The 57,671-nt window shown below is 53.8% G+C and carries 48 protein-coding genes, 1 riboswitch and 1 other annotated feature (2 of these 50 cut by a window edge); of the genes, 18 read left to right on the top strand and 30 right to left on the bottom strand.

The genetic code is table 11. From position 1 onward, the window contains the following. From sgrR to thiQ, 4 genes are all read left to right on the top strand, one after another. Nucleotides 1-1,330 carry the 3' portion of an HTH-type transcriptional regulator SgrR gene (gene sgrR, locus ACQE3Z_RS15325; protein WP_426974455.1) on the top strand. 332 nt of this gene lie to the left of the window's left edge, so the window shows 1,330 of its 1,662 coding nt (coding positions 333-1,662); the start codon falls outside the window, past its left edge; the stop codon is at nucleotides 1,328-1,330. A 37-nt stretch (nucleotides 1,331-1,367) separates the two neighbouring features. Beyond that, a riboswitch (TPP riboswitch) is annotated at nucleotides 1,368-1,470 on the top strand. A 45-nt stretch (nucleotides 1,471-1,515) separates the two neighbouring features. After that, on the top strand, nucleotides 1,516-2,502 hold the full coding sequence (thiB, locus tag ACQE3Z_RS15320; protein WP_426974454.1) for a thiamine ABC transporter substrate binding subunit: 987 nt from the start codon (nucleotides 1,516-1,518) through the stop codon (nucleotides 2,500-2,502). Further along, nucleotides 2,478-4,088: a thiamine/thiamine pyrophosphate ABC transporter permease ThiP gene (gene thiP / locus ACQE3Z_RS15315; protein WP_426974453.1), complete on the top strand. Its 1,611-nt coding sequence runs from the start codon at nucleotides 2,478-2,480 to the stop codon at nucleotides 4,086-4,088. Before thiB ends, thiP begins: the two co-directional genes overlap by 25 nt. Then, nucleotides 4,072-4,782: a thiamine ABC transporter ATP-binding protein ThiQ gene (thiQ, locus tag ACQE3Z_RS15310; RefSeq protein ID WP_426974452.1), complete on the top strand. Its 711-nt coding sequence runs from the start codon at nucleotides 4,072-4,074 to the stop codon at nucleotides 4,780-4,782. The genes thiP and thiQ overlap by 17 nt, the downstream gene beginning before the upstream one ends. Before the next feature lie 89 nt (nucleotides 4,783-4,871). On the opposite strand, the gene ACQE3Z_RS15305 is transcribed toward thiQ, so the two are convergent. From ACQE3Z_RS15305 to ACQE3Z_RS15295, 3 genes are all read right to left on the bottom strand, one after another. Further along, a complete protein-coding gene (locus tag ACQE3Z_RS15305; protein WP_426974451.1) occupies nucleotides 4,872-5,636 on the bottom strand; it encodes a DedA family protein in 765 nt (254 codons plus the stop codon). A 192-nt stretch (nucleotides 5,637-5,828) separates the two neighbouring features. After that, entirely contained in the window at nucleotides 5,829-6,293 is a 465-nt protein-coding gene (locus ACQE3Z_RS15300) for a DUF943 family protein (protein ID WP_426974450.1), read from the bottom strand. After that, on the bottom strand, nucleotides 6,290-7,132 hold the full coding sequence (locus tag ACQE3Z_RS15295) for a DUF3289 family protein (protein WP_426974449.1): 843 nt from the start codon (nucleotides 7,130-7,132) through the stop codon (nucleotides 6,290-6,292). Before ACQE3Z_RS15295 ends, ACQE3Z_RS15300 begins: the two co-directional genes overlap by 4 nt. Before the next feature lie 201 nt (nucleotides 7,133-7,333). Here ACQE3Z_RS15295 and polB point away from each other — a divergent pair, with 201 nt between their 5' ends. The 3 genes from polB to rluA all read left to right on the top strand — a co-directional run bounded on the left by polB (nucleotide 7,334) and on the right by rluA (nucleotide 13,428). Next, on the top strand, nucleotides 7,334-9,694 hold the full coding sequence (gene polB, locus ACQE3Z_RS15290; RefSeq protein ID WP_426974448.1) for a DNA polymerase II: 2,361 nt from the start codon (nucleotides 7,334-7,336) through the stop codon (nucleotides 9,692-9,694). A gap of 153 nt (nucleotides 9,695-9,847) precedes the next feature. Beyond that, entirely contained in the window at nucleotides 9,848-12,751 is a 2,904-nt protein-coding gene (rapA, locus tag ACQE3Z_RS15285; protein ID WP_426974447.1) for an RNA polymerase-associated protein RapA, read from the top strand. A gap of 23 nt (nucleotides 12,752-12,774) precedes the next feature. Further along, entirely contained in the window at nucleotides 12,775-13,428 is a 654-nt protein-coding gene (gene rluA, locus ACQE3Z_RS15280; protein WP_426974446.1) for a bifunctional tRNA pseudouridine(32) synthase/23S rRNA pseudouridine(746) synthase RluA, read from the top strand. Nucleotides 13,429-14,079: 651 nt separating this feature from the next. On the opposite strand, the gene djlA is transcribed toward rluA, so the two are convergent. Then, nucleotides 14,080-14,907, bottom strand: a complete 828-nt coding sequence (gene djlA, locus ACQE3Z_RS15275) for a co-chaperone DjlA (protein ID WP_426974445.1) — start codon at nucleotides 14,905-14,907, stop codon at nucleotides 14,080-14,082. A 182-nt stretch (nucleotides 14,908-15,089) separates the two neighbouring features. Between djlA and lptD the strand changes: the two genes are divergently transcribed. Genes lptD through apaH form a run of 6 tightly spaced genes read left to right on the top strand, consistent with a single transcriptional unit; the run spans nucleotide 15,090 to nucleotide 21,897 of the window. Continuing rightward, nucleotides 15,090-17,453, top strand: coding sequence for an LPS assembly protein LptD (gene lptD / locus ACQE3Z_RS15270; protein ID WP_426974444.1), 2,364 nt, complete (start codon nucleotides 15,090-15,092; stop codon nucleotides 17,451-17,453). A gap of 53 nt (nucleotides 17,454-17,506) precedes the next feature. Further along, nucleotides 17,507-18,802 (top strand): peptidylprolyl isomerase SurA, encoded by a 1,296-nt coding sequence (surA, locus tag ACQE3Z_RS15265; protein WP_426974443.1) that lies wholly within the window; start codon nucleotides 17,507-17,509, stop codon nucleotides 18,800-18,802. Continuing rightward, a complete protein-coding gene (gene pdxA, locus ACQE3Z_RS15260; protein ID WP_426974442.1) occupies nucleotides 18,792-19,784 on the top strand; it encodes a 4-hydroxythreonine-4-phosphate dehydrogenase PdxA in 993 nt (330 codons plus the stop codon). The genes surA and pdxA overlap by 11 nt, the downstream gene beginning before the upstream one ends. Beyond that, nucleotides 19,777-20,598: a 16S rRNA (adenine(1518)-N(6)/adenine(1519)-N(6))-dimethyltransferase RsmA gene (rsmA, locus tag ACQE3Z_RS15255; RefSeq protein WP_250651800.1), complete on the top strand. Its 822-nt coding sequence runs from the start codon at nucleotides 19,777-19,779 to the stop codon at nucleotides 20,596-20,598. The genes pdxA and rsmA overlap by 8 nt, the downstream gene beginning before the upstream one ends. A 4-nt stretch (nucleotides 20,599-20,602) precedes the next feature. Then, a complete protein-coding gene (gene apaG, locus ACQE3Z_RS15250; RefSeq protein WP_085068036.1) occupies nucleotides 20,603-20,980 on the top strand; it encodes a Co2+/Mg2+ efflux protein ApaG in 378 nt (125 codons plus the stop codon). 53 nt (nucleotides 20,981-21,033) lie between these two features. After that, nucleotides 21,034-21,897, top strand: a complete 864-nt coding sequence (apaH, locus tag ACQE3Z_RS15245) for a bis(5'-nucleosyl)-tetraphosphatase (symmetrical) ApaH (RefSeq protein ID WP_426974441.1) — start codon at nucleotides 21,034-21,036, stop codon at nucleotides 21,895-21,897. A 30-nt stretch (nucleotides 21,898-21,927) separates the two neighbouring features. Here apaH and ACQE3Z_RS15240 read toward each other — a convergent pair whose 3' ends face one another. Both ACQE3Z_RS15240 and folA read right to left on the bottom strand, forming a co-directional pair. Further along, entirely contained in the window at nucleotides 21,928-23,811 is a 1,884-nt protein-coding gene (locus tag ACQE3Z_RS15240) for a PhoX family protein (RefSeq protein WP_426974440.1), read from the bottom strand. Between the two features lie 106 nt (nucleotides 23,812-23,917). Further along, a complete protein-coding gene (gene folA / locus ACQE3Z_RS15235) occupies nucleotides 23,918-24,403 on the bottom strand; it encodes a type 3 dihydrofolate reductase (RefSeq protein ID WP_237172446.1) in 486 nt (161 codons plus the stop codon). 783 nt (nucleotides 24,404-25,186) lie between these two features. Here folA and ACQE3Z_RS15230 point away from each other — a divergent pair. Continuing rightward, nucleotides 25,187-25,723, top strand: a complete 537-nt coding sequence (locus ACQE3Z_RS15230; protein ID WP_426974439.1) for a bactofilin family protein — start codon at nucleotides 25,187-25,189, stop codon at nucleotides 25,721-25,723. Nucleotides 25,724-25,796: 73 nt separating this feature from the next. Here the strand turns inward: ACQE3Z_RS15230 and carB are convergent, their stop codons facing one another. Next, nucleotides 25,797-29,024, bottom strand: a complete 3,228-nt coding sequence (carB, locus tag ACQE3Z_RS15225) for a carbamoyl-phosphate synthase large subunit (RefSeq protein WP_426974438.1) — start codon at nucleotides 29,022-29,024, stop codon at nucleotides 25,797-25,799. A 23-nt stretch (nucleotides 29,025-29,047) separates the two neighbouring features. Next, the gene (gene carA, locus ACQE3Z_RS15220; protein ID WP_250651795.1) at nucleotides 29,048-30,196 is read right to left on the bottom strand and encodes a glutamine-hydrolyzing carbamoyl-phosphate synthase small subunit; all 1,149 of its coding nucleotides are present in this window, start codon (nucleotides 30,194-30,196) and stop codon (nucleotides 29,048-29,050) included. Nucleotides 30,197-30,352: 156 nt separating this feature from the next. Here carA and ACQE3Z_RS15215 point away from each other — a divergent pair, with 156 nt between their 5' ends. Continuing rightward, nucleotides 30,353-30,547 carry a hypothetical protein gene (locus ACQE3Z_RS15215; RefSeq protein WP_426974437.1) on the top strand — a complete coding sequence of 65 codons (195 nt, stop codon included), beginning with the start codon at nucleotides 30,353-30,355 and terminating at the stop codon, nucleotides 30,545-30,547. Between the two features lie 104 nt (nucleotides 30,548-30,651). On the opposite strand, the gene dapB is transcribed toward ACQE3Z_RS15215, so the two are convergent. The 8 genes from dapB to ACQE3Z_RS15175 all read right to left on the bottom strand — a co-directional run bounded on the left by dapB (nucleotide 30,652) and on the right by ACQE3Z_RS15175 (nucleotide 38,179). Then, a complete protein-coding gene (dapB, locus tag ACQE3Z_RS15210) occupies nucleotides 30,652-31,470 on the bottom strand; it encodes a 4-hydroxy-tetrahydrodipicolinate reductase (protein ID WP_426974436.1) in 819 nt (272 codons plus the stop codon). Between the two features lie 228 nt (nucleotides 31,471-31,698). Beyond that, a complete protein-coding gene (locus ACQE3Z_RS15205) occupies nucleotides 31,699-31,977 on the bottom strand; it encodes a hypothetical protein (RefSeq protein ID WP_426974435.1) in 279 nt (92 codons plus the stop codon). 238 nt (nucleotides 31,978-32,215) lie between these two features. Then, nucleotides 32,216-33,169, bottom strand: coding sequence for a 4-hydroxy-3-methylbut-2-enyl diphosphate reductase (gene ispH, locus ACQE3Z_RS15200; RefSeq protein ID WP_426974434.1), 954 nt, complete (start codon nucleotides 33,167-33,169; stop codon nucleotides 32,216-32,218). Then, nucleotides 33,166-33,621, bottom strand: a complete 456-nt coding sequence (gene fkpB, locus ACQE3Z_RS15195; RefSeq protein ID WP_426974433.1) for an FKBP-type peptidyl-prolyl cis-trans isomerase — start codon at nucleotides 33,619-33,621, stop codon at nucleotides 33,166-33,168. Before fkpB ends, ispH begins: the two co-directional genes overlap by 4 nt. Then, complete coding sequence (lspA, locus tag ACQE3Z_RS15190; RefSeq protein WP_250651789.1) at nucleotides 33,618-34,130, bottom strand: signal peptidase II; 513 nt, start codon at nucleotides 34,128-34,130, stop codon at nucleotides 33,618-33,620. The genes fkpB and lspA overlap by 4 nt, the downstream gene beginning before the upstream one ends. Continuing rightward, nucleotides 34,130-36,946, bottom strand: coding sequence for an isoleucine--tRNA ligase (gene ileS, locus ACQE3Z_RS15185; protein ID WP_426974432.1), 2,817 nt, complete (start codon nucleotides 36,944-36,946; stop codon nucleotides 34,130-34,132). The genes lspA and ileS overlap by 1 nt, the downstream gene beginning before the upstream one ends. Before the next feature lie 27 nt (nucleotides 36,947-36,973). Continuing rightward, the gene (gene ribF, locus ACQE3Z_RS15180; RefSeq protein ID WP_250651787.1) at nucleotides 36,974-37,912 is read right to left on the bottom strand and encodes a bifunctional riboflavin kinase/FAD synthetase; all 939 of its coding nucleotides are present in this window, start codon (nucleotides 37,910-37,912) and stop codon (nucleotides 36,974-36,976) included. Nucleotides 37,913-37,966: 54 nt separating this feature from the next. Further along, nucleotides 37,967-38,179, bottom strand: a complete 213-nt coding sequence (locus ACQE3Z_RS15175; protein ID WP_426974431.1) for a hypothetical protein — start codon at nucleotides 38,177-38,179, stop codon at nucleotides 37,967-37,969. A 50-nt stretch (nucleotides 38,180-38,229) separates the two neighbouring features. Here ACQE3Z_RS15175 and rpsT point away from each other — a divergent pair, with 50 nt between their 5' ends. Then, a complete protein-coding gene (rpsT, locus tag ACQE3Z_RS15170; RefSeq protein WP_038628374.1) occupies nucleotides 38,230-38,493 on the top strand; it encodes a 30S ribosomal protein S20 in 264 nt (87 codons plus the stop codon). 62 nt (nucleotides 38,494-38,555) lie between these two features. On the opposite strand, the gene ACQE3Z_RS15165 is transcribed toward rpsT, so the two are convergent. From ACQE3Z_RS15165 to tal, 8 genes are all read right to left on the bottom strand, one after another. Beyond that, nucleotides 38,556-39,896, bottom strand: a complete 1,341-nt coding sequence (locus ACQE3Z_RS15165) for a hypothetical protein (protein WP_426974430.1) — start codon at nucleotides 39,894-39,896, stop codon at nucleotides 38,556-38,558. A 319-nt stretch (nucleotides 39,897-40,215) separates the two neighbouring features. Further along, complete coding sequence (gene nhaR, locus ACQE3Z_RS15160; protein WP_426974429.1) at nucleotides 40,216-41,109, bottom strand: transcriptional activator NhaR; 894 nt, start codon at nucleotides 41,107-41,109, stop codon at nucleotides 40,216-40,218. A 2-nt stretch (nucleotides 41,110-41,111) separates the two neighbouring features. Beyond that, nucleotides 41,112-42,287 (bottom strand): Na+/H+ antiporter NhaA, encoded by a 1,176-nt coding sequence (gene nhaA / locus ACQE3Z_RS15155; protein WP_426974428.1) that lies wholly within the window; start codon nucleotides 42,285-42,287, stop codon nucleotides 41,112-41,114. 279 nt (nucleotides 42,288-42,566) lie between these two features. Next, the gene (dnaJ, locus tag ACQE3Z_RS15150) at nucleotides 42,567-43,709 is read right to left on the bottom strand and encodes a molecular chaperone DnaJ (protein WP_426974427.1); all 1,143 of its coding nucleotides are present in this window, start codon (nucleotides 43,707-43,709) and stop codon (nucleotides 42,567-42,569) included. A 108-nt stretch (nucleotides 43,710-43,817) separates the two neighbouring features. Continuing rightward, nucleotides 43,818-45,722, bottom strand: coding sequence for a molecular chaperone DnaK (dnaK, locus tag ACQE3Z_RS15145; protein ID WP_250651783.1), 1,905 nt, complete (start codon nucleotides 45,720-45,722; stop codon nucleotides 43,818-43,820). Nucleotides 45,723-45,930: 208 nt separating this feature from the next. Next, nucleotides 45,931-47,232, bottom strand: a complete 1,302-nt coding sequence (locus ACQE3Z_RS15140; protein ID WP_426974426.1) for an MFS transporter — start codon at nucleotides 47,230-47,232, stop codon at nucleotides 45,931-45,933. Nucleotides 47,233-47,360: 128 nt separating this feature from the next. After that, entirely contained in the window at nucleotides 47,361-47,948 is a 588-nt protein-coding gene (gene mog / locus ACQE3Z_RS15135) for a molybdopterin adenylyltransferase (protein ID WP_426974425.1), read from the bottom strand. A gap of 135 nt (nucleotides 47,949-48,083) precedes the next feature. Next, complete coding sequence (tal, locus tag ACQE3Z_RS15130; RefSeq protein WP_085068059.1) at nucleotides 48,084-49,037, bottom strand: transaldolase; 954 nt, start codon at nucleotides 49,035-49,037, stop codon at nucleotides 48,084-48,086. A 208-nt stretch (nucleotides 49,038-49,245) separates the two neighbouring features. Between tal and yaaA the strand changes: the two genes are divergently transcribed. Then, nucleotides 49,246-50,022 (top strand): peroxide stress protein YaaA, encoded by a 777-nt coding sequence (gene yaaA, locus ACQE3Z_RS15125; protein WP_426974424.1) that lies wholly within the window; start codon nucleotides 49,246-49,248, stop codon nucleotides 50,020-50,022. Nucleotides 50,023-50,114: 92 nt separating this feature from the next. Here the strand turns inward: yaaA and thrC are convergent, their stop codons facing one another. From thrC to ACQE3Z_RS15100, 5 genes are all read right to left on the bottom strand, one after another. Then, nucleotides 50,115-51,401, bottom strand: a complete 1,287-nt coding sequence (gene thrC / locus ACQE3Z_RS15120) for a threonine synthase (protein ID WP_426974423.1) — start codon at nucleotides 51,399-51,401, stop codon at nucleotides 50,115-50,117. Between the two features lie 3 nt (nucleotides 51,402-51,404). Beyond that, complete coding sequence (gene thrB, locus ACQE3Z_RS15115; RefSeq protein ID WP_426974422.1) at nucleotides 51,405-52,334, bottom strand: homoserine kinase; 930 nt, start codon at nucleotides 52,332-52,334, stop codon at nucleotides 51,405-51,407. A 2-nt stretch (nucleotides 52,335-52,336) separates the two neighbouring features. Beyond that, the gene (thrA, locus tag ACQE3Z_RS15110; RefSeq protein WP_426974421.1) at nucleotides 52,337-54,799 is read right to left on the bottom strand and encodes a bifunctional aspartate kinase/homoserine dehydrogenase I; all 2,463 of its coding nucleotides are present in this window, start codon (nucleotides 54,797-54,799) and stop codon (nucleotides 52,337-52,339) included. A gap of 26 nt (nucleotides 54,800-54,825) precedes the next feature. Beyond that, nucleotides 54,826-54,943 (bottom strand) — a sequence feature (Thr leader region). Then, entirely contained in the window at nucleotides 54,882-54,950 is a 69-nt protein-coding gene (gene thrL, locus ACQE3Z_RS15105) for a thr operon leader peptide (RefSeq protein ID WP_071883749.1), read from the bottom strand. (Overlaps the previous feature by 62 nt.) Before the next feature lie 206 nt (nucleotides 54,951-55,156). After that, nucleotides 55,157-55,837, bottom strand: coding sequence for a tRNA/rRNA methyltransferase (locus tag ACQE3Z_RS15100; protein ID WP_250651776.1), 681 nt, complete (start codon nucleotides 55,835-55,837; stop codon nucleotides 55,157-55,159). 611 nt (nucleotides 55,838-56,448) lie between these two features. Here ACQE3Z_RS15100 and arcA point away from each other — a divergent pair. Further along, a complete protein-coding gene (gene arcA, locus ACQE3Z_RS15095; protein WP_085068065.1) occupies nucleotides 56,449-57,165 on the top strand; it encodes a two-component system response regulator ArcA in 717 nt (238 codons plus the stop codon). A gap of 38 nt (nucleotides 57,166-57,203) precedes the next feature. Here arcA and creA read toward each other — a convergent pair whose 3' ends face one another. Beyond that, nucleotides 57,204-57,671, bottom strand: the 3' portion of a protein-coding gene (creA, locus tag ACQE3Z_RS15090) for a protein CreA (protein WP_085068066.1). Its footprint extends 6 nt past the window's final position; 468 of the gene's 474 nt are visible here — the last part of the coding sequence; the start codon falls outside the window, past its right edge; the stop codon is at nucleotides 57,204-57,206.

Here is a 57,671-nt window from a genome sequence, read left to right as displayed (position 1 = left end):
GGGACGCAGCTTTCGTCAGGGCAAACATATTCTGCGCATTCCCTATTATCGTCCGCTGCTTAACCTGCTGCCCGGCTCGCCGCTGCGTCGTTCGGAAACCCATCTGGCACGGCAGATTTTCAGCAGTCTGCTGCGTATAAATGAGGAAAACGGGGAACTGGAACCGGATATTGCCCACCACTGGCAGTGCCTGTCACCACAGCACTGGCGTTTTTATTTGCGTCCCGCTATTCAGTTTCACCATGGCCGCGAGCTGGATATGACGGATGTGATCCTTAGCCTGCAGCGTCTGACGTCGCAGCCGCTTTTCTCCCACTTGAGCGCGATTGAATCGCCTACGGCCTGGACGCTGGATATTCACCTTAGCCAGCCCGATCGCTGGCTGCCGTGGCTGTTAGGCAGCGCCAGCGCGATGATTCTGCCCAAAGAGTGGCCAGAGCTGCCCAGCTACAGCCGCCAGCCTATCGGCACCGGTCCCTATTCGGTGGTTCAGAATCAGCAGTCGCAGCTTAAAATACAGGCGTTTGATGACTATTTCGGCTATCGCGCCCTGATTGATGAGGTCAACATCTGGGTACTGCCTGAAATCAGTGAAGAGCTGGTTTACGCAGGCGTTAAACTGCAGGGCGGCGGAAAGGATGAGAAATCGGAAGAGAGCCGGCTTGAAGAAGGCTGCTACTTTTTACTGTTCGATCAGCGTTCGGAAAAAGGACGCGATCCACAGATACGCCGTTGGGTCAGCACCCTGCTAAACACCATAACGCTGCTGAACAACGCAAGCGCCGGCTATCAGCGCTACTGGTTTCCCGCCTGGGGATTGCTGCCGCGCTGGCATCATCGCCCGCCACAGCATACCCTCGCCAAACCGGAAGGGCTGACTGAACTGACGCTGACCTGGTATAGCGATCATATTGAACATCAGGGCATTGCCAGGCTGCTGGAGCCATTGCTGGCGGCGCAGGGAGTCCGCCTGATTACGCAGGAGATCGATTACGCCAGCTGGTATCACGGCACGGCGAAAAGCGATCTCTGGCTGGGCAGCGTTAACTTTACCCTGCCGCTGAAGTTTTCTGTTTTTGCTCTGCTGTATGAGCTGCCGCTGTTACATCACTGCATCGATATTGACTGGCAGGCTGATGCCGGACGCTGGCGTCGGCAGGAACTATCGCTGGCGGAATGGTGTCAGGCGCTGGTGAATAACCATCACCTGCATCCGTTGTTTCATCACTGGCTGCTGCTGGAAGGAGAACGCAGTATGCGCGGCGTGCGGATGAATACGCTGGGATGGTTTGATTTTAAGTCTGCATGGTTTGCACCGCCGGAAACCTGATGCTTTCGTTAACCCACCGAAAACACTACACTAACAGCCGTTCTCAACGGGGTGTGGAAAACAACAAACTTTCCACTGAGAGAAACCCGTCGAACCTGATCCGGTTAATACCGGCGTAGGGATTTGAGATGCGGTATCCCCTCAGATCATGCGCCCTGTTATTTTTCCTCCTCAAGGAGCGCAACGTGTTGAAAAAATTTTTGCCCGTTCTGCTGTTGCTGTCTGCCCCAGTTTTTGCTGCCAGCCCCACGTTAACCGTTTATACCTATGACTCTTTCGCTGCTGAATGGGGCCCTGGTCCGGCGGTGAAGAAAGCATTTGAAGCGCAATGCGGCTGCGAACTGAAGTTTGTCGCACTGGAAGATGGCGTGTCGCTGCTGAATCGTCTGCGCATGGAAGGTAAAAACAGCAAGGCTGATGTGGTGCTTGGGCTGGATAACAACCTGATTCAGGCGGCGGAACAGACCGGCCTGTTTACGCCCAGCAACGTCAATACCGCCAGCCTGACGCTGCCGGACGGCTGGCGTAACCGCACCTTTATTCCCTATGACTACGGCTATTTCGCCTTTGTATACGATAAAAACAAGCTGAAAAATCCGCCGCAAAGCCTGAAAGAGCTGGTTGAGAGCGATCAACCGTGGCGGGTGATCTATGAAGATCCGCGTACCAGCACGCCGGGCCTCGGCCTGCTGCTGTGGATGCAAAAAGTGTACGGCGACGATGCCCCGCAGGCGTGGCAGAAGCTGGCGAAGAAAACCGTTACCGTCACCAAAGGCTGGAGCGAAGCCTACGGTCTGTTTTTGAAAGGCGAAGGCGACCTGGTGCTGAGCTACACCACCTCTCCGGCTTATCACCTGATCGCCGAGAAAAAGGATCACTATGCGGCGGCGAATTTTGCTGAAGGGCATTACCTGCAGGTTGAAGTTGCGGCGCAGCTGAAAAACAGCAGCCATCCGCAACTGGCGCAGCAGTTCATGCAATTTATGATCAGTGAACCGTTCCAGCAGGCGATCCCCACCGGCAACTGGATGTATCCGGTCACCAAAACCGCCCTGCCCGACGGTTTCAATACGCTGACGGTGCCGAAAACGGCGCTGGAGTTTACGCCTCAACAGGTTGCGCAGCAGCGCGCTGAATGGATTACTGCATGGCAACGCGCCGTCAGCCGCTGATCCCCGGCTGGCTCTGGCCTGGCCTGCTAACCGCCACGCTGCTGGTTACCGTGGCGCTGCTGGCTTTTGGCGCGCTGTGGTTTAACGCGCCGGAGAGCGACTGGCGCAGCCTGCTGCAGGATAGCTATCTGCGGCATGTGGTTGCGTTTTCATTCTGGCAGGCGCTGCTTTCTGCACTTTTGTCAGTGGTTCCGGCGATTCCGCTGGCACGGGCGCTCTGGCGGCGGCGTTTCCCTGGTCGCCAGCTGCTGCTGCGGCTATGTGCGATGACGCTGGTGCTGCCGGTCCTGGTGGCAGTGTTCGGTTTGTTGAGCGTTTACGGACGCGAAGGCTGGCTGGCGCAACTCTGTGCACTGTTCGGCGTCAGGTATGATTTCTCCCTCTATGGGTTACAGGGCATTTTGCTGGCGCATGTGTTCTTTAATCTGCCACTGGCGACGCGTCTGCTGTTGCAGGCGCTGGAAAATATTCCCGGCGAACAGCGTCAGCTGGCGGCTCAGTTAGGGATCGAAGGCTTTAATTTCTTCCGCCTGGTAGAGTGGCCCTGGCTACGCCGCCAGATTTTACCGGCGGCGGCGCTGATTTTTATGCTCTGTTTCGCCAGCTTCGCTACCGTGCTGTCGCTGGGCGGCGGACCGCAGGCGACCACCATCGAACTGGCGATCTTTCAGGCGCTCAGTTATGACTACGATCCTGCGCGGGCAGCCTTGCTCTCTCTGTTGCAGATGGTTTGCTGTCTGGGGTTGGTGATGCTAAGCCAGCGCCTGAGTAAGGCACTGCCTGGCGGCGATGTTTCTCTGAACGGCTGGCGCGCGGCCCATCGCAGCCTGGGCTCGCGGCTGCGGGATACGCTGTGCATTACGCTGGCGCTACTGTTACTGCTGCCGCCGCTGCTGGCGGTGATTGTTGACGGCGCGCGTCAGGGCTTTAGCAGTTTGCTGCACCAGCCGGCTCTCTGGCAGGCAACCTGGACTTCGCTGCGTATTGCACTGGCCGCCGGTCTGATTGCCGTGCTGTTAACCATGCTGCTGCTGTGGAGCAGCCGCGAGCTGCGTCAGCGTCAGCGTCTGCTGGCCGGGCAGGCACTGGAGATGAGCGGCATGTTGATCCTCGCGATGCCGGGCATTGTACTGGCGACCGGCTTTTTCTTGCTGCTTAACAACAGCGTCGGGCTGCCGCAGCAGGCAGACGGCATCGTGATCTTTACCAATGCGCTGATGGCGATCCCTTATGCGATGAAAGTGCTGGAAAATCCCATGTATGACATTACCGAACGCTATCAGCGTCTCTGTTTGTCCCTGGGTATTCGGGGCTGGCAACGGGTGCGGATGATTGAGCTGAAGGCGCTGAAGCGGCCGCTGACTCAGGCGCTGGCCTTTGCCTGCGTGCTTTCCATTGGCGATTTTGGCGTTGTGGCGCTGTTTGGCAATGCCGATTTCCGTACGTTGCCCTTCTATCTTTATCAGCAGATTGGCGCCTATCGCAGTGCCGATGGCGCGGTAACGGCGCTGCTGCTGCTGCTGCTCTGCTTTATTCTGTTCACTCTTATTGAAAAGCTACCGGGACGCCATGCTAACGCTGACTAATCTCACCTGGATGTATCACCATTTGCCGATGCGTTTTACGCTGTCGCTGCAGCCGGGCGAACGCGTCGCGGTGCTGGGCCCCAGCGGCGCCGGTAAAAGCACCCTGCTCAGTCTGGTAGCCGGATTTCTGTCGCCGCACAGTGGCACTATTGTACTCAACGGCGCGGATCATACGCATAGCGCTCCTGCCCAGCGCCCCGTATCGATGCTGTTTCAGGACAACAACTTATTCGCGCATCTGACCGTGGCGCAGAATATTGGGCTTGGGCTGCATCCGGGATTAAAACTGAATGCGGCGCAGCACCAGCAAATAGAGAACATCGCACGGCGGGTAGGGCTGGAAGCCTGTCTGGATCGTCTGCCAGGCGCGCTTTCCGGCGGGCAGCGCCAGCGGGCCGCACTGGCGCGCTGTCTGGTGCGGGAAAAACCGCTGCTGCTGCTGGATGAGCCATTTTCCGCGCTCGATCCCGCGCTGCGTAAGGAGATGCTGGCGCTGGTGGATGAAGTATGCCGCGAACGCAAACTTACGCTGCTGATGGTGTCACACAGCCTGGAAGATGCCGCACAGATTGCCGCACGCAGCGTACTGGTGGTTGACGGGCGGATTTACTGGGATGGCGCAACCCATTCCCTGCTGCGCGGAGAAACTGAGGCGGCGGAAGTGCTGGGCATTCACTACCCGCGTAAAGAGTAGATAAGCACTACCGCTTTCTGTGTGAAGCAGCAGACGAAGCGGGTTATCATGCCCGCTTCGTCATGTGTTGTGGATGAGGTAAGTAATTCTTATCCTACGAACACTTTCCATAGTAGCTGGCGGAAAATCGGCATCATTGGGTGGAACTGGATTGCCGTCAGGCTGCCCACGCCAAGTATAAAGCCCAGCGGCGCTAGCCAGCGCAGCCGCTCCACAGGCAGCCAGCGCGTCGCCCAGTCACGCTGTTTGTCGGCGCGCCACCAGCGCCAGCATAGCCATGCCCCCAGCCAAAGCAGCAGTGCCACCGCCAGCAGCAGCCAGATAAAACCGCCGCTCTGCGAATCCTTCGGCACATCGATCGCTACCCCGGCAAGGATGCCCGGCAACAGATAAAGCGGCGGCCATAAGATACTGCCAATGATGCTCGGCAGCAGAAACTTACGCGCCGGCAACTCCAGCATCCCTGCAGCCATCGGAATAAGCGGTCGCGTTGGCCCAACAAAGCGCCCTACCAGAATGGTAAACATGCTGTGCTGATGCAGCGCATGCTCGGTTCTGTCCAGCATTTTCTGGTGCTTTTTCAGATAGCTCCAGCGATGCAGTGGCCCCTGAAATTTCCAGCCAATACCATAGGAGATCCAGTCAGCCAGCAGGCAGCCCACCAGCCCTGCTGCCCAGGCGGGATAAAGCCCCAACTGGCCGCTGCCCACTAACGCGCCCAGGCTAGCCATCATGACCGTGCCAGGCAGCAGCAGGCCAACCAGCGCCAGCGATTCCAGAAACGTTACCAGTGCTACGGCAAATAGCGCCCATTCAAGCGATTGGGTAATCAGGTGTTCCAGCCAGGCTTCCATAAGCGTCCTCTGAGTCATCTTCGGCTGGATTGTCCTGAGCGGATGAGATAGCGTCAAGTAGGGATTTGTATGGGGATATTGACATGAATTGACAACGACTTTACCGCTGTCAAAGAGGCGTAGCGCTCTGCCCTGCCACAGAAAAGCACGCTGGTCGGAATGATGGCAGGCTGGCGGCTCCGCCTTCCTGATTTAGTTAAATCCCACTTCAACCAGCTCACCATTCGCTTTTTGTATGTAGCGGGTATTATTCAGCCAGTAACTGACTTCACCGTCACGGGTTAAGGTGATATACATTAACCGGTCCTTTTCGATACAGTTTTTTGGCGGTGGCATATCATCAAAACAAAGACGATCATATTTTTCCAGCGCTTTATAACCCTCGCCGAAGCGCCAGATAGCGATACTATAGCTACCGGTTTTATCAGACTTAGGAATGCCATAGTTCCTCTGTAAAAAAACTTTATTTTTCTCCCACCATTCTATTTTACCTTTATCACTCCACGGATAACGATCAACTAAAATATCGCTTCTATTAAGATGCTGATGAATAGCGATGATTTTAATTGGTTTCAAGGAGTAAAAAAAACCACCAAGAATTGCAATAATAAAAACTGAAAATAAAAATATAAAAAAGCATTTTAATCGGCAGTTCATTTCTTGCCACCACTCAGGTTGATCACAGCACGCATATTAGTGAAAAAAGGTTTATAGCCATACTTATCATAGTGTTGCAATACAAACCAGATTTTAAAAAACCTAAACTGCCGAAACTTATCTTTCATGATATCGTTATCGTCAAGACCGAAATGATCCTGAGCCACATATTCAACCTTAGCTTCCCATGAATGGTTAAGCACCTGCAACGACAATACTTTAATTTCTATAGAGTGAATATCATGTACGGTTATTCCCAGCCCATTAATACTGTCTTGTTTTCTGGCAAACTTTGGCAATATAGTTGTTTGAATAGCGGTCCCAAACTCGTTGAATTTTTCCATAGGGAAATTTCTCTCTTTATAAATCAGGTTATTATTAATAACAGATTCGATTATTTTCAGAGAAGATTTACCTGAGTTATCTTCCAGTAGCTGATTCCTTAGCGCCATATCCAGCGCCGCATCGCTAAAAGGCGTGCCATCGGCGTACTGCATATGGTCAATCATCTTATTAATCAGCTGGCGATAAGGGCTATAGATGGAGAAAGGCCAGCTCAGGCTGCGCATTTCATCAAACAACAGCTGCGCGCAGGCTTTATGCGAACAGCTTCCCGTGTTGTTAACGGCGTGAGGGCGATAAAAGCGTGACTGCGGCAAATTGAACGGAGTAAGCCGTACGCCGGTGTAAGGGTTAACTTTCTCTGATACATCGGTAAGACGGTAGCGCTTTTGCAGCTGGTCAGCTGTCAGGTCGCCATATCGCATATCCGCAGCCGCCCTGTCATTCATTTTTCGCTGAGTGGAGAAAATAGTACATGGAAAGGTTAAAGCTGTCATTTATCGACTCCCTGCCAATGTTGCTTTTATACAGCCGCATCTGGTGCGGTATCGTTAAGGACTCACTGATACCTCTGAAAATAGAAACATGATGCAAGACCTGTCCCGAATTAGGTGCTCCGTGTCCATACTCAACGCGCCTCAGGCACTGGATAAATAACCATGTTATACTGCCCTTTGTTTCAGATAAGAGGGCTTCTGGTGAGCAACATCCGCGCAGGCTTTTTGCTGACGCGCCACTGGCGCGATACGCCCAACGGCACCGAAATCGTGCTTTGGCTGGCCACTGACCAGGGGCCGCAGCGTGTTGTATTGCCGCCGCAGGAATCCGTCGCCTTTTTGCCCGCCGAATATCAGCAGCAGGCGCAACGGTTGCTGGCCGATGAACGCCACTGGCGGCTTACGCCGCTCGCGCTGAAAGACTTTCGTCAGCGCCCGGTGCTGGGGCTCTACTGCTCGCAGTATCGTCAGCTACAGCGGCTGGAAAAGCTGCTGCGTGAAAACAACATTCCACTCTATGAAGCAGACGTGCGCCCACCGGATCGTTTCCTTATGGAGCGCTTTATTACCGCACCGGTCTGGTTTAGCGGGGAGTCCGCAGGCAACGATCTCATCAATGCCCGCCTTAAACCGCACCCCGACTACCGTCCGCCGCTGAAGTGGGCCTCGCTCGATATAGAAACCACCCAGCACGGCGAACTCTACTGTATTGGCGTTGAAGGCTGCGGCCAGCGCATTGTCTGGATGTTAGGGCCGGAAAACGGCGATGCCAGCCAGCTCGATTTCGAGCTGCACTATGTCGCCAGCCGCCCGCAGCTGCTGGAAAAGCTGAACGCCTGGTTCGCCAGGCAGGATCCTGATGTGTTGATTGGCTGGAACGTCGTGCAGTTTGATCTGCGCGTGCTGCAAAAGCATGCTGACCGCTACGGCATTCCGCTGCGTCTGGGCCGCAATCAGCAGCCGCTGGAGTGGCGCGAGCACGGCTTTAAGCCAGGCATGTTTTTTGCCCAGGCGGCGGGCCGCCTGATTATCGACGGCATCGAAGCATTAAAGTCGGCGTTCTGGAATTTTGACTCTTTTAGCCTGGAGTCGGTGGCGCAACAGCTGCTGGGCGAAGGCAAAGCGATCAACAATCCGTGGCAGCGCATGGAAGAGATCAATCAGCGTTTCGCCAACGATAAACCCGCGCTGGCGCGCTATAACCTGAAAGACTGCGAGCTGGTCACGCGCATTTTTGAGAAAACCGAGCTGATGCCCTTTTTGCTGGAGCGCGCCAGAGTCAACGGTCTGGCGGCGGATCGCCACGGCGGCTCGGTGGCCGCTTTCAGCCAGCTCTATTTTCCGCGTATGCATCGAGCCGGCTTTGTCGCACCGAATCTCGGCGAGATTGCGCCGGAAGCCAGCCCCGGCGGCTATGTCATGGATTCACGTCCCGGCCTGTATGATTCAGTGCTGGTGCTGGATTATAAAAGCCTCTATCCCTCAATTATCCGTACTTTTTTGATCGATCCGGTTGGACTGATTGAAGGGCTGGCGCATCCGCAGGATGACGCCTCGGTGCCCGGCTTCCGTCACGCGCGCTTCTCCCGACATAATCACTGCTTGCCTGCGATGGTTAATCAGATCTGGCAAGGGCGGGAAGAGGCGAAGCGTCAGGGCAATAAGCCCTTATCGCAGGCCTTAAAAATTATTATGAACGCCTTTTATGGCGTACTGGGCACCAGCGCCTGTCGTTTTTTCGATCCGCGTCTGGCCTCTTCCATTACCCTGCGCGGGCATGAAATTATGCAGCAGACGCGCCAGCTAATAGAAGTACAGGGTTTCGAGGTGATTTATGGCGATACCGATTCCACTTTTGTCTGGCTGAAATCGCCCCACGACAGCGCCAGCGCTGATGCCATTGGCCGGGAGCTGGTGAACCATGTTAATCAGTGGTGGCGCGTCCATCTACAGGCGGAATACCAGCTAGAGAGCGCGCTGGAGCTGGAATATGAGACGCACTTTGTTCGTTTTCTGATGCCAACCATTCGTGGCGCGGAACAGGGCAGTAAAAAACGCTATGCCGGTTTGATTCGTGAAGGTGATCGGGAACGGATGGTATTTAAAGGGCTGGAAACGGTACGTACCGACTGGACGCCGCTGGCGCAGCAGTTCCAGCAGGAGCTGTACGGACGTATTTTTCGCGGCCAGCCCTGGCAGGACTATATTCGCACCAGGGTACAGCAGCTGCTGGACGGCGAGCTGGATGCGCAGCTGGTCTATAAAAAGCGGCTGCGTCGCCCTTTGCATGAGTATGAGCGCAATGTGCCGCCGCACGTGCGTGCCGCGCGTCTGGCTGATGAGCATAATCAGAAGCTGGGCCGTCCGCTGCAGTATCAAAAAGGCGGTTCTATCCGCTACGTGATCACCACTTCCGGCCCGGAGCCGCTGGAGGCGCGAACGTCAACGCTGGACTACGATCACTATTTACTTAAGCAGCTACAACCGGTGGCTGACGGGATATTACCCTTTGTGCAGGATGACTTTGCTACACTGATTACCGGGCAGTTGGGGCTTTTTTGACAGGTGACGAATCCATTACCTTCCAGTACCATAGCGCCCTTCCTGAACTTCACCGCTCCTGAGCATCAGCCAGACACCCTATTGCCTGGCCGCAACGCTATTGTCCGAGCGGGAGCATGACATCTGTTATTACGAGAATCGAGCTAAATATCTATGCCTTTTACACTTGGTCAACGCTGGATCAGCGACACGGAAAGCGAGCTGGGGCTGGGAACTGTGGTTGCACTGGATACCCGTATGGTTACCCTGCTTTTCCCTGCTACCGGTGAAAACCGTCTCTATGCGCGAAATGATTCTCCCATTACCCGTGTGATCTTCAATCCCGGCGATACCGTGACCAGTCATGACGGCTGGCAGCTGGAAGTGGCCGAAGTGCGCAATGATAATGGCCTGGTAACCTATATCGGTACCCGTCTGGATACTCAGGAATCCGTAGAGCTGCGCGAAGTGCTGCTCGACAGCAAGCTGGTATTCAGCAAGCCACAGGATCGTCTGTTCGCCGGTCAGCTTGACCGTATGGATCGTTTTGCGCTGCGTTTTCGCGCGCGTCGCTATCAGAGCGAGCAGTATCGTTTGCCTGTTAGCGGTTTGCGCGGAATGCGTACTAACCTGATCCCGCATCAGCTGCATATCGCTCACGATGTGGGCCGTCGCCATGCGCCGCGCGTACTGCTGGCGGATGAGGTTGGCCTGGGTAAAACCATCGAAGCGGGGATGATTATTCATCAACAGCTGCTGGCTGGCCGCGCCGATCGCGTGCTGATTGTGGTGCCGGAGACGCTGCAGCATCAGTGGCTGGTGGAGATGCTGCGCCGTTTTAACCTGCGCTTTTCGCTGTTTGACGATGCGCGCTATGCCGAAGCACAGCACGACAGCGACAACCCGTTCGATACCGAGCAGTTGGTTATCTGTTCACTGGATTTTGTGCGTCGTAATAAGCAGCGTCTGGAGCTGCTGGCGGATGCCGAATGGGATCTGCTGGTGGTGGATGAAGCGCATCATCTGGCCTGGAGCGAAGGCGAACCGAGCCGCGAATATCAGGTGATTGAGCAGCTGGCGGAGCAGATCCCTGCCGTGCTGCTGTTAACGGCAACGCCCGAGCAGCTGGGCATGGAGAGCCACTTTGCCCGTTTGCGTCTGCTGGATCCCGATCGTTTCCACGATTTCGAGCAGTTTGTCGCTGAGCAGCAAAATTACCGTCCGGTGGCCGATGCGGTTGCCATGCTGCTGGAAGATAAGGCGATCGGCAACGATGAGATGAACGCGCTGAGCGAGCTTATCGGCGAACAGGATATTGAGCCGCTGCTGCAAACCGCTAACGGCAAGGGCGAAGGCAAGCAGGCGGCGCGCGAAGAGCTGATTCGTATGCTAATGGATCGCCACGGCACCAGCCGCGTGCTGTTCCGCAACACCCGTAACGGGGTAAAAGGTTTCCCGCAACGCGTGCTTCATCAGATCCGTTTGCCGCTGCCCACGCAGTATCAGACGGCTATCAAAGTTTCCGGCATTATGGCGGCGCGCAAGTCAGCCGAAGAGCGCGCGCACGATATGCTTTATCCAGAGCAGATTTATCAGGAGTTCGAAGGCGACAGCGGCACCTGGTGGAACTTCGATCCGCGCGTTGAATGGCTGATGGGCTATTTGACCAGCAACCGTGATGAGAAGGTTCTGGTGATTTGTGCCAAGGCGGCGACCGCCCTTCAACTGGAGCAGGTGCTACGCGAACGCGAAGGTATTCGCGCTGCGGTGTTCCATGAAGGTCTTTCGCTGATCGATCGCGATCGCGCCGCTGCCTGGTTCGCCTCGGAAGAGAATGGCGCACAGGTGCTGCTCTGCTCTGAGATTGGTTCAGAAGGTCGTAATTTCCAGTTCGCAAATCGGCTGGTGATGTTCGATTTGCCGTTTAACCCCGACTTGCTTGAGCAGCGCATTGGGCGTCTTGATCGTATCGGCCAGGCGCGTGATATTGAAATCATGGTGCCTTATCTGGAGAAGACGGCACAGTCGGTGCTGGTGCGCTGGTATCACGAAGGCTTAAATGCCTTTGAACAGACCTGCCCGACCGGTCGTACCGTATACGATAGCGTGCACGATCAATTGATCGGATATCTGGCCGCGCCGGAGAATAGCGAAGGTCTGGACGCGTTTATCCATGCCTGTCGCAAGCAGCATGACACGCTGCGCTCTCAGCTGGAGCAGGGCCGCGACCGTCTGCTGGAGCTGAACTCTAACGGCGGCGCGAAGGCCGAGGCGCTGGCCGATGAGATTAGTCAGCAGGATAATCATATTGAGCTGGTGAATTTCGCGCTTAATCTGTTCGATATTGTCGGCATTAATCAGGAAGATCGCAGCGATAATTTGATTGTGCTGACGCCTTCCGATCATATGCTGGTGCCTGATTTCCCGGGGCTGCCGGAAGAAGGCTGTACCATAACTTTCGATCGTGCGCAGGCGCTGTCGCGTGAAGACGCACAGTATGTGACCTGGGAGCATCCGATTATCCGTAATGGTCTCGATCTGATTCTGTCCGGCGATACCGGCAGCTGCGCCCTGTCGCTGTTGAAGAACAAGGCGCTGCCGGTGGGCACGCTGCTGATGGAGCTGATTTACGTGGTTGAAGCACAGGCGCCGAAGCATCTGCAGCTGACGCGTTTCCTGCCGCCGACGCCGATGCGTCTGTTGGTGGATCGTAAAGGCACCAATCTGGCCGATAAGGTGGAGTTTGAGAGCTTTAACCGTCAGCTGAACGCGGTGAATCGTCATAACGGTAGTAAGCTGGTGAATGCGGTGCAGCAGGATGTGCATGCTATTCTTCAGCTGGCGGAGCCGCAGGCAGCAGAAGCGGCGCGTAAGCTGATTGACGCCGCACGTGTTGAAGCCGATGAGAAGTTGAGCGCCGAGCTGGAGCGTTTGCAGGCGCTGAAAGCGGTTAACCCGAATATCCGTGAAGATGAGATCGCCGCGCTGGAGAGCAATCGCAGCGAGGTGCTGGCCAGCCTGAACGATGCCGGCTGGCGTCTGGATGCGCTGCGTCTGATCGTGGTTTCTCATCAGTAAGCTAACCGGAGAACGCACAGGCTATGGAACCCTATAACCCGCCGCTGGAACCCTGGCTGCATATTCTGTATCAGGACGATCACATTATGGTGGTCAATAAGCCGAGCGGGTTATTGTCTGTGCCTGGGCGTCTTGAGGAGCATAAGGATAGTGTGATGACGCGTATTCAGCGTGATTTTCCGCTGGCTGAATCGGTGCATCGTCTGGATATGGCAACCAGCGGGGTGCTGGTTGTAGCGCTGAATAAAGCTGCAGAGCGCGAGCTAAAGCGTCAGTTTCGCGAGCGTGAGCCGGAGAAGAGCTATGTTGCCCGAATCTGGGGGCATCCGCAGAAAGACGAAGGTCTGGTGGATTTGCCGCTGATTTGCGACTGGCCAAATCGTCCAATGCAAAAAGTTTGTTTTGAAACCGGCAAGTCGGCGCAAACGGAGTATCAGGTGCTGGAGCGGGCGGCAGATAATAGCGCCCGTATTCAGCTGAAGCCGATCACCGGACGTTCGCATCAGCTCCGTGTGCATATGCAGGCGTTAGGTCATCCAATTTTAGGCGATCGTTTTTATGCGCATGAGGCGGCGCTGGCAATGGCATCTCGCCTACAGCTGCATGCGGAGTGGCTGACGATTACGCATCCCGCATTTGGCAATAAGATGACGTTTCGCCAGCCCGCCGATTTTTGATGCGTCAGCGGCGGTTTGATGCAGTCTGGATGCGCGCGCCGACGTCAGCGGCAGACGGGGCGCTCCGTAAAGACATCGTTAACCCATCCCTGGGGCCTCCGCCGCGTCATCCCTGACGCGGAGGCTTTACTCCGGCCCCGTCTGCCGCCTCCCTGAGCTTCCGGGTTGTCTGCTCGCCGCTGATTTAGCTATTGTGAATCCTGTTTGCCAATGACTTAAATAAGGTGTTACCTGCCGCCGCTTCTCATATTTCCGCGTCGCCTGCCCGCTACTGATTTAACTATCGTGAATCCTGTTTACCGCTTCCCTGAGCTTGCGGGTTCTCTGCCGCTGATTTGATCATCGTGATATCTGTTTGCCGTTGGGTTGGCACGATGTGGTTTACAAAGGTTAAGTATCGCAAGCGCGGGCTCAAGGGAGTGGGAGGGCCGGGGCCGTGAGGCGGACCTCCCGCGCCAGGGATGGCGCGGGCGGAGGCCCCAGGGATGGGTGCATGCCGTGCCGCCGATGGCCCCGGCCCTCCCGCGACCAGCACGGATTTGTCACAGACTGACGTCCGAGCCCCGTAATCAGCATGAACCTGCCGCAGACTAGCGCCCGAGCCCCGCAACCAGTGCACACCTGCCCGCAGACTGACGCCCGCCTGCTCAGCTATTTAAAATTCCTTTCCTTGCGAATCAGATCCCACGCAGCCTGAATCTCCTGCGCCTTCTGCTTCGCCATCTCCATCATCTCCGGCGGCAGCCCTTTCGCTACCAGCTTATCGGGATGATGTTCCGCCATCAGCTTACGCCAGGCGCGTTTAATGGTCATATAATCATCGGTGGGTTTCACGCCTAACACCTTACAGGCTGCCTCCAGCGTGGGTCCCTGCTGCGCGCCATAACCTTGCCCGCCCTGCCCGCTACCGCCCCACGAATGATATCCGCCGCCAAACTGCTGGCCGCCTTCCATCATGCGCAGAAACTGATCGAACTGCGTGCGCGAAATACCTAACTCTTCCGCGATCACATACAGCACCTGACGCTCGTTAGGATGCAGGGAACCATCGGCAAACGCGGCCTGAATCTGAATCTCTAAAAACATCCTGATCAGATCAAAGCGCCCAAAACAGGCGCTGCGTAACTCACGCAGCTTATGGCGCAGCGGATAATCGCTCTGCTTGCCTTCACGAAACGCCTGCTGCGCCTGGGCACGCGCCGTACCGTGCAGCTGCATGCGATCCATCTGCTGGGAAGCGATCTGAATATCCGCTTCGGTTACCCGGCCCTTGGACTTGGTAAGATGCCCCATCACCTGAAACGTGGTGCGGAAAAAAATCGACTGTCGGGTCTGATTGTTAGAAAACCAGGCTTTTCCCTGTGTCTCACGGATTTTATCGACTAAGTGGCCCAGCACCAGCCCTAGCAGCAGCCCCCAAAAGCCTGCTCCGGATAACAATCCCAGCAGTAGACCAATTACTTTTCCCCAATAGCGCATATACTCCTCAATTCGCCATGCCGAAGGCTAAAAATTGCATTATCATACCTGTCATTTATCTCACTGCCTAACGGCAACGCGGACAGACAAGGATTAACACTGGCGCAACGCAGTTCAGTACGTTAGTCTCTGACCGTTTTGTCGGCATGATGCCAGTAATTACGGAATTCTCGATACCGCGTATGAAAAAACGTATACCCACACTGCTGGCCACGATGATTGGCGCAGCGCTTTATAGTCAGCACGCCCTCGCCGACGATTTAATGTCGCAGTGTATGCTGGGCGTACCAAACTATACCCGTCCCGTGGTTCAGGGTGACGCCAATCAACTGCCGGTAACGATACATTCTGATGATGCGAAGGGTAACTATCCCGACGATGCGGTCTTTACCGGCAAAGTGGATATTCAGCAGGGCAACAGCCGCCTGCGTTCCGACGAAGTTCAGCTGCATCAGCGTCAACAGCCTGGCCAAACCACCCCGCTTCGCACCGTCGATGCGCTGGGTAATGTGCACTATGATGACAACCAGGTCATCCTGAAAGGTCCGAAAGCCTGGTCTAACCTGAACACCAAAGATACCAACGTCTGGAACGGCGATTATCAGATGGTGGGGCGTCAGGGGCGCGGCACCGCCGATCAGATGAAACTGCGCGGCAACAACCGCTACACCATCCTGGAAAACGGCACCTTTACCTCATGTCTGCCAGGCAGCAATAGCTGGAGCGTGGTCGGCTCGCAGGTTATTCAGGATCGTGAAGAGGAAGTGGCGGAAATCTGGAACGCACGTTTTAAAATTGGTGCCGTTCCGGTTTTCTACAGCCCTTACTTGCAGTTGCCGATCGGCGATCGACGCCGCTCTGGTTTCTTGATCCCTAACGCCAAATATAGCAACAATGATGGCTTCCAGTTTGCGCTGCCTTATTACTGGAACATCGCGCCGCAGATGGATGCCACTGTTACGCCAAACTATCAGAGCAAGCGCGGCCTGCAGTGGCAGAACGAATTCCGCTATCTGACCACCGCCGGTAGCGGCCTGATTGAATTTGACTATCTGCCAAGCGACGACGAATACAAGCGTGACGAAGCGACGCGTAAAAGCAAAGATGGCGACTCTAACCGCTGGCTCTTCTTCTGGCGTCATTCAGGGGTGTATGAACAGCACTGGCGCTTCAACGCCAACTACACCAAAGTCAGCGATCCTTACTATTTCAAGGATCTTGACTCTAAATATTATTCCACGACCGACGGCTACGCTACGCAGAAGTTCAGCATCGGCTATGCGGATACCAACTGGGACGCCACGCTCTCCAGTAAAGACTTCCAGATTTTTGATACCAACAGATCAAGCAACGTTTACCGTGCGCAGCCGCAGTTCGACTTTAACTACTACAAAAATGACCTTGGGCCATTCGATACGCGCCTTTATGCCCAGGCGGTGCAGTTCACCAACGTAAACGACAATCTGCCGGATGCGGTACGTTTGCACCTGGAGCCAACCATTAACCTGCCGCTGGCCAACGAATGGGGTAGTCTGAACACCGAGGCAAAACTGCTGGCGACCCACTACCAGCAGAGCAATGTTGATTATTATAACTCCCGCACCGGTAACGCAGATAATCAGTTAAAGGGAAGCGTTAACCGCGTTATGCCACAGTTTAAAGTGGATGGCCGCATGGTGTTCGAGCGCAACATGAACTGGGCGGAAGGCTATACCCAGACGCTTGAACCACGCATCCAGTACCTCTACGTTCCGTATCGCGATCAGAGCCATATCCAGGCGTATGACTCTACGCTGCTGCAAACTGACTATACCGGCCTGTTCCGCGATCGTACTTACAGCGGCCTTGATCGTATTGCTTCAGCCAACCAGGTCGCCAGCGGCCTGACCTCGCGGATTTATGATACCGATCTGGTTGAACGTTTTAACGTATCCGTAGGTCAAATCTACTCGTTTACCCCGTCGCGTACCGGGCTGAACAGTACCAGCGATGAAGATGACACCGGCAGCCTGATCTGGGCCGGTGACACCTGGTGGCGCGTTAGCGACCGTTGGGGCGTACGCGGTGGCCTTCAGTACGATACGCGTCTGGATAATATTGCGCAGGGCAACGCGGTGGTGGAATACCGTCGTGACGCTGACCGTATGGTGCAACTGAACTACCGTTACATCAGCCCGGAATATGTCGCCAGTGCGCTGAGCAGCCGTAATATTACCGGCGATCCGATTTACGAAAACGGTATTTCGCAGGTTGGGATGACGGCCAGTTGGCCAATCGCCGACTCCTGGGCCGTAGTGGGCGCGTACTACTACGATACCAAGGAGAAAAAGGCGGCTGATCAACTGGTAGGCTTACAGTATAGCTCCTGCTGTTATGCCATCCGCGTGGGTTACGAGCGTAAAATCAATGGCTGGGAAAACAGCGAAAGTAAGTACGAAAACCAAATCTCATTCAACATTGAGTTGCGTGGCCTGAGCCCGAACTACGGACTGGGCTCCAACCAGATGCTACGTGAGGGCATTCTGCCTTACCAGCGCGCTTTTTGATGTTGTAATGTTTGACAGGCAAACCCGCAGTGCGGAAAGAAAATGGAAAAAGTATGAAGAACTGGAGAATGCTGATACTGGGTGTGGCGCTGGCCGCTAACACCGCGATCGCAGCCCCGCAGGTAGTTGATAAAGTCGCCGCCGTGGTGAATAACGGCGTCGTTCTGGAAAGTGATGTTGATGGCATGATGCATTCGGTGAAAGCGCAGGCGCAGCAGGCTGGACAGCAACTGCCTGATGACCGCACACTGCGCCATCAAATTGTTGAACGTCTGGTGATGGATAACATTATCCTGCAGATGGGCAAGCAGATGGGCATACAGATCTCCGATCAACAGCTGGACCAGGCGATAGCTAACATTGCCGCGCAGAACCGGATGTCGCTGGATCAGATGCGCAGCCGCCTGGCCTATGACGGCGTTAATTACAACGCCTACCGCGAGCAGATCCGCAAAGAGATGCAGATTGCGGAAGTGCGTAACAATGAAGTACGCCGTCGCGTAACCATTCTGCCGCAGGAAGTCGAGACGCTGGCCAAACAGGTTTCTGCACAAAATACGCAGGGCACCGAACTGAATATCAGCCATATCCTGCTGCCGCTGCCGGAAAACCCGACGCAACAGCAGGTTGACGATCAGGAAACGCTGGCGAAACAGCTGATGAGCGAACTCAAGAGCGGCGCTGACTTCGGTAAGCTGGCAGTCACCTACTCCGCCGATCCGCAGGCTCTAAAGGGCGGCAACATGGGCTGGGGCAAAATTGAAGAGCTGCCGACTCTGTTCGCTCAGGCAGTAAGCACTGCGAAAAAAGGTGATATTGTTGGCCCTATTCGTTCCGGCGTTGGCTTTCATATCCTGAAAGTGAATGACCTGCGTGGTGAAAAACAGAATATTTCAGTGACCGAAGTTCATGCGCGTCATATTCTGCTGAAGCCATCGCCGATTCTTACCGATGACCAGGCCCGCCAGAAACTCACGCAGGTTGCTACCGATATTAAAAGCGGCAAAATCAGCTTTGCGGCAGCAGCCAGGCAGTTCTCTGACGATCCGGGTTCAGCGAACCAGGGCGGCGATTTGGGCTGGAGCTCACCGGAAATTTTCGATCCAGCCTTCCGTGATGCGCTGCTTCGTCTGCAGAAAGGCGAAACCAGTCAGCCGGTTCACTCCTCTTTTGGCTGGCACCTGATTCAGCTGCTGGACACGCGTCAGGTTGATAAAACCGATGCGGCGCAAAAAGAGCGCGCTTACCGTCTGCTGTTTAACCGTAAGTTCGCTGAAGAAGCGCAAACCTGGATGCAGGAACAGCGCGCCAGCGCCTATGTAAAAATTCTGGATGCCAATGCTCAGTAACGCTCGCGTTGTTATTACTCCCGGCGAACCCGCCGGGATTGGTCCCGATGTTACATTGCAGCTGGCGCAGCGCGACTGGCCGGTTGAACTGGTGGTTTGCGCCTCGCCCCAGCTGCTGATGGAACGTGCCCAACAGTTGGGTTTGCCGCTGACGCTACGCCAGTATCAACCGGGCACCCCTGCACAGCCGCAGCGGGCCGGTACGCTAACCGTTTTGCCGGTTGAACTGGCTGCGCCGGTTATGGCCGGAAAGCTGGCGGTAGCTAACAGCCACTACGTGCTGGCAACCCTTGCCCGTGCCTGCGATGGCTGTCTCAGCGGTGAGTTCTCTGCGTTAATTACCGGCCCGGTGCATAAAGGCGTTATTAACGACGCCGGTATCGCCTTCAGCGGCCACACCGAATTTTTTGCCGACCGCGCCGCCTGCGAACGCGTGGTGATGATGCTGGCTACCGAAGAGCTACGGGTCGCGCTGGCTACCACGCATCTGCCGCTAAAAGCGGTGTCAGACGCCATTACCGAAGCCAGCCTGCATGAAGTGATCTCTATTCTGCATCAGGATTTACAGCGTAAGTTTGGCATTAGCCAGCCGCATATTCTGGTTTGCGGCCTGAATCCGCACGCTGGCGAAGGCGGACATATGGGTCGTGAAGAGCTCGATACCATTATCCCGGCGCTGGATAAGCTGCGTCAGCAGGGCATGCAGCTCACCGGCCCGCTGCCGGCGGATACGTTGTTTCAGCCCAAATATCTCCAGCATGCCGATGCGGTTCTGGCGATGTATCACGATCAGGGCCTGCCGGTTCTGAAATATCAGGGCTTTGGCCGCGCGGTGAATATCACCCTTGGCCTGCCCTTTATCCGTACCTCCGTTGACCATGGCACCGCGCTGGAACTGGCCGGTCAGGGTAACGCTGATGCGGGAAGCTTCATCACGGCGCTTAATCTCGCCATCAATATGATCAAAGAAGTCAATGAATAATCGTGTCCACCAGGGTCATTTCGCCCGCAAACGTTTTGGACAAAACTTCCTTAACGACTCTTACATTATCGACAGCATCGTTGCGGCGATTCATCCGCAGCGCGGCGAAGCGATGGTAGAGATCGGTCCCGGCCTTGGCGCCCTGACTGAGCCCGTCGGCGAGCGCCTTGATGCGCTGACCGTTATTGAACTGGATCGCGATCTGGCTGCGCGTCTGCAAACCCATCCGTTCCTCGGCCCCAAGCTGACTATTTTTCAGCAGGATGCCATGACCTTCGATTTTGCCCAGCTCGCAGCTGAGCGCGGTCAACCGTTGCGTGTCTTTGGCAACCTGCCCTACAACATCTCTACGCCGCTAATGTTCCACCTTTTCAGCTATACTAGTGCGATCAAAGATATGCACTTTATGCTGCAAAAAGAGGTGGTCAATCGCCTGGTTGCTGGCCCGGACAGTAAAGCCTATGGACGTTTAAGCGTGATGGCGCAATATTATTGTCAGGTGATTCCAGTACTGGAAGTGCCGCCGGAATCCTTTACGCCAGCGCCTAAAGTGGATTCCGCCGTGGTTCGCCTGGTGCCGCATGCTGTGCAGCCACATCCGGTTGAGAGTGTTCGTGTGCTGAGCCGCATTACCACCGAAGCCTTCGGCAAGCGCCGTAAGACACTGCGCAATAGCCTTGGCCACCTGTTCAGCGCTGAGGTCATGGAAAATCTGGGCGTTGATGGCAGTCTGCGTGCGGAAAATGTCACCGTTGCGCAATATTGCCAGTTAGCAAACTGGTTATCTGCGCATCCCGAGTCGCAGGAGAGCTAAACGCATGATTGAGTCGTCCCGAGTTTGTGTTCAGGTACAGAGTTTTTACGTCGAATCGCAATCTGCCCCGGATGAAGATCGCTACGTATTCGCCTATACCATTACCATCCGCAATTTGGGGCACGAAAAAGTGCAGCTGCGTAGCCGTTACTGGTTAATTACCAACGGCAACGGGCGCGAAACGGAAGTTCAGGGCGATGGCGTTATCGGTGAACAACCCTCTATTGCGCCAGGCGATGAATTTCAATATACCAGCGGCGCAGTACTGGAAACGCCGATGGGCACTATGCAGGGGCACTATGTGATGATTGACGAACGAGGCGAACAGTTTCATGTCGACATTCCCGTCTTTCGCCTCGCGGTGCCTTCGCGCATTCACTGATGAGAAACCCGGCTACGGCCGGGTTTGCCGTTTCTTCTCCGGATAATTATTTCATGAGTACATACCTTATTGGCGATGTTCACGGCTGCTACGATGAACTGCACTCTCTGCTGCAACAGGTCGCCTTTGATGCTGAAAAAGATACGCTGTGGCTAACTGGCGATCTGGTCGCTCGCGGACCAGGCTCGCTGGAAGTGCTGCGCTATGTACGTTCGCTGGGCAGCGCGGTACGCATGGTGCTGGGCAATCACGATCTGCATCTGCTGGCGGTTTTCGCGGGCATCAGCCGTAATAAACCGAAAGATCGTCTCACTCCGCTGCTGGACGCGCCTGACGCGGATGAGCTTATCAACTGGCTACGCCGACAGCCGCTGCTACAGGTAGACGAAGAGAAAAAGCTGGTGATGGCACATGCCGGCATCACGCCGCAGTGGGATATTGAAACGGCAAAAATGTGCGCGCGAGAAGTTGAGTCTGTGCTCTCCAGCGACAGCTATCCGCTCTTTCTTGATGCGATGTATGGCGATATGCCGAATAACTGGACGCCCGAGCTCACCGGCCTGGCACGCCTGCGCTTCAGCACCAACGCGCTGACGCGGATGCGCTACTGCTTTCCGAATGGACAGCTGGATATGATTTGCAAAGACGCGCCCAATTCAGCGCCGCCACCGTTAAAACCCTGGTTTACTATCGCAGGCCCGGTAGCACGCGATTATACGATTATTTTTGGTCACTGGGCTTCGCTGGAAGGCAAAGGCACGCCGGAAGGGATTATCGGTCTGGATACCGGTTGCTGCTGGGGCGGCACGCTGACCATGCTGCGCTGGGAAGATCGTCAGCTGTTTATTCAGCCTTCTAACCGCCTGCAGGCCAGTGAAGCCGTAGAAACCACCCCAGCCGCGCTGCGCTCCGAATAATAACCGGGCCAGATGGCCCGGCATTGATTCTTATGCCCCGACAATACCGCCATCTTCGCGAGTGATCATGATCACTGAAGAGCGCGGACGCGGGCTGTTATGAGGGAAGTGAGAATCGCCCTCTTCTCCCGGGTGCTGTACGTTAACAAACAGGGTGCGATAATCTGGCGTAAAGGTGATGCCCGTTAGCTCACAGGATTTCGGCCCTACCATAAAGCGCCGGATTTCGCCGCTGTTTGGATCGCCAACCAGCATCTGATTATTACCCTGTCCCTGATAATCGCCCTCATTGCTGTATTTCCCGTCGGTCAGGATCCACAAACGTCCGGCGCTATCAAAGCCCAGTCCGTCCGGGCTGTTAAAGGTATTGTCTGCCGTGATATTAGGCGTACCGCGCTGCACTCCCTGCGGGTGCGCTATCGGGTTGCCGCACAGCACAAAAATATCCCAGCTGAACTGCTGCGCCGTGGCGTCGCCCTGCTCATCCCAGCGAATAATCTGGCCATAAATATTGTCGGGACGCGGGTTAGCCGCATCCACCGGCATCTTTTCATTACCGCGCTTGTTGTTATTGGTCAGTGTACAGTAGGCGCGACCGTCGTGCGGGTTCACCGCGATCCACTCAGGACGATCCATACGCGTGGCTTTCACCACATCCGCCGCCGCGCGCGCGTTAATCAAAATATCCGCCTGACTCTGGAAACCGTTTTCTGCAGTCAGTCCGTTTTGTCCGTGAACCAGCGCCAGCCAGCGGCCCGAGCCCTTCAGCGGCGTACCGCTTTTATCACCTTCGAACACCGCAACGTACAGCGTTCCCTCATCCAGCAGCGCTTTATTTGCTGCTGGATTAGCGTGATCAACTTTGCCCGTGGAGACATATTTATAGATATATTCGCCACGCTCATCGTCGCCCATATAAACCACCAGCTCACCGCTTTTTGCTACCGTCACCGCCGCGTTTTCATGTTTGAAACGCCCCAGCGCGGTTCGCTTTACCGGCACCGAGGCGGGATCGAGCGGGTCTATCTCTACGATCCAGCCGTGGCGGTTGAATTCGTTGGGATTTTTTGCCACGTCAAAACGATCGTCAAAATCGGACCAGTTGCGCTCCGGCTCGCTGGCGTTGAGCGTATAGCGTTTCTGCTGCGCTGTGGGTTTGAAATCAGCGGCTTTGGTGCCGAAGTAAGTATCGAAGTTCTCTTCGCAGGTGAGGTAAGTTCCCCAGGGGGTTTTGCCGTTGGCGCAGTTGCCAAAGGTGCCCAGCACCGTTTTCCCTTCAGGATCGGCTGCGGTTTGCAGCGCCGCATGGCCTGCTGCCGGTCCGGAAAAATGCATCAGGGTGTTGGCAGTAATACGACGGTTATAGCGTGACGGACGCACCACGCGCCAGCGATTATCTTCGCTACGTGCAACCTCAACGATCGATACGCCATGCCCCGCCTGCGATTTTTTTACATCTTCCAGGCTGGTCGCTTTGCTGCCGCCGTGAGGGAACAGGTACTGTTCGTTTACATACTCATTATTGATCGCCATTACGCCACGGTTATCATCCAGGGCGAAAAAGCTCATACCATCATTATTATCACCGAACTGCTTTTCCTGATCGGCAGCGCTGTTATTTCCCTGAGGATCGAACGCAGGCGCGCCATCCACCAGCGGCTCGCCCCAGGAGATAAGCACTTCAGCCCGATAACCCGGTGCGATAGTAATTTCATCAGCGGTAGAAGCAGGAACCGCCTTAAATCCCAACAGCGGGCTACCGTTTGGTGCTGACTGCACTTTAGCCAGAGCAGAAAAGCTGATGCCGCCGCCAAGAAAGCCTGCCAGCCCTAATGCGCCGGTTCCGGCCAGCAATTTACGACGCGCCGGGCTTGGCAGTGATTCCATGTTTAATTCAAGGATTTTATCGCTCATTTTGCATTGCTTCCCGTTATGGTTTCCCAGACTGGAAGCAATGCTAGAGGGCAAAAATGACAGCAATGTTACAGCTGGCGGATAAGGAAGCTTTTAACCGACGTTATCAGCGGCGCTCAAGAATTTCAAAGCAGTAGCTGTGGGAATTTTTCTCATCAGCGTCATGAAATTCACTGAATACTGACTGCCATTCATCCGGTTCGTAGTCCGGGAAGTGCGTATCGCCTTCTACTTCCGCATCAATGTGCGTCAGATAAATACGATCTGCGCGGTCCAGCATCTGCTCATAAATACGACCACCGCCAATGACCATGATCTCTTCAACGTCGCCCGCTGCTGCTAAGGCATCGTCCAGTGAGGTCACCCAGGTTACACCATCCGTTGCTTTTCCTGGCTGGCTGCTGACCACAATATTATGGCGTCCCGGCAACGGGCGGCCTATCGATTCCCAGGTCAGACGCCCCATAATCACGGGTTTATTCAATGTATTACGCTTAAACCAGGCTAAGTCCGCAGGCAGATCCCACGGCATAGCGTTTTCCATCCCAATAACGCGATCGGCTGCTAAAGCCGCTATCAGGCTTATCATCATAAATTCTCAACAGGGTGTAAAATTGGCGCCATCATACGTAAAGGCGAAACTTTCGTCGATAGCCTGATTAGTGGATTTACGTAAAGGTTTTTAAACCGTGACTGATGGTGACAAAGGCGGCTGTTCCAGGCCGATTCGGCACTTTTTCAGGAAAACGCAGCGGCGCATTGTCCTGAAGACATCGGCGAACGCCCTCTTGTTATAGTAAGCAATAATTTGGCTCATTGTTATGCGTTCAGAGCACTTATGCTATTCAACGGGGCTGGATATGCGGGCGATTATTTCTGTGCGGCGCGACAAGAAGTGGTATAACTTCCCTTGAATACTTCCTGAAATATCGATAACTTTAAGTTCAGTTCAATTGTTATTTCCTGTTTAATCTTTAATTCCCGGAATAGCCATCAATTTAAGGCCTACTCTTTGTAATTAAAAATATCAGGATATAGTATATTCCCTAATATAATTTTCTCTACAACCATTTAATAACAAATCAGTACGAACTCTTCGCCAGACGCTCTGCCATTCCAGGAAGAGATAGTCCCGGATGAATATGCTGTTCTTCATCTTATCGCGTGTCGGTTAAATAATTAACACAGACATGGCAGGCACAGGGAGTCATAACAGACTAATATGGAAAGGAAATATATTTTCTTTAATGGCGGGATCTGCTGCTGGCTGCTGGGGTTGGTAGCAAGCTTTTTTTCTTTGACCTGGGCGGGGATTTTTGGCCTCCTGGCTGTCGGGTCCTTTTTACTTTACGCATCACAACGGAAGATTGTCACTATGTTTAAAAAACAAAATAAATCAGCAGAAATAGCGTCAAAAAAAGAGCCTGTTACCTCAACGGGATTGCTGGATAAAGCCGCGCCGCATGTGGACGAGCAAACAAATAATACGGTCATTGCTCGTGATGTCTGTTTTGAGGGTAATTTAAAAGCGGTAGGTCAGGTTTATATCTATGGCGAAGTACAGGGAAATATTATCGCTAACGAAGGTGTAGTAAAAGTCATGCGCAGCGGGCTGGTCAACGGCAATATTAGCAGCCAGGAATTAATAATCAACGGCACTGTGAAAGGCGAATGCAAAGCAGAATCGATGGATATTGGCGAACATGCCAATATTAACGGCGCGCTCGATTATGTCACGCTGTCGGTGAAAAAAGGCGCCATGTTTGTAGGCAGCGTGGAAACCTCCAGGAAGCCTGACGCTACGCCTCAAACAAATATTATCGGGCTGGCATCTGCCGCAGCCGCTATCCCCAGCGATCCCGTAATCAACGTAGAAAAGGCAAACCTGCCAACCGGTAAAAAGCGCCCCTGAACGTGGGCTGCCCGCCATAAAAAACGGCTCCCGCAGGAGCCGTTTACGCTATCAGCCGGTGCTCAGGCTGACGTTATTTAGCCTTAAGCTGAGCGTGCATCTCCTGTACGGAAATCACTTTCTCCGTTGGGTCAGCATTCAGCGCCATCGCAGTAGCAAAGCCGCCGTTCAGCGTGGTGTCATAGTGCACTTTGTACTGCAGCGCGCTACGGCGAATGACGCGTGAATCCTCAATGGCCTGCCGTCCTGCAGTGGTATTGACGATATAGCTGTATTCGCCGTTCTTCAGACGGTCCTGAATATGCGGGCGTCCTTCATGCACTTTGTTCACCAGACGGGGGTTAATGCCTGCTTCACCCAGCACAACCGCCGTACCGTGCGTAGCATCAAGCTCAAAGCCGAACTTCAACAGTTTGGCAGCCAGGTCAACCACACGTTTTTTGTCGCCTTCACGCACCGACAACAGCGCCCGGCCCTGCTTTTTCATGTTGGACTGCGCGCCCAGCATCGCCTTGGAGAACGCTTCGGCAAAGGTGCGGCCAACGCCCATCACTTCCCCCGTTGAGCGCATTTCCGGTCCAAGAATCGGGTCCACGCCAGGGAACTTGTTAAACGGCAGTACTACTTCTTTCACTGAATAGTAAGGTGGGATAACCTCTTCAGTTACGCCCTGCTCCATCAGCGTTTTACCGGCCATTACGCGCGCGGCAACTTTTGCCAGCGGCACGCCGGTCGCTTTAGAAACGAAAGGCACGGTACGTGCGGCGCGCGGGTTAACCTCAATCAGATAAACTTCGTTATCTTTTACCGCAAACTGCACGTTCATCAGACCACGTACGCAGAGCTCAAACGCCAGCTTCTCTACCTGCTGCCGCATGACATTCTGAATTTCCTTGCTTAGCGTATAGGCGGGCAGTGAACAGGCGGAATCACCAGAATGCACCCCGGCCTGCTCGATATGCTCCATGATGCCGCCAATCAGCACGCGCTCGCCGTCGCAAATCGCATCAACATCAACTTCTACCGCGTCGTCCAGGAAACGATCCAGCAGCACCGGCGCATCGTTAGATACAGAGACAGCCGTCTGGAAGTAGCGCTTCAGATCCTGCTCGTCATACACAATTTCCATCGCCCGGCCGCCCAGCACATAAGAAGGACGCACCACCAACGGATAACCAATATCTGCTGCTTTCTGTACCGCCTGTTCCAGCGCCGTTACCGTGGCGTTCGCAGGCTGCTTCAGGCCCAGGCGGTCTACCGCCTGCTGGAAGCGCTCGCGATCTTCCGCACGGTCGATAGCGTCCGGGCTGGTACCGATAACCGGTACGCCAGCGGCTTCCAGCGCACGCGCCAGCTTCAGCGGCGTCTGACCGCCATACTGTACGATAACGCCTTTCGGCTGCTCAATTCGTACGATTTCCAGCACATCTTCCAGCGTTACCGGCTCAAAATAGAGACGGTCGGAGGTATCATAATCGGTTGAAACGGTTTCCGGGTTGCAGTTGACCATGATGGTTTCATAACCATCTTCGCGCAGCGCCAGCGCAGCATGAACACAGCAGTAGTCAAACTCAATGCCCTGACCGATGCGGTTTGGTCCGCCGCCCAGCACCATGATTTTTTCACGATTTTGGTTTGGATTCGCTTCGCACTCCTCTTCATACGTGGAGTACATATAGGCGGTATCGGTCGAAAACTCGGCGGCGCAGGTATCAACGCGCTTATAAACCGGATGCAGGTTGTACTGCTGGCGCAGTTTGCGTACTTCTGCTTCGCTCACGCCGGCCAGATCCGCCAGACGCGCATCGGCAAAGCCCTTGCGCTTGAGCGTGCGCAGGAAATCGGCATTCAGGCCGTTAATACCTTCCTGAGCAACCTGCTCTTCCAGACGCACCAGCTCTTCAATCTGTACCAGGAACCAGCGATCGATATTGGTCAGGTTAAATACGCCGTCTACCGACAGGCCAGCACGGAACGCATCGGCTACGTACCAGATACGCTCGGCGCCTGCATCTTTCAGCTCGCGGCGGATACGCGTCAGCGCATCGGCATCATCCAGATGTACTTTCGGGTCGAAGCCGTTAGCGCCGACTTCCAGTCCGCGCAGCGCCTTCTGCATTGACTCCTGCAAGGTGCGGCCAATCGCCATCACTTCGCCAACCGATTTCATCTGGGTTGTCAGACGATCGTTGGCACCGGCAAATTTTTCAAAGTTAAAGCGCGGGATTTTAGTCACGACATAGTCGATCGAAGGCTCGAACGAAGCAGGCGTACGGCCGCCGGTAATGTCGTTCATCAGCTCATCCAGCGTATAACCTACCGCCAGCTTCGCCGCGACTTTAGCGATCGGGAAGCCGGTGGCTTTGGAGGCCAGCGCCGAGGAGCGGGATACGCGCGGGTTCATCTCGATAATAATCAGACGGCCATTTTTGGGGTTCACCGCGAACTGCACGTTAGAACCGCCGGTTTCCACGCCGATTTCACGCAGTACCGCCATCGAGGCGTTACGCATGATTTGGTACTCTTTATCGGTCAGGGTTTGCGCCGGCGCAACGGTGATGGAGTCACCGGTGTGGATGCCCATTGGATCGAAGTTTTCAATGGAGCAGACAATGATGCAGTTATCCTTCTTATCGCGCACCACCTCCATCTCATACTCTTTCCAGCCAATCAGCGATTCATCAATCAGCAGCTCTTTGGTAGGTGAGAGATCCAGACCGCGTTCGCAAATCTCTTCGAACTCTTCGCGGTTATAGGCGATGCCGCCGCCGCTGCCGCCCATAGTAAAAGAGGGACGGATAATGCAGGGGAAGCCGACATCCGCCGCAACCTGCAGCGCTTCTTCCATATTGTGCGCAATGCCGGAGCGTGCCGTTTCAAGGCCAATTTTCTTCATGGCCTTATCGAAACGTTGGCGGTCTTCTGCTTTATCAATCGCGTCCGCCGTGGCGCCAATCATGGTCACGCCGAACTCCGCCAGCACGCCCTGACGCTCCAGCTCCAGCGCGCAGTTCAGCGCTGTCTGGCCGCCCATAGTAGGCAGCACCGCATCGGGACGCTCTTTCTCGATGATTTTACGCACCACTTCCCAGTGGATCGGTTCGATATAGGTGGCATCCGCCATTTCCGGGTCGGTCATGATGGTTGCCGGATTGGAGTTAACCAAAATAACGCGATAGCCTTCTTCACGCAGCGCCTTACAGGCCTGCGCGCCGGAATAGTCAAACTCGCACGCCTGGCCGATAACAATCGGGCCAGCGCCCAGAATCAGGATGGATTTTAAGTCAGTACGTTTTGGCATTATCTCTGTTCCTTTCCTGAAATTTATTTCTGGCCGGCACGGGCCGCTTCAATCAGTTCGATAAAGTGATCGAACAGCGGCGCCGCGTCATGCGGGCCTGGGCTGGCTTCCGGATGTCCCTGGAAGCTAAACGCGGGTTTATCTGTGCGGTGAATGCCCTGAACCGTCTGATCGAACAGTGAAACATGGGTCACGCGCAGGTTGGCAGGCAAATCGTTTTCATCAACCGCGAAGCCGTGGTTTTGCGCGGTAATCATCACGGTGTCGTTATCAAGATCTTTTACCGGATGGTTGCCGCCGTGATGACCCAGCTTCATTTTTACCGTTTTTGCCCCGCTGGCCAGCGCCAGTAGCTGATGACCGAGGCAGATACCGAATACTGGAATCTCTGTTTCCAGGAAACGCTGAATCGCGCGGATAGCATAGTCGCACGGCTCCGGGTCACCCGGTCCGTTTGCCAGGAAAATACCATCAGGATTGAGCTTCAGCACCTCTTCCGCCGGCGTCTGTGCCGGGACCACTGTCAGGCGGCAGCCGCGATCCACCAGCATGCGTAAGATATTTCTTTTTACGCCGAAATCGTAAGCGACCACATGGTAAGGCAGCTCTTCTGCAGTTTTTGCAGCAGGCAGGCCTTCATCCAGCGTCCAGCTTCCCTGCGTCCAGCTGTAGGTTTCGCGGGTACAAACCTCTTTTGCCAGATCCATACCTTTCAGGCCAGGGAACGCCTGCGCTTTTTGCAGCGCCAGCTGCGCATCCGGCGCGTCGCCCGCAATGATGCAGCCATTCTGCGCGCCCTTTTCACGCAGCAGACGCGTGAGTTTACGCGTATCGATATCGGCGATAGCGACGATATTGTTGCGTTTCAGGTAAGCCGACAGCCCTTCTTCGTTACGATAGTTGCTGGCGATCAGCGGCAGATCGCGAATAACCAGACCCTGCGCATGTACCTGAGAGGATTCTTCATCAGCGACATTGGTGCCGACATTACCAATATGGGGATAAGTAAGAGTGACAATCTGGCGAGAATAGGAAGGATCTGTGAGGATTTCTTGATAACCGGTCATTGAAGTATTGAAAACTACCTCTCCCACCGCCGATCCTGTCGCCCCAATGGCCCGACCGTGGAATTGGGTTCCGTCTTCCAGAACCAAAATCGCTGACTTATTCAAAACGTCCTCCAGGGAATAAACAGTCATAATATTTGCATATTAATTCATAACGCATCGATGAATCAATGCAAAAACCGCTGTTATTGTCGATTTTTGGCAAATTGCGCGCATTCTAATGATCGACTTATGGAATGTCTACCCTAAAGGCTATTTTTTATGTCTGTTTTAGCCATCACAGGACAAAAAGATAAGATTCCCCCTAAAACAGAGGCTATTCCTGGCAAGAAAACCGATTGCATCCAGCAGGCAACAGTAAAAAAGACGTTAACGTGTGAAAAAGTGGACCAAATGGTCAAATTTAGCTTTAGCAGCACAACGGGAAGCAGGAAAACTTATAGAAAAAGCAATTAGAGCAACATAATAGATCAAAGGCATTATTATTCAATTAAAGCAAAAAGGGCTAAGAAATAGCCCTTTAAATTCAAATATTTAAATTAAAACAAATTTTATATATATTACAAATCATAAAGGTTAAGCACGCTTCTCATATCATAAAGGCCTGTATTTTTCCCGCTAACCCACTCAGCCGCCTTTACCGCGCCTTTTGCAAAGGTCATACGGCTGGAGGCTTTATGAGTTATCTCCAGGCGTTCACCAATATCTGCAAACATAGCGGTATGCTCGCCTACAATGTCACCTGCACGTACGGTGGCGAATCCGATAGTTTGCGCGCTGCGCTCTCCGGTATGGCCTTCACGCGCGTAAACCGCATGATCATTAAGCGACCAGTTCATTGCATCAGCAATCGCTTCCCCCATCGCCAGCGCGGTGCCGGAAGGAGCGTCAACTTTATGGCGATGATGCGCTTCGATGATTTCGATGTCCGCATACTCGCCCATGACTTTCGCCGTTTTTTCCAACAGCTTCAGCATTAAATTTACGCCGATGCTGAAGTTAGCGGCAAATACGATGCCGATCTCCTGAGCCGCCTGTTTAATCGCCGCCTTACCTGCATCGTCAAATCCGGTGGTGCCAATCACCATCCCTTTGTTATGACGGCGGCAGAAATCAAGATAGGTCAGCGTTGCTTCCGGGTGGGTAAAATCTATCAGGATATCGAAATGATCTACCACCGCCTCAAGGCTGTCACTTATTGCCACCCCAAGCGTCCCGATACCTGCCAGTTCGCCAGCATCGCTACCTACCAGTGAAGAACCTTCTCGTGCCAGCGCCGCGCCAAGCGAGACACCTTCAGTCTGCTCTATCGCCTGAATTAACTGTCGTCCCATCCGTCCGGGCGCGCCGACGATAGCTATGCGGATATCATTGCTCATATTTATTCATTCCTGACTCAAGTCTGTGCATACAAAACGCAATTAGGTTAAACAGCGGGTGCGGGACGCGCCACCATTAAGTTGGATAATAAGAATTTTAGGCTGCGGGCAAGAAATTATCAGAAAAGCAACTTATGCGGATGAGAAAAGGGAAAATGCGCCGCAAAAGGTTTACGGCGCGCTGAGCTAAACCGCCCGACGATTAACGATCACACCTCACAGAAAAGGTTATTCCACTGGTGTAACCGGTTCAGGCTTGTTTTTGCCTTTGCTGATAGCGGACATAACGATACCCATAATTGTCATCCCGCCTGATATCGCCGTACCGACAATACCGGCTGTCATAGCGACAAAACCCAGCCCAAGGGTAGGCACGCCAAGAACGGCACCGCCAACAATAACGGGAATGTTTAACGCCAGGCCAGCATAGCCCATGCCAAGCATGGCACCGGCAGGCATAAGCGCACCGCTGACGGCCTGAATCTGATTGATTTGCAACTCTCTCATTTGTAACTCCTTTTAACTTTATTATCAGAATGCTACACGCAGTCTGCATCCCTTCGAAATCAACAGGCGTTTAACGCAAAGAATAAAAGCCTGCGTGTAACAGAAAAATGCTACTGCAAGCCTCCTGCTAACTCAATGCAGCCAGAGGACATGAGTAAAATCTAACACTTAAAGGATTAGGCTGGCGGGAAGAGAGATGAAAACGCCCGGAACGGGAAAGCATTCCGGGCGATGCAGATCAACCGATCTGGCGGGTTTCGAGACGTAACTCTTTGGGCACCTCAAAAACAATATTTTCTTCACGTCCGCTCAGTTCAGTGACCTCTTCGCCACCAAACTCGCGTAGCCGCTGAATCACTTCCTGTACCAGGATATCGGGTGCAGAAGCGCCTGCGGTAACGCCAACGCAGTCAATGCCCTGTAGCCAACTCTCCTGGATATCAGCGGCGGAATCGATCAGCTGTGCACGCTTACCGGCACGCTGAGCCAGCTCTGCCAGCCGGTTGGAGTTAGACGAGTTTTTAGAGCCGACCACCAGCACCACATCCGCTTCGGCAGCCAGACTGCGTACGGCTTCCTGACGATTAGTAGTGGCATAGCAGATATCATCTTTGCGCGGCCCAACGATATTCGGGAAACGCTGGCGCAGCGCATCGATCACCGCAGAGGTATCATCAACCGACAGCGTGGTTTGCGTCATAAAACACAGGTTATTTTCATTTTTCACCTGTAGTTTAAACACATCCTCTGGCGACTCGACCAGATACATGCCGCCCTGAGCGTTGCTGTATTGTCCCATGGTGCCCTCCACTTCCGGATGGCCCGCATGACCGATCAAAATCGCTTCGGTGCCTTTGCGGCTGGCACGTGCCACTTCCATATGGACTTTAGTCACCAGCGGACAGGTGGCATCAAACAGCATAGTCAGTTGACGCGCTTTCGCCTCGGCCCGTACCGCCTGAGAAACGCCATGTGCAGAAAAAATCAGGATCGCACCATCTGGCACTTCGGTAATTTCTTCAATAAAAATCGCACCGCGCTCACGCAGACTGTTGACGACGTAGCGGTTATGCACCACTTCATGACGCACGTAGATCGGCGCGCCATACATTTCCAGCGCCCGCTCGACAATGCTGATGGCACGGTCAACGCCAGCGCAAAAGCCACGCGGATTAGCTAACAGGATCCTCATGCGCCGTCCTCCAGAACCGGGTTAACTTCCAGTACTTCAATATCGAAATGAACCTTATGGCCCGCTAAAGGATGGTTAAAATCCACGGTGATTGAATCTCCGGCGATCTCGCGGATCACGCCGGGCATCTCGCTACCGTCCATACCGGTAAACAGCATAATGGCTCCGATCTCCGGCTCGCCCGCCTGCATAAAATCACGGCGGGAAAAGTATTGGATCAGATCGGGAATAACGTTGCCAAAAGCCGCCTCCGGCTCAAGCGCGAACGCTTTCTTATCGCCGGACTGCAACCCCAGCAGCGCCGCTTCCAGTGGTTCTGAAAGGCTGCCGTCGCCAAGGCGAAACAGTGCCGGTTTACCATTAGCTCGCGTGGACTCAGCCGTAGAGCCATCTTCCAGTTTTAAGGTGAAGTGCAGCAGCACCGCGCTATCGCGCTGTACAGAATCGGTCATGCCTTGCCCTTTTGCTTCGCCTGCTTGCCGGAAGGCGTGATAAAGCCCTCCAGCACGATCAGCGCGGCGCCAACGCAGATACCGCAGTCGGCAATATTGAAGGTGGCGAAATGCCACCCGCCAATATAGAAGTCGATAAAATCGACGACAAAGCCGTGCCAGGCGCGATCAAACAGGTTACCCAGCGCGCCGCCAATAATCAGCGCGTAGGCAATATTGTTAAGTTTTTGGCTGGCGGCAGTACGATACATCATTACCAGCAGCGCCACCGCAATCGCGATGGCGATACCCGCAAAGAACCAGCGCTGCCAGCCGCCTTTATCCGCAAGGAAGCTAAAAGCCGCCCCGTAGTTGTGGGCATAAAACAGGTTGAGATACGGCATAATCGGTATCGTTTCATGCAGCGCCATGTTGTTCATCACCCACAGCTTGCTGGCCAAATCGATACCAATGACCACCACCACCAGCCAGAGCCAACGCAGTCCGGTTGCAAAAAGAGATTTACGCATCAGGCAAACTTACGCTCTTCGCCGTTACCGGCAACGTTAGTGACGCAGCGTCCGCAGATATCCGGGTGTGCGGCGTCCAGTCCAATATCGGTAGTGTAATGCCAGCAGCGCGGACATTTCTCGCCTTCCGCTTTATGCAGCACGATTTTCAGACCTTTTAACGCTTCGCTCTGCTGTGCTTCTTCCGGCGCCAGTGCATAATCTGCAACCTGAGCCCCTGAGGTCAACAGCACAAAGCGCAGCTCATTACCCAGCGCGGTCAGTTTCTCTGCCAGCGCGGCATCAGCGTACAGCGTGACCGTTGCTTCCAGCGAACCGCCGATACGTTTGTCGCTACGCGCCTGCTCAATCACTTTGTTTACTTCGCTACGCACTTTCAGCAGCTCAGCCCAATAGGCATCATTCAGCGATTCGCCTTCATCCAGACCAAACAGGCCGTCATACCACTCTTCGGTAAAGACATACTGCGCGCGTTTACCCGGCAGATAGCCCCAGATTTCATCGGCGGTAAAGGACATAATCGGTGCCATCCAGCGCACCAGCGCCTCGACGATATACCACAGCGCGCTTTGGCAGCTGCGACGCGCCACGCTGTCGCTTTTCGCGGTGTACTGACGATCTTTAATGATATCGAGATAGAAAGAGCCCATCTCAATCGAACAGAACTGCATCAAACGCTGCACAACTTCATGGAAGTCGTAGCTGGCATAAGATTCAATAATATCTGCCTGCGCTGCCTGCGCACGACCCACGGCCCAGCGATCCAGCACAACCATCTCTTCCGGCTTCAGCAGATCGGTTTCAGGATTGAAGCCGTTGAGGTTCGCCAGCAGGAAGCGCGCAGTATTACGGATACGACGGTAAGCATCGGCAGAACGCTTCAGGATCTCATCTGAAACCGCCATTTCGCCTGAATAGTCGGTCGAGGCGACCCACAGACGCAGAATATCGGCGCCCAGCTTATTCATCACATCCTGCGGGCTGACGGTGTTGCCCAGCGACTTGGACATCTTGCGGCCCTGGCCGTCAACGGTGAAGCCGTGCGTCAGTACCTGACGGTAAGGCGCTTTGCCTTTCATCGCCGTGGAGATCATCAGCGAAGACATAAACCAGCCGCGATGCTGATCCGAGCCTTCCAGATACATATCGGCACTGTGACCGTGGAATTCCGGACGTACATCAACCACAGAAGCGTGCGTGGAGCCAGAGTCAAACCAGACATCCAGCGTATCCGGCACCTTCATATAGTTGTCGGCATCATCGCCCATCAGATCGCGCGGATCGAGATCCCACCACGCCTGAATGCCATCCTGCTCAACGCGCTGCGCCACTTTCTCCATCAGCGCCAGCGTATCCGGATGTAGCTGCTCGGTCTCTTTATGTACGAACAGCGCCATCGGCACGCCCCAGGTGCGCTGACGTGAAATACACCAGTCGGGACGGTTGGCAACCATCGATTCAATACGCGCCTGACCCCAATCCGGGATCCACTGCACGCCTTTGATCTCTTTCAGCGACTGCGTGCGCAGCCCTTTCTGATCCATGCTGATAAACCACTGCGGCGTGGCGCGGAAGATAATCGGCGTTTTATGACGCCAGCAGTGCGGGTAGCTGTGATGCATTTTCTCTACATGCAGCAGCGCGCCTTTCTCACGCAGCAGCTCAACGATCATATCGTTGGCTTTGAAGACATTGACGCCATCCAGCTCAGGATAAGTTCCCGGCAGATAGCGGCCATCCGGCCCAACCGGGTTAGCGGTTTCCAGATTATATTTCTGACCGATCACATAGTCGTCCGGGCCGTGGCCTGGCGCGGTATGTACCGCACCGGTACCGGCATCCAGCGTAACGTGTTCGCCCAGCACCACCGGTACGTCAAAAGCGAGGAACGGATGCTGGAAGCGCATCAGCTCCAGCGCCGCGCCGGTTGCATTGCCCAGCACGGCCCACTCGCTGACGCCTGCGCGTTGCATAACGCTTTCCACCAGATCTTTTGCCAGGATCAGCGCGCGGCCTTCAATCTGCACCAGCTGATATTCAAACTCAGGATGCAGTGAAATCGCACGGTTGGCCGGCATGGTCCACGGCGTGGTGGTCCAGATAACCAGCGCGATCGGTCCCTGAACCTGGGCTGCGCCGAATTTAGCCGCTACCGCAGCCGCGTCGATGGCGTTAAACATCACATCAATGGAAGGAGACGTTTTGTCGTAATATTCCACTTCCGCTTCCGCCAGCGCCGAACGGCAATCCAGACACCAGTGCACCGGCTTGGCGCCCTTGTGCAGATGACCGTTGCCGATGATTTTGCCCAACGCGCGGATAATATTGGCTTCGGTCTGGAAATCCATCGTGAGATAAGGACGATCCCAGTCGCCCAGCACGCCCAGACGGATAAAGTCAGTTTTCTGACCGGCAACCTGCTCCGCCGCATACTTACGGCACGCTTCGCGGAACTCCGCAGCGCTGACCTTTTCGCCCGGCTTACCGATCATCTGCTCGACTTTGTGTTCGATCGGCAGACCGTGACAGTCCCAGCCCGGCACGTAAGGTGAATCGAAGCCCGACAGACCCTTGGACTTAATAATAATATCTTTCAGAATCTTATTAACTGAGTGACCAATGTGAATGCTGCCGTTCGCATACGGAGGGCCATCGTGCAGGATAAAGGTTTTTTTCCCTTTTTTGGCGGCGCGGATGATGCCGTACAGGTTGTCATCAGTCCAGCGTTGCAGCATACCCGGTTCGCGTTTGGCGAGATCGCCACGCATCGGGAACCCCGTTTCCGGCAAATTCAGGGTAGATTTATAGTCACTCATCAGATTCTCGATTCCGTGTTTCGGTTGTTACACCGGTGTTTTAAGCCCAAAAAACTCGCGGGCAGTCACCACATCTTTAGCAATTTGCTCTTTAAGCGCATCCAGCGAGGGAAAACGCTGCTCGTTACGTATTTTTTGGCGCAGCACCACGTCAATATGACGCCCGTACATATTCATTGATATATCCAGCAGATGCACTTCCAGCTGCTGACGCAGGCCGGCAACCGTAGGGCGCGTACCTATATTCGCCACGCCAGGCAGCGGTTGCTCGCTAAGTCCATGGACCTCTACGGCGTAAACGCCTTTAACCGGCGATACCATGCGCCGCAGCAGAACGTTAGCGGTAGGAAAACCGATAGTGCGGCCCAGCGCATCACCATGCACGACACGCCCGGAAAGCGCAAATGGATGGCCCAACAGCGACTGCGCCAGCGACAGGTCATCATTCGCCAGCGCCTGGCGAATCGCCGTGCTGCTGATACGTTTGCCGCCTTCACTGAAAGTTTGGGTGCTGATGACATCAAAGCCATACTCCACACCCGCTTTCTGTAATAACAGGAAATCCCCTTCGCGACCAGCGCCGAAACGGAAATCATCACCAACGGCAAGAAACCGCACGCCAAGCTTATCAACCAGCAGATCGTTAACAAAGCTTTGCGCGCTAACGGCGGCGAAACGGCGGTCGAAGCGCACGCACAGCACGGCATCGACGCCCGCCTGCGCCAGATATTTCAGTTTATCACGCAGACGCGTCAGGCGCGCCGGCGCTTTATCAGCGGCAAACAGCTCAAGCGGCTGCGGCTCGAACAGCATGACCACGACCGGCAGATGACGCTGCCGCCCCTCTTCGCACAGGCGAGCCAGCAGCGCCTGGTGGCCCCGATGTACTCCATCGAAATTGCCGATAGTCAGCACACAGCCGTCAGGCTGCGTCCGGAGATTATGAATGCCGCGTATAAACTTCATGGCTGACTCAAGTTGGTGGAAATCGGCGGATTATACCTTGTACAACCGCCAAGGTTAACCCGTCACGGCGCCTTTCCCGCTTTCCGGCGGCGATTTCCGTGCGGTAATGGCCAGGCGGCGGGGATAACGCTTTTTTTCTTGCGAAATACTGTATTCAGGCTGGGGAAACTGGTAGAATCTTGCGCCATCAATTACGTAACCGAGCGTTGTTTGTAAAACGGCGCTTATTTGCACAAATCCATTGACAAAATAAGGCGTAAAAGGCATAGTCCTCGGCCTTTGATTTGTCCGTATAGAACATATTTGGGAGTTGGACCTTGGCTAATATCAAATCAGCTAAGAAACGCGCCGTAACATCTGAGAAACGTCGCAAGCATAACGCAAGCCGTCGTTCTATGATGCGTACTTTCATCAAGAAAGTATACGCAGCAGTTGAAGCTGGCGATAAAGAAGCTGCACAGAAAGCATTTAACGAAATGCAACCGATCGTGGACCGTCAGGCTGCTAAAGGTCTGATCCACAAAAACAAAGCTGCACGTCATAAAGCTAATCTGACTGCACAGATCAACAAACTGGCTTAATCGCCACTTGTTAATCAGCTTTGAAAGAACCGGCCAGTGGCCGGTTTTTTTTCGTCCTGATTTTACGAGTCCCAAATCGCTCCGTAAGCGGCGATGCCCTGCGCTTCACACCCTTCCACTACATAATCGGTTAACGGGCGGTTCGCAATACAGATTACCGCTTCCGCATTAATCTCTTTGACCTTCTGACAGGCCAGCAGCAGCAGATCCGGTTTGCCGTGCGCATCGGTATCCCAAATCAATACGCCTGGGTGGGCCGCAATAATCTCATTAACGAACGCTTCGCCATAGGTCACAACCGGATTACGGGTTGACCAGATCAATTTACAGGGACGCGGATTGTTCACCAGATGCGGCAGCAGCGGACCAATTCCACTTCCGGTGGCGACATAGACTACCGAGTTAAATAGCTTGTTCATGCTGCCAACGCCGGGCGTGGGTATGCCCTTAAACCAGACGTGTGACGGTGGATTATCGATAAAGCGCGAGGTCCAGTCTCCGGCACGGGAGATCAGCATCCGGCAACCAGGTCGTTTTACCAGCGGAATATTGGCAAACGCATGCCATTCCGTTAGCGGATGCAGGCTAATGGCCAGCGTCGAACCAGGAAAGGGATCCTGCGGCAAAGCAAACTGAATAATTACCGCATGGGAAGAAGGCCGCGTCACTTCGATAGGAATGCGCCGTAAACGCAGCCAGGGAAGCAGAATGCTACAGGTAATAGCCAACAGTCCCCAGAAAGCGAAAGCGTGGCTGAGATGATGCCAGCGCCACTCACCGTGATGGCTGTCACGCACGAACCATAAAACCTGTAGCCATGAGAGCGCAAGCGAGCTCCAGCCAACGTAGCGATGCATATGTTCAAACAGGTTATGATAGCGTCGTCTCACCTGCGGCAGCGCCGTCAGGGAAATGGCACACAGCATCAGCACCAACAGGATATTGACCGTAAGAAGCTGAGTGGATAGCCCGCCCTGCGCCTGTTGTTGACAAAAAGCAGCTAACGTAAAAAGCAGCAACCACAGACAGCTAAAGGTGGCACAGCCAGAGTGAAGCCCGCCGAACTGATAAACGTTAGCCAAATGACGCCGCAACCGTAGCGGCCAGTGTACGGGCACACGCCATACCAGCTGAAACAGCCCGTTGATAAGGTATTGCTGACGAATCAGTACCGTCACGCAGAGGTTAGCGATCACCATATTGCCAAAGTTGCCAAGCAAAATATGATTTTCGTCCCACCAGCTACCGCTGACCAAAGCCCAACTCATTATTGACAGATTGATCATGCTGACAGTAATAAACAGCATTTGATAATGAGTAAGAACCGGAGAAGAAAATTGCTGTGTTAATTCCTGGTGAAGAACAGGTAATACCGACGCCGTTTTATTTTTTTCGTTCTGCATACTTCGCTCCTGAGATGACCTTATTCCGTCCGATGGATGGACGCCATACTCCGCCGTCAGCGCGCCGGGGAAATATGGTGGTCCTCAAGGTGGTTGGTTGACAGCGCGTAGCGTAAAGAAAGGTAAAATGGCAGTAAATGGGAAACGGAAAAATGAGACTTTTGCCTAATAGCCCGTTTTTGAATTATTGTTGGTAAATTCTTAATTATTTTATTAATGGCTGGATCGAAGAGTTTCCTACGCCATTTCTGTTGCCGCCACCAGGCGGCAACAGAAATAAAAACAGCGCTGGAATTAGATCCAGCAAAACTATCATTTTCTATTTATCACTAAATAAAGCGGTAAAATCTTGATTGCAGATGCGCTGCACCGCAGGATGCTGAATCATCCGCTCGGCGAAGATCACGTAATACTCTTCCATGACATCTTCCAGCCGTCCAACCTCTTTGATAGCGCCATCCTGATAAATCTCCTGGCCGTAGAGCGTCGGGGCCACAAAAATAGCGTGGTTAGCGGCCCCAAATGCTTTCATCAACGCCGCATCATCAAACTCGCCAAGGATCTCTATCTGCAGCTCCTGGCTGCTGATCCACCGTTGCAGCTGACGCCCTAACATTGAGCGACGGCCCGGAATGAGTAGGCGTCGCTCCTCCAGGCAGGCGGGAAAAGGTTTCTGCGGCAGCGGCGGCGTACACCAGAAGCTGATGCCACACTCGCCCAGCTTCACGGAAAACAGCCCCTCCTGCTGAGTCGAATCAACCGGACAATCAGATAAAATCATATCCAGCTTGTGCTGACTCAGCTGCTCCAGCAACATCTCGTGCGTAGACTCAAAACAGCGCAGGTGAATGCGCTCATCATCCTGCACTGCCGTTTCCAAAACTTTACTGACCAGCTGTTTCGATAAGGCATCCGCCACGCCGACATCAAACAGCAGATGCGACTCCTTGCGGTAGTTAACGATATCCATCATCTCCTGACTCAGCGTAAACATCCGATCGGCGTAGCGAAAAACCAGCTGTCCCAGTTCCGTTGGCACGATTCCCCTGCCCTGACGTCGAAAGAGCTTGCCCTGGAGTCGCTCCTCCAGGGACTTGATCTGGCCGGTTATGGTTTGCGGCGTTAAGAAGAGTTTCTCCGCCGCGTTAACAATCGATCCCTGCTTACAAACGTGCCAAAAGTAGTAGAGATGATTGTAATTAAGATGTGTCATGCTCAGGTCTTCTTCAGGCTGTGTGGCTGATTTAACTTAACGCGTAACAGCGAATAGCCCACCACGGCAGAGAGCAGCGATCCGATCAAAATAGCCAGCTTAGCCAGTACCATCAGTTCCGCGCTCAGGTCGCCGTAGGCCAGTGAGGCGATAAAGATAGACATGGTAAAGCCGATTCCGCACAGCACGCCTACCGCCATAATGCTGCTCAGGCTGGCGCCTTGCGGCAGTTTCGCCACACCCAGTTTGATGCTCAACCAACAAAGCAGCGTAATTCCCAGCGGCTTACCGATAAACAGTCCCAGTATTATGCCCAGCGGCAACATGGAGAACAGCGAATTGAAAGAAACACCATCCAGCGCAACACCAGCGTTAGCAAAAGCGAACAGCGGCAAAATCAGCCAGGTCACCCAGGGATGAAGGCCATGCTCCAGGGCTCTGGCAGGCGATTTCCCATGCTTTTCCGCTAACGGCACAAAGAAGCCTATCACTACGCCTGCCAGCGTGGCATGAACACCCGATTTTAATACCGCCACCCACAACACGACGCCAACCACCATATAGAGCGAGGTGCGGCGGACGTTAAACAGATTTAACAGCGCCAGCACGATAATAGCGCCAGCGGCAACGCTCAGAGAAAGCAGTGACAGTTCGTGGGTATAAAACAGGGCAATAATGACAATTGCGCCCAGGTCGTCAATGATCGCCAGTGCCATAAGAAATACTTTTAGCGCGGGCGGCACCCGGCTGCCTAACAACGCCAGCACGCCAAGCGCAAAGGCAATATCGGTAGCGGTAGGCACCGCCCACCCGTTACGGGTAATTTCATCGGCACCATTAAATGCCAAAAAAATCAGCGCCGGAGCCACCATACCGCCGATAGCGGCGATCAGTGGAAACACAGCTTTATCACGGCTGGCGAGCGATCCTTCAATTAACTCGCGCTTAACTTCCAGGCCGATGACTAAGAAGAACACGGCCATTAGCGCATCGTTAATCCACAACAGCATATTTTTATTGATATGCAGGTCGCCAAAGTGAAACTCTACCGGCATCGCCAGCAGCGAAGCATACACAGGCTGGGTAGCATCCATATTCGCTAACAGCATAGCCAGTATTGCCGCCACGATAAGCACAATGCCCCCGGTTGCCTCATTGGCCAATAAGCGTTTAATCATTTTCCATCTCCTTGCTAAAAACATCGCATTAAGCTTAAGCATACTGGCTTTAACGATTCGGTAAAAACAGGTTATTTGGCATAAATAACTCGGAAAAAGCGAATCATCAACAAGTAATGTTTAACTTACAAGGATAATCATATGAATGATAAAGTTATCGCGCCGAAAAAATCGGTAACCGTTAGTGGCAATTGGCCCGTGGGCCGCCTTTGGCTGGCTGTAAGATACGGTGAAGGGATGGACAAACGCCCCTGAGCGGGGCGTCTGGAGGTGCGCGTTTTAACGCGTCAAATCATCAAAAAATTTCTTCACGCCGTCAAAAAAGCTTTTCGAGCGTGGGCTGTTTTTCTCGCCGCTGGGGCCGCCGAAACTTTCTTCCAGCTCACGCAGTAGCGCTTTCTGTTTTTCATTCAGACTGACCGGCGTCTCAACCACTACGCGGCATAGCAGATCGCCCTGCACGCCACCACGTACTGATTTCACCCCTTTGCCGCGCATACGGAACAGTTTGCCGGTTTGGGTTTCTGCCGGCACCTTCAACTTCACGCGGCCATCCAGCGTCGGCACTTCAATTTCGCCGCCCAGAGCCGCCATCGCAAAGTTAATCGGCACTTCGCAGTAAAGATTATTGTCTTCACGCTCAAAGATTGGGTGTTTTTTCACCGAAACCTGAACGTAGAGATCGCCGGCCGGTGCGCCATGGTCACCTGCTTCGCCTTCACCACTGAGGCGAATACGATCGCCGGTATCCACGCCTGCCGGGATTTTTACCGACAACGTTTTCGATCTTTCTACGCGGCCATGTCCGTGACAGGCGTTGCAGGGATCTTTAATGATAGAGCCGCGACCATGACAGCTCGGACAGGCCTGCTGCACGGTGAAGAAACCCTGACGCATCTGTACCTGGCCTGCGCCATGACAGGTTGGACAGGTTTGCGGCTGCGTACCTGATTTGGCTCCGCTGCCGTGGCAAACGTCACATTCCTGCAGGGTAGGAATACGGATCTCTTTGGTCACGCCGCGCACCGCTTCTTCCAGCGTCAGCTCCATGTTGTAGCGTAAATCGGCGCCACGGGCTGCGCGCTGCCGACGGCCGCCGCCGAAAATATCGCCGAACACGTCGCCAAAGATATCGCTGAAATCTGCGCCGCCTCCGCCAAAGCCGCCACCGCCAAAACCACCGCCCATGCCGCCCTGTTCAAAGGCTGCATGTCCATACTGATCGTAGGCGGCGCGCTTTTGCGCATCGGTCAAAATTTCGTAAGCCTCTTTCACTTCTTTGAATTTGGCTTCGGCTTCCTGATCGCCCGGATTGCGGTCAGGATGGTACTTCATTGCCAGGCGTTTATAAGCCTTTTTGATTTCACGCTCATCCGCAGACTTTGGGACGCCTAAAACCTCGTAATAGTCTGTTTTCGCCATTGTTATCTTTCCTGCCCTTAACATGCGTGCACGGGCGTGGAGAAACTCCTACGCCCGTGCTGGTTACCAGCGGTTGTCAGGGCAACCGCCGCGCCCGGTCAGGGGCAATTATTTTTTGTCTTTTACTTCTTCGAACTCAGCGTCGACAACGTCGTCTTCTTTCTTCGCAGAAGCGTCACCGGCGTCAGCTGGCTGGCCCTGCTGCTGAGCGAACTCCATCAGCTTGCCGGAAACCTGTACCAGCGCCTGGATTTTCGCTTCGATCTCAGCTTTATCTTCGCCTTTCAGCGCCGTGTTCAGATCGTTAAGCGCAGATTCGATCGGCGCTTTGTCGTCAGCAGAAAGTTTATCGCCCGCTTCGTCCAGCTGTTTACGGGTGCTGTGGGCAATCTGATCGCCCTGGTTACGCGCCTGTACCAGCTCTTCGAATTTACGATCTGCTTCTGCGTTAGCTTCCGCGTCGCGTACCATTTTCGCGATCTCTTCCTCGTTCAGACCAGAAGAAGCCTTGATAGTGATCTTCTGCTCTTTACCGGAGTTTTTATCTTTCGCCGATACGTGCAGGATACCGTCCGCATCGATATCGAAGGTCACTTCGATCTGCGGCATGCCGCGTGGTGCCGGCTGGATCCCATCCAGGTTAAACTGGCCCAGTGATTTGTTATCCGCTGCGCGTTTACGTTCACCCTGCAACACATGAATGGTTACCGCAGACTGGTTGTCTTCCGCAGTAGAGAACACCTGGCTGTGTTTGGTCGGGATAGTGGTGTTTTTGCTGATCAGCGCTGTCATCACGCCGCCCATGGTTTCGATACCCAGAGAGAGCGGAGTCACGTCCAGCAGCAGCACGTCTTTCACGTCACCCGCCAGCACGCCGCCCTGTACCGCAGCACCTACCGCTACCGCTTCATCAGGGTTAACGTCTTTACGCGGCTCTTTGCCAAAGAACTCGGCAACTTTCGCCTGCACCATTGGCATACGCGTCTGACCACCCACCAGGATCACATCATTGATGTCAGATACCGACAGGCCAGCGTCCTGCAGAGCAACTTTCAGTGGCTCAATAGAACGGGCAACCAGATCTTCAACCAGTGATTCCAGTTTCGCACGGGTCACTTTGATGTTCAGGTGTTTCGGACCGGTCGCGTCAGCCGTGATGTACGGCAGGTTAACGTCGGTCTGCTGAGCAGAAGAAAGCTCGATTTTAGCTTTCTCAGCGGCTTCTTTCAGACGCTGCATCGCCAGCGGATCGTTGTGCAGATCGATACCCTGATCTTTCTTGAACTCTGCTACCAGATAGTTGATCAGACGGCTGTCGAAGTCTTCACCACCCAGGTGGGTATCACCGTTGGTAGCCAGAACTTCAAAGGTTTTTTCGCCGTCAACTTCATCAATTTCGATGATAGAGATATCGAAAGTACCACCACCCAGGTCATAAACCGCGATAGTGCGGTTGCCCTGGCCTTTGTCCAGACCGTAAGCCAGCGCAGCAGCGGTTGGTTCGTTGATGATACGTTTAACTTCCAGACCCGCGATACGACCTGCGTCTTTGGTTGCCTGACGCTGTGCATCGTTAAAGTAAGCCGGTACGGTGATCACAGCTTCAGTTACCGGTTCGCCCAGGTAATCTTCCGCCGTTTTCTTCATTTTTTTCAGCACTTCCGCAGAAATCTGCGGCGGCGCCATTTTCTGGCCTTTTACGTCCAGCCATGCATCGCCGTTATCGGACTGCGTGATTTTGTAAGGCATGATTTTAATGTCACGCTGTACTTCTTCGTCCTGAAAACGACGACCAATCAGGCGCTTGATTGCAAACAGGGTGTTCTGCGGGTTAGTCACGGCCTGACGTTTAGCAGGCTGACCCACCAGCGTTTCACCATCCTGAGTATATGCAATAATTGACGGTGTGGTGCGATCGCCTTCGGCATTTTCCAGCACGCGTGCTTTGGTGCCATCCATAATCGCAACACATGAGTTGGTTGTACCGAGGTCAATACCAATAATCTTACCCATCTAAACGTCTCCCACTTAAAAACGGTCTCAATTAGGGTTGTGAATCAGTTAATGCGGACGATTTGTGTATTTTCAACTGTCCGCCTGCGCGCTTTGCGCTTCACAACGCTGGATGACTTCAAAATGGGGCCGCTTCGCAGCGCATCAAGGGTTAAGTAAAAAAAAATTTTTAGCGACCTGATGGCTGCGATGGTTTTTTTGCCACTAATCAGGCATTCACCTGCTGCAGAATTGCGCCGCGCCGTCCGGCCCAAGCCAGCCACAGCCCGGTCAGGAGGCCGATAAACGCCAGTGCCAGTACGTACCAGGCAGGTGCCAGCGGTGAGAACCTCATTAACAGCGTGACGCAAACGGGCGTCAGTCCGCCAAAGATGGCGTAAGCAAGATTGTAAGAGAATGAGATACCAGTAAAGCGTATCGCCGCAGGAAAAGCGCGCACCATAACAAAGGGCACGACGCCCACCACACCGACGCTTAAGCCTGCCAGCGCATAGGTGATAAACAGTGCCATGACCGAGCTGGCGGCCTGAGTAAAGAAAATCCAGCTGCACAGCGCCAGCAACAAACAGCCGAACGTTAAGACTTTGGCCGCGCCCAGTCGATCTGCCAGCAGGCCAGCAATTATACAACCCGCCAGCAGCATTATGGTCGCCACGCTATTGGCCTGCAGCGTAAGCGCCGCCGACAGCGCATACTGTTTCTGCAACAGGGTTGGCGCCATCAGGATCACTACCACAATGCAGGCTGAGAGCAGCCAGGTCAGCAGCATGGACATGATTACCGCCCGCTTGTGGTGTTGCAGCACGGTCCGCAGCGGCAAGCCGCCAGAAAGGGTTTTGCGCGCCTGCATCTGCTGAAAAACCGGCGTTTCATGCAGCCAGCGCCGCAGATACATCGCCAGCAGGCCGAAGAAACCGCCCAGCAGGAACGGAATGCGCCAGCCGCCCGCCGCGATGGTTTCCGGCGACAGCAGGCTGTTAATCAGCGTGGCTACCAGCGAACCCAGCAGAATGCCAGCCGTCAGGCCTGCAGTTAAGGTGCCGCAGGCGAAGCCTGTGCGTTTTTCCGGCACATGTTCCGCTACAAATACCCAGGCTCCCGGCACTTCACCACCAATCGCCGCGCCCTGCAAAATACGCAACAACAGCAACAACAGCGGCGCTGTCAGACCAATAGCGTGATAATCGGGCAAGGCGCCCATCGCCAGCGTGGGTAAAGCCATTAACAGAATGCTCAGGCTAAACATTTTCTTTCTTCCAACCCGATCGCCAAAGTGCGCCATGACAATGCCGCCAAGCGGGCGCGCCAGATAACCGGCAGCAAAAATGGCAAAAGTCTGCAGCTGGCGCAGCCAGTCAGGAATATCGGGTGGGAAGAAGAGTTCGCCAATTACCGCAGCGAAAAAAACAAAGATGATAAAATCATAGAATTCCAGCGCGCCACCAAGCGCAGCCAGTGACAACGTCTTGTAATCCTGCCGGTTAAGCCGGCGAGCCTGTGGTTGATCCATGTTTTTTTCGCGCTTCCAGAGGTGAGAAGAAAGTCAGTAACGTGAATTTGTAAAATTCACGTTACTATAGCGTCAACTTTTCTCGCCACACCAGCGGCGCTGGATCTTATACCTGAAAAAGTTGTTTTTCAGGAGTTTGTATCACGTCTGGCGCTTTTAGGGCGAAATGCTGCTACGACATCCGGGTTGGTCTCAATGTAAGGGCCTTCCAGCAGCTGAATACAGTAAGGCACGCTGGCAAAAATACCGGCTACCTGCACCTTACCACTCTCATCTTTTAACCCTTCCAGCGTCTCTTTAATCGATTTCGGCTGGCCCGGCAGGTTAAGAATTAAAGATTGCTTGCGGATCACGCCAACCTGACGTGAAAGGATCGCCGTCGGCACAAACTGCAGGCTAATCTGCCGCATCTGCTCGCCAAAGCCCGGCATTACCCTGTCGGCTACCGCCAGCGTTGCGTCCGGCGTTACGTCGCGTCGTGCCGGGCCGGTACCGCCGGTGGTTAAAACCAGATGGCAAAAACGCTCATCCACCAGCTCGCAAAGCGTCTCTTCAATCAGCGGTTGCTCATCCGGTACCAGCCGCGTTTCGATAATAAAAGGCGTAGTCAGTGCGGAAGAAAGCCAGGCTTCCAGAGCGGGAATGCCCTGATCCTGATAAATGCCATTAGCGGCGCGATCTGAAACCGAAATGAGTCCAATGCGTAACGTATTCATAGTGATATTCATGACAGAAACTGTCGCAACGCGAACAGTTAAGGTTTGGGATTAACGGCAAGAATACTACAGGGTGGGAAAGGATGCCTAACGTGAGCTGCCGCAGCCGGAAACCGGGCTGCGGCAGCTTTGCGATTACAGCAGTTCTGCAATCATTTTTTCCAGCTTGCCCTGGTCAACCGCAAAGTTACGGATGCCCTGCGCCAGCTTGTCTACCGCCATCGGATCCTGGTTATGCTGCCAGAGGAATTCCGCTTCGGTCATTTTGGCCGGACGCGCTTTCACTTCACCGCTGAAGGAGAGCTTACGCTCAACGCTGCCTTCGCTTTCTGCCAGCTCTTTCAACAGCGACGGAGAAATGGTCAGGCGGTCGCAGCCTGCCAGTTCCAGGATCTCGCCCACGTTGCGGAAGCTGGCGCCCATCACCACGGTTTCATAACCGTGCTGCTTGTAGTATTCGTAGATTTCACGAACGGAAACCACGCCCGGATCTTCGTGCGGTGCGTACTCTTTCTTATCAGTATTGGCTTTGTACCAGTCAAGGATACGGCCAACAAACGGGGAGATCAGGTACACGCCCGCTTCTGCACAGGCGCGCGCCTGGGCAAAAGAGAACAGCAGCGTCAGGTTACAGTTGATGCCCTCTTTTTCCAGCTGCTCCGCTGCGCGGATGCCCTGCCAGGTAGAGGCCAGTTTGATCAGAATACGATCATTGCTGATACCGGCATCGTTATAGAGTTTAATCAGGCTGCGCGCTTTTGCGACGCTCGCTTCGGTATCGTAAGAAAGACGTGCATCCACTTCGGTAGAGATACGGCCCGGGATCAGCTGCAGAATTTCCAGACCGATATTGACCGCCAGTTTGTCAGAAGCGTACTGAATTTGTTCTTCTTTATTGCTGCTCTGCTGACGCGCCCAGACGATGGCTTCATCGATCAGCTTGCGGTATTCAGGGATCTGCGCGGCGTTAAGAATCAGAGAAGGATTGGTGGTAGCGTCCTGCGGCTGGTACAGCTTCATTGCGGCGATGTCACCGGTATCGGCAACAACGGTGGTCAGCTGACGTAAAGAAGTAAGTTTGTCCGTCATGATGGGTTCTCTTGATATGTAACTTTCAGGGGTAAAATCTGTTGCGATAATATCACGCACGTGCCGACGCGCAATGCGCTGATGGTGCGAATCAAAAGAGGTCAGGCCGATAGTAATGATTTGCCTGGGCTGTGCGCTTTTTTGTTAAAATCAGCGGCCAGAATCAAGAAAAGTTTAAAAACCTGCGGGTTACGCTAAGGAACTATCGATGTTAATGGTCATCTCGCCGGCCAAAACGCTGGACTACACCACGCCGCTGGCGACGCTTCGTTATACGCAACCCGCACTGTTGGAAAAATCACAGCAGCTGATCGCTGTGGCGCGCGATCTGTCGCCCGCACAAATCGCGTCGCTGATGAGCATCAGCGATAAGCTGGCCCTGTTAAACGCGCAGCGTTTTAACGACTGGCACCCTGATTTCACGCCGGAAAATGCACGACAGGCGATTCTGGCCTTTAAAGGCGATGTCTATACCGGCCTGCAGGCGGAAAATTTCAGCGAAGCGGATTTCGATTTTGCTCAGCAGCACTTACGTATGCTTTCAGGCCTGTATGGCGTATTGCGGCCGCTGGATTTAATGCAGCCTTATCGTCTGGAAATGGGCACCAGGCTGGCCAGCCCGGCGGGTAAAGATCTTTACAGCTTCTGGGGCGATACCATTACCGAAGCATTGAATGAGGCGCTGGCTGCTCAGGGAGATAATTTACTGATTAACCTGGCGTCGGATGAATATTTCAAAGCGGTACAGCCGAAAAAGCTGAATGCACGCCTGATTAAACCGGTTTTTCTTGATGAGAAAAACGGCAAGTTCAAAATTATCAGTTTCTATGCCAAAAAGGCGCGCGGCCTGATGTGCCGTTATATCATTGAAAATCGTCTGCAGGCGGCGGAGCAGCTAAAGCAGTTTAACCTTGAAGGCTATTTCTTCGATGAGGCGAGCAGCCATGGTGACGAGCTGGTGTTTAAGCGTCACGAACAGGCCTGATCTGCGGATAATAAAAAGCCATCTGCCGGCGAACGGGCGCCCCGATAAACGAGGCGCCCTTCACCGGCAGGCGGCTTTTTTATGACTTAGCCTCAGAACTGAGTAAGAAACGCGCGCAGCTCAACAAAGTCCGGCTTCATTTTATGCGACAGCAGCGGCAGATCGGCGCGCTCTGCCAGCTCATCAGGCAGCGGCAGCGTCTGCTGCAAGATCTCTTCAACGCTCTCTTTGAATTTTGCCGGATGCGCGGTACCAAGGAACAGACCAAATTCGCCCGGCTGCAGTTGATCGCGCAGCATACGGTAAGCGATAGCGGCATGCGGCTCGGAGATATAGCCCAGCTGCGCCAGCTCTCGCATCGTGCTACGGGTCGTTTCATCATCCACGGCACCAAAACCGAGATCGTTCAGGCGCCAGGTTTTCCGACGGAACAGCTCTTCGACGCGCGGCCAGTTATTCGGCTGGCTGACATCCATCGCGTTAGAAAGCGTGGCGACAGTGGTATTCGGCTGCCATGCGCCGCTGGAGAGAAAACGCGGCACGGTATCGTTCTGGTTGGTGGCGGCGATAAAGCGTTTCACCGGCAGCCCCAACGATTTTGCCAGCAGGCCCGCCGTCAGATCGCCAAAGTTACCGCTGGGCACTGAAATCACCAGCTGATTACGTTTTTCCTGCGGCAGTTGCGCCACCGCCTCAAAGTAGTAGCAAATCTGCGCCAGCAGGCGGCTGATATTGATCGAATTCGCGGAATTCAGGCCAATGGCTTTCTTTAACGCCTCATCATCAAACGCCTGCTTCACCAGCGCCTGGCAGGCGTCAAAGTCACCGTCGATAGCGATGGTGTGAATATTGCCGCCCAGCGTACAGAACAGCTTCTCCTGCAGCGGGCTGATTTTGCCCTGCGGATAGAGGATAACCACGCGCACATTTTCCATGCCGTAAAAAGCATGGGCCACCGCCGCACCGGTATCACCGGAGGTGGCGGTAAGAATGGTGATCTCTTCATCTGAGCCGCTGATATAAGAGAGCATCTGAGCCATAAAGCGGCCGCCGAAGTCCTTAAAGGCTAACGTCGGCCCGTGAAACAGCTCCAGGCAGGCGATATCTTCTGTTACCGGCGCTACCGGCGCAGGAAACGCAAAAGCGGCCTTCACACGCTCCGCCAGCTGGTGCGGTTCAACTTCATCGCCAATATAAGCAGAGAGGATTTTGCTGCTGCGGGTGACGAAATCCATCTCCAGCATGGCATCAATATCCGTCAGCTCAAATTCGGGCAGCTCCAGTGGAAAAAACAGCCCCTGCTGCGAACCCAGCCCCTGCTTCACCGCCTGCGCAAAGCTTACCTGTTCGTTGTGGTCCTTAAGATTGTAGAGTTTCATGCGTTATCCCAGTTTTCGTGCGCCCGCCGTGTCGGCACGGCAAATATGGACGAAGCCTTCATCATTTTGCAGATAGTTTTGCTGCAGCCAGTCCGCCATGCGCTGCGCCGTTTCCTGATTATCACAAACGGCGAACAGCGTCGGCCCAGAGCCGGAAATACCACAGGCCAGCGCGCCGATATCCTGCGCGGCCTGACGTGCCGCGGCAAAGCCGGGCAGAAGTTTCGTACGGTAAGGTTCGGCAATAACATCGCGCATCAGCTTCGCCGCCAGCTGTGGCTGAGCGGTATGACAGGCATGAATAAAGCCTGCCAGATAACGCCCGTGCTTAATGCAATCCTCTTTACGATACTGCGCCGGCAAAATCGCCCGCGCCTCAGCGGTAGAAACCTTGATACCCGGATAGGCCATTACCCACAGCCAGTCATCGAAACAGGGTACCGCCTGGCTAATAATGCCATTCTCTTCCAGCATCAGCTGCAGGCCGCCCAGAAAACAGGGCGCAACGTTGTCGTAATGCACGCTGCCGGAGATGCGCCCTTCCAGCTCGCCCATCAGCGTCAGCAGTTGAGTATTGTCCAGCGGCCTGCCGCTGAACTCATTCATCGCCATCAGCCCTGCCACTACGGAACAGGCGCTAGAGCCAAGCCCGGAGCCGATGGGCATGTTTTTCTCCAGCGTCATGCGCACTGGAACGCTTTTTCCCGTGGCTTCGCAAAAGCGTTTCCAGCACTGATAAACGATATTCTCCTGCGGATCGGCGGGCAGTTTGCTGACAAAGCGTCCCTGATTAATCAGGCTGAACGTATCAGCTGCTTCAACGGTCACGCAGTCGCCTAACAGGGAACCATCCACCGGCGACACCGCTGCGCCCAACACATCAAAGCCGACGCTGACGTTGCCAATTGAGGCCGGCGCATAAATTTTTACCATGTTTAGACTCCTAACTTCCATGACAGGGTGCGTAACAGATCGGCAAATACGCCTGCGGCGGTAACATCATTACCGGCGCCGTAGCCGCGCAGCACCAGCGGAATCGGCTGATAGTAACGGCTGTAAAACGCCAGCGCGTTCTCACCGTTTTTCACTTTATACAGCGGGTCATTGCCATCTACCGCATCGATTTTCACGCGGCAGCGGCCCCCTTCTTCAATCGCGCCAACAAAGCGCAGCACTTTGCCTGCTGCACGCGCCTGCTCAACCCGATCGGCAAAGACTTTATCCAGCTCAGGCAAACGTTGCATAAAGGTCCCGACATCGGCAATTGCCGTAAATTCTTCAGGCAGTACCGCTTCAATTTCAATATCGCTCAGCTCCAGCTGGTAACCCGCCTCGCGGGCCAGGATCAGTAACTTGCGCGCCACATCCATACCGGAAAGATCGTCACGCGGGTCGGGCTCGGTAAAGCCCATTTCACGCGCCAGCTTTGTGGCTTCGGAGAGCGTCATGCCCTCATCCAGCTTGCCGAAAATAAAAGAGAGCGATCCAGACAGAATGCCAGAGAAGCTGATTAACTCATCGCCCGCGTTCAACAGATTTTGCAGGTTTTCAATAACCGGCAGGCCAGCGCCGACGTTGGTATCGTAAAGGAACTTGCGACGTGATTTGGCTGCTGCCACACGCAGTTGCTGATAATAGTTCCACGAAGAGGTATTGGCCTTTTTATTCGGCGTCACCACATGGAAGCCGTCCGTCAGGAAATCTGCATACTGATCGGCCACCGCCTGGCTTGAAGTACAGTCTACAATTACCGGATTCAGCAGGTGATATTCTTTTACCAGACGCAGCAGGCGGTCCAGCTTAAACGGCTCATTTGCTTCAGAGAGCGCGCTTTTCCAGTTGCTGAGATCGATGCCATGCACATTGGTCAACAGCGCTTTGGAGTTCGCGATCCCGCATACGCGCAGGTCGATATGCTTGTTCTTCAGCCATGCCTGCTGACGATGCAGCTGATCCAGCAATGCGCTACCCACGCCGCCGACGCCGACAACAAACACTTCGATCACCTGATCGGTATTGAACAACATCTGGTGAACCACGCGCACTGCGGTGGTGACTTCATCATTATTGACCACCACGGAGATAGAGCGCTCCGATGAACCCTGGGCAATCGCAACGATATTGATATTGGCTCGCGCCAGCGCCGCAAAGAATTTCGCTGAGATGCCGCGCTGGGTACGCATGTTATCGCCAACAACGGAGACGATCGCCAGTTGCTCCATCACATCCAGCGGCTCAAGCAGGCCATCTTTTAACTCCAGATAGAACTCATCCTCCAGCACCCGACGCGCCCGCGCCTGTTCGCCCTGCGGCACACAGAAACTGATGCTGTATTCAGATGAGGACTGGGTAATCAATACCACAGAGATGCCCGCTCGCGACATAGCGGCAAACACGCGCGCCGCCATCCCGACCATGCCTTTCATGCCTGGCCCGGAGACGTTAAACATCGCCATGTTGTTCAAATTGGTAATGCCTTTAACCGGATTGGCATCGTCGCTGGTGTCGCCGCCGATCAAGGTGCCGGGCGCCTGGGGATTGGCGGTATTTTTAATCAGACAAGGGATCTGGAACTGGGCGATGGGAGCAATGGTACGGGGATGTAGCACCTTAGCGCCAAAGTAAGAAAGCTCCATCGCTTCCTGATAAGACATCGATTTCAGTAAACGCGCATCGGGCACCTGACGCGGATCGCAGGTATAGACGCCGTCCACATCCGTCCAGATTTCACAACAGTCAGCACGCAGGCAGGCAGCCAACACCGCTGCGGAATAGTCAGAGCCATTACGACCCAGCACCACCAGCTCGCCGCGTTCATTACCGGCGGTAAAACCAGCCATTAAAATCATGCTATCCAGAGGAATTTGGCTGGCGGCAATACGGCGCGTAGACTCAGCGATATCAACCGTGGATTCAAGATAATGACCATGCGCCAACAGCATGCTGACCGGATCGATAACGCTGACGCGATGACCGCGCGCCTGTAGCAACGCTTCCATGATGGCGATGGAGAGCTTTTCACCGCGGCAGATAATTGCGGCGTTAACGCTGTCCGGACACTGCCCCAGCAGGCTGATGCCGTGCAGCATTTGCCGGAGCTGCATGAACTCTTTATCAACCAGCGCCTGTAGCCGCTCCCAGGCAAAGCCCGGCTGCGCGCGCTGCAATCCCTGCAGCAGCGCAGCAAAAATCTGTTCTGCGTCGCTGATATTCGGCAAGGCATCCTGACCGCTGATGGTTTTTTCAATCATCGCCACCAGGTGGTTAGTGATTTTGGCCGGGGCGGAAAGCACGGTTGCAACCTGTCCCTGCTTCGCGTTGCTTTCAAGTATATCGGCAACCCGCAGAAAACGTTCCGCATTTGCCACTGATGTTCCGCCGAATTTCAGCACTCGCATGGTTAAGGATCTCCTGAATTTAAGCCGAAAAAAAAGCCCGCACCTTATCAGGTGCGGGCTTTTTCTCTTTTTCCTGTATGCGTCAGCCCGCACCGTTACCTGTGGTAATGGTGGTAGTAATAATGATGGTGTTCAGGCTGTTTGTACGCATGTCGATTTTATCTGTCTGTTTCTGTGTCTGTCTGCTTTTCAGAAGTAAAGCAATCTCCTGATGAAGTCAATGGATTTATCGCCGCCGCAAAACCACTGCCACCACAGCGGAAACGTTAAATTCTGCCGCACCTGGATAAATCTGTTACGCCCTTTCCGCATGATGGAATCATTAACCAGTTTCCCACACGTAATCCAAATTTTCCTCTAGAGATTTTTTTCAATGTCATGCAGCAATCGGTGCAGCATAGCGCTATCGCGTTGTTCCAGCAGACCGATTCGTTGTTGTATCCAGTCTGCCAGCTTTTCATCATCGGCGACCTTCAGTCGCTCCAGCAGCGCCGCTAAACGCTGGCGCAGCGCATCAAGCTGCTGATGATCTGCCGCGACAGCTGCCGTCGCAGCCACTTGTCGTAACGAAGCCAACTGATAGCAATAGACCATGACCGCCTGCCCCAGATTCAACGAAGGATAATCGTTGGCCATCGGAATGCCGGTTAATAAATCTACCTGTTCCAGCTCTTCATTTGTTAAACCGCTATCTTCACGACCAAAAACCAGTGCCGTACTGCCTGTCCATTGCTGTTTTTCGCGCAAAATCGTTTCTACTTGTTGCGGTGTTGCGTAATAACGGAATTTGGCCCGGCTGCGTGCCGTGGTGGCTACCGAAAAATCGATATCGGCCAGCGCAGCGGAAAGAGAGGAGTAGTGTTGAATATTATCAATGATATCTCCCGCCCCATGCGCCACGATGCGCGTCGCCGGATCGCGCCAGGCTTCGCTCTGAACAATACGTAGCTCAGAAAACCCCATTGTTTTCATTGCACGTGCGGCCGCGCCAATATTTTCCGGGCGGGCCGGGGAAACAAGAACAATCGGAAAATTCATATAAACCCTGAAGATAAATTTATGGAAAGCGATACTGTGACATGACGACATGTTAAATAACAGCATCAATCACATAACATACAATTAACTTATTAAGTTTTAGCGGTAAAAAGTAAGATTTAACGCCTTTAAAGTCTTTAATTAATCAGAACATTAATAACAAAGAAATATCATAAATAAGATCTTATAAATCAAAATTGTCTTTTAATAATTAACTTAGTAAACTTTTGTCCACTATCAGTTGGCTCAGACATGGTTTAAGGACCGATAATTGTGAGCTAAGCTGGCATTCTGGTGAGCATTTTTCACAAAAGTGTTAACGTGCTACACTTGATTTGATATAAGTCAACGAAGCGTTGTTTTAATGCTTATTGGTTGTAGCCTGTGCTGTTATCTTGCTGTTAATGCAGCTAGGATAACAGCCATTTGGCACTGCCGGGGCATGCAGGATTTATCCTTATGGCTGAGCTGACAATGTTGTTGACGTTGATGGATGGTGCATCAAGAACATAATTCTGTACTTCAGTTATCCGGGCAAACGTCTTTTTCACCGCGTTAACGGCAGTACATCCTGTTTCCGATTTTGTTGGCAAATTTTAGGTAGCGAACTCATGCAGATCCCGCATATTCTTATCGTTGAAGATGAACTAGTCACGCGTAACACTCTAAAGAGCATTTTTGAAGCCGAAGGCTATGAAGTGTTCGAAGCGACGGATGGCGCAGAGATGCATCAGGTATTGACCGAAAACGATATTAATCTGGTGATTATGGATATCAACTTGCCAGGTAAAAATGGTCTTTTACTGGCGCGTGAGCTACGCGAGCAGGCAAACGTTGCCCTGATGTTCTTAACCGGGCGCGACAATGAAGTGGATAAAATCCTGGGCCTGGAGATCGGCGCGGATGATTACATCACTAAGCCTTTCAACCCGCGTGAATTAACCATTCGCGCACGCAATCTGCTTTCCCGCACCATGAACCTCTCCGCCATTAGCGAAGAGCGTAAGCAGGTTGAAAGCTATAAATTCAATGGCTGGGAGCTGGATATCAACAGCCGCTCGCTGATCAGCCCGAATGGTGAGCAGTATAAGCTGCCGCGTAGTGAATTCCGCGCCATGCTGCACTTCTGTGAAAATCCTGGCAAAATTCAAACGCGCGGCGACTTGCTGAAAAAGATGACTGGCCGTGAATTAAAACCGCACGATCGTACGGTTGACGTCACGATTCGTCGTATTCGCAAGCACTTTGAATCAACGCCAGATACCCCAGAAATCATCGCGACCATTCATGGCGAAGGTTACCGTTTCTGCGGCGATCTGCAGGAATAATGCTTTAAAAACGGCGAGGCGACTCGCCGTTTCTTCTTTTAGTGCCCCCACGGCATAATGGGAACCGCACTCAGCGCATTTTTAGGCGAGCCTTCCACCACTTTATCTGAATATGAAAGATAAATAAGCGTGTTCCGCTTTTGATCGTAGAAGCGCACCACCTGCAACTTTTTAAACAAGAATGAAGTGCGCTTGCGGAAAACTGTTTCGCCCTGCGCTTTGCCCTGCGCAATGCGATCGCTTAAGGTCACCGGCCCCACCTGCTGGCAGGAAATTGCGGAATCAGACGTATCTTCTGCCAATCCTAACCCCCCTTTGATCCCGCCCGTTTTAGCACGGCTCACATAGCAGGTCACATTTTTCACGTCTGGATCGTCAAATGCCTCAACCACGATTTTATGGTCAGGACCAAAGATCTTGAACACCGTATCTACCGACCCGATCTCTTCAGCGGCCACGCCAGCAGAGAATAAGGTTGCCATTGTAATTATTAATAATTTTTTTAT

The organism is Pantoea sp. FN0307 (genome assembly GCF_050113815.1).
GTDB lineage: Bacteria > Pseudomonadota > Gammaproteobacteria > Enterobacterales > Enterobacteriaceae > Mixta > Mixta alhagi.
Note: the sequence above shows the minus strand (reverse complement) of the source record. Positions and strands in the feature narration are given on the sequence as shown.

Coding starts and splice junctions, on each gene's coding strand:
- ACQE3Z_RS15175 (WP_426974431.1), bottom strand. CDS start 38,179: ATGCCTTTTACGCCTTATTTTGTCAATGGATTTGTGCAAATAAGCGCC.
- ACQE3Z_RS15305 (WP_426974451.1), bottom strand. CDS start 5,636: ATGGAAGCCTGGCTGGAACACCTGATTACCCAATCGCTTGAATGGGCG.
- nhaA (WP_426974428.1), bottom strand. CDS start 42,287: ATGATTAAACGCTTATTGGCCAATGAGGCAACCGGGGGCATTGTGCTT.
- ACQE3Z_RS15240 (WP_426974440.1), bottom strand. CDS start 23,811: ATGAGCGATAAAATCCTTGAATTAAACATGGAATCACTGCCAAGCCCG.
- mog (WP_426974425.1), bottom strand. CDS start 47,948: ATGAATACGTTACGCATTGGACTCATTTCGGTTTCAGATCGCGCCGCT.
- tal (WP_085068059.1), bottom strand. CDS start 49,037: ATGACGGACAAACTTACTTCTTTACGTCAGCTGACCACCGTTGTTGCC.
- fkpB (WP_426974433.1), bottom strand. CDS start 33,621: ATGACCGATTCTGTACAGCGCGATAGCGCGGTGCTGCTGCACTTCACC.
- thrA (WP_426974421.1), bottom strand. CDS start 54,799: ATGCGAGTGCTGAAATTCGGCGGAACATCAGTGGCAAATGCGGAACGT.
- yaaA (WP_426974424.1), top strand. CDS start 49,246: ATGTTAATGGTCATCTCGCCGGCCAAAACGCTGGACTACACCACGCCG.
- apaG (WP_085068036.1), top strand. CDS start 20,603: ATGATTGAGTCGTCCCGAGTTTGTGTTCAGGTACAGAGTTTTTACGTC.
- ispH (WP_426974434.1), bottom strand. CDS start 33,169: ATGAGGATCCTGTTAGCTAATCCGCGTGGCTTTTGCGCTGGCGTTGAC.
- ACQE3Z_RS15215 (WP_426974437.1), top strand. CDS start 30,353: ATGTCTGTTTTAGCCATCACAGGACAAAAAGATAAGATTCCCCCTAAA.
- ACQE3Z_RS15165 (WP_426974430.1), bottom strand. CDS start 39,896: ATGCAGAACGAAAAAAATAAAACGGCGTCGGTATTACCTGTTCTTCAC.
- dapB (WP_426974436.1), bottom strand. CDS start 31,470: ATGAGCAATGATATCCGCATAGCTATCGTCGGCGCGCCCGGACGGATG.
- ileS (WP_426974432.1), bottom strand. CDS start 36,946: ATGAGTGACTATAAATCTACCCTGAATTTGCCGGAAACGGGGTTCCCG.
- ACQE3Z_RS15230 (WP_426974439.1), top strand. CDS start 25,187: ATGTTTAAAAAACAAAATAAATCAGCAGAAATAGCGTCAAAAAAAGAG.
- apaH (WP_426974441.1), top strand. CDS start 21,034: ATGAGTACATACCTTATTGGCGATGTTCACGGCTGCTACGATGAACTG.
- rluA (WP_426974446.1), top strand. CDS start 12,775: ATGGAACCCTATAACCCGCCGCTGGAACCCTGGCTGCATATTCTGTAT.
- ACQE3Z_RS15100 (WP_250651776.1), bottom strand. CDS start 55,837: ATGAATTTTCCGATTGTTCTTGTTTCCCCGGCCCGCCCGGAAAATATT.
- rsmA (WP_250651800.1), top strand. CDS start 19,777: ATGAATAATCGTGTCCACCAGGGTCATTTCGCCCGCAAACGTTTTGGA.
- djlA (WP_426974445.1), bottom strand. CDS start 14,907: ATGCGCTATTGGGGAAAAGTAATTGGTCTACTGCTGGGATTGTTATCC.
- ACQE3Z_RS15140 (WP_426974426.1), bottom strand. CDS start 47,232: ATGGATCAACCACAGGCTCGCCGGCTTAACCGGCAGGATTACAAGACG.
- ribF (WP_250651787.1), bottom strand. CDS start 37,912: ATGAAGTTTATACGCGGCATTCATAATCTCCGGACGCAGCCTGACGGC.
- surA (WP_426974443.1), top strand. CDS start 17,507: ATGAAGAACTGGAGAATGCTGATACTGGGTGTGGCGCTGGCCGCTAAC.
- nhaR (WP_426974429.1), bottom strand. CDS start 41,109: ATGACACATCTTAATTACAATCATCTCTACTACTTTTGGCACGTTTGT.
- folA (WP_237172446.1), bottom strand. CDS start 24,403: ATGATGATAAGCCTGATAGCGGCTTTAGCAGCCGATCGCGTTATTGGG.
- dnaK (WP_250651783.1), bottom strand. CDS start 45,722: ATGGGTAAGATTATTGGTATTGACCTCGGTACAACCAACTCATGTGTT.
- carB (WP_426974438.1), bottom strand. CDS start 29,024: ATGCCAAAACGTACTGACTTAAAATCCATCCTGATTCTGGGCGCTGGC.
- ACQE3Z_RS15300 (WP_426974450.1), bottom strand. CDS start 6,293: ATGAACTGCCGATTAAAATGCTTTTTTATATTTTTATTTTCAGTTTTT.
- ACQE3Z_RS15205 (WP_426974435.1), bottom strand. CDS start 31,977: ATGAGAGAGTTGCAAATCAATCAGATTCAGGCCGTCAGCGGTGCGCTT.
- pdxA (WP_426974442.1), top strand. CDS start 18,792: ATGCTCAGTAACGCTCGCGTTGTTATTACTCCCGGCGAACCCGCCGGG.
- thiQ (WP_426974452.1), top strand. CDS start 4,072: ATGCTAACGCTGACTAATCTCACCTGGATGTATCACCATTTGCCGATG.
- thiP (WP_426974453.1), top strand. CDS start 2,478: ATGGCAACGCGCCGTCAGCCGCTGATCCCCGGCTGGCTCTGGCCTGGC.
- dnaJ (WP_426974427.1), bottom strand. CDS start 43,709: ATGGCGAAAACAGACTATTACGAGGTTTTAGGCGTCCCAAAGTCTGCG.
- lptD (WP_426974444.1), top strand. CDS start 15,090: ATGAAAAAACGTATACCCACACTGCTGGCCACGATGATTGGCGCAGCG.
- ACQE3Z_RS15295 (WP_426974449.1), bottom strand. CDS start 7,132: ATGACAGCTTTAACCTTTCCATGTACTATTTTCTCCACTCAGCGAAAA.
- rapA (WP_426974447.1), top strand. CDS start 9,848: ATGCCTTTTACACTTGGTCAACGCTGGATCAGCGACACGGAAAGCGAG.
- thrC (WP_426974423.1), bottom strand. CDS start 51,401: ATGAAACTCTACAATCTTAAGGACCACAACGAACAGGTAAGCTTTGCG.
- thrB (WP_426974422.1), bottom strand. CDS start 52,334: ATGGTAAAAATTTATGCGCCGGCCTCAATTGGCAACGTCAGCGTCGGC.
- arcA (WP_085068065.1), top strand. CDS start 56,449: ATGCAGATCCCGCATATTCTTATCGTTGAAGATGAACTAGTCACGCGT.
- lspA (WP_250651789.1), bottom strand. CDS start 34,130: ATGCGTAAATCTCTTTTTGCAACCGGACTGCGTTGGCTCTGGCTGGTG.